Genomic DNA, 48,154 nt, shown 5'->3' on the forward strand with positions numbered 1-48,154 from the left:
TCCGGTTTGGACGGAATCCATAACTCTGGTCCGAAAATGTTTTGTCATATTCCTTCGATAAAATCTGCGAGATAGCTTGTTGAATCAAACGGTCTGTCACGGTTGGGATACCTAGTAAACGCACACCACCATCTGGTTTCGGGATTTCGACTCGACGTACTGGTTGCGGTTCATAGGTTCCATTCAAAATCTACGATTTAATGTTTTTCCAATTTTCGATAATGTGCTGTCGTAAGGTTTGTACGGGCATCATGTCTACTCCATGGCTTCCTTTATTCGCTTCAACTCGCTTTAGCGCTTGTATCATGTTTTGCCGTTCGAGAATTTGATCCAACATCACCATTTCGTACCTTTCCGTGATTAGCTTATCTTCTTATGTCCATCTGAACTCCACCCTCCGCAAATACCCTCGTGGGATTCACCACTACTTTCTAAGCGTGAGGTTTCTCTGTTTTCTGTGCTTATTCATTCTAGATGGAAAGCCAAGGGCTAATCTCTCTCAATTGTTCAGTCCTTCCGAGTAATTCTAGACCTACTCGTACTATGACCTCTGCTGACTTCTGACAGTTCAGCTACTTGTCTCCAAGTAGGTTATGAAGGGTACTTCACGTTTCTGTCAGACCTCCCCGGGTAAGCGTATGCACTTTCACACCATCTATCCGCCTCATTTACTTGATATGACCTTCGACAGAAGGAACTTTGTTTTGTAATGCAAACTCATTCAATCATACCTAGCCTTATATGAGATTCGTGTTCCTCGGACCGGTGTTTTGCCTCCAGCTTCCTTCTGATTCCGCGTCGCCACGGACACCCTTGCTCTTAGCTAACCTCTACTTCTGTCTTCGGGGTTCGGGACTTGCACCCTATAGTTCATACGCATGCCGGGCGCACATTAAAAAGGATTTGAAATGATAGCATTCCAAATCCTTTAAAATTCATACATACAATTTTTTAGTTACATTTTAATGATTGTACCGTCTTCTTTTTCTTTCGTTTGTTTTACTACTTTATAGCTTACATAACCACTAACTTCTTCAAACTCACGAAAGACTGTTTTTTCTTCCGCTTGAGAAGGGACGATCTCTTTAAAGCGACGATATCTAGCAAGCATATCTTCCCGTTTAATTCCTTTTTCATATGCTTGTTCTACCCCTTCAAAAAACTTTATCACATCAATAATTTCAGTTGTTGACCAATCTGGTGATAGTGGATAAGAATATTCCATACAAAACCCTACCTTTAAATTTTTAGTGACCCCATTTTACTCTTATTTGTTCAGCTTGCGCAACCATCCGCTCAATTAACTCCTGTACGGATGGCACATCTTTTATCATTCCCGTTACTTGTCCAGCCCATCCAAAACCATTTTGATTGTCCCCATCATAAATAAATTTTTTATTTGCCTCTCCACTAATATAATCTTTTAATGCCTCGTATGTAGGTGTTTTATTTTCTATTTCTAAAATTTTTTCTGTAAACTCATTTTTTAATACACGAGCAGGAGCGCCAATTGACCGTTTAATAATCGTCGTATCCGTTTCTGAACTTTGTAGGAGTGCTTCAATATACTCCCGTGAAGCATGGACGCATTCCTTCGTTGCAATAAACCTTGTCCCCATTTCAATACCTTCAGCCCCTAACGCATGGGCAGCCATCCATCCACGGCCATCTCCAATACCTCCAGAAGCGATTACAGGAATGGAAACACTATCTACTACTTGAGGAACAAGTACCATCGTTCCAACATCGTCCCGCCCTAAATGACCTCCCCCTTCTTGACCCACGACCATGATCGCGTCAGCTCCAAGTTGTTCAGCCTTTATGGCTTGTCTTTTTGCAGCAACTAATACTAACTTTTTTATTGTTGTCCCTTCTAATAATTGGAAGATTGGTGCCGGATTACCTCCCGTCATTGAAATGACAGGTACATTTTCTTCCACTGCAACCTCCACCATTTCTTCATATCCTTTACCATACATTCCGATAGCAAAATTTACTCCAAAGGGGCGATCAGTTTTTTCCCGAGTTTTATAAATTTCTTCCCTTAGTAATTCCGGCGATTTTAAACTCATTGCTGTAATTTGACCTAATCCCCCAGCATTCGATACTGCAGCAGCTAAATCAGAGTATGCTAAATAAGCTAACCCTCCTTGAATAATTGGATATTTTATCCCTAAAAGTCGTGTTATTCTTGTTTCCCAGTTCATAACGTCATCCCCTTTTTCACATTCTATTAATAATTTCTCTCACATTAGAAAAATTCCTTTAAATTTATGTAGTCATGAAGTTGAATAGGTGCTATAATTCTTCTTGTTTTCAAAATTTATATAAAGTGAGGTGGTACCTGCGTTGTCACAATTAGAGACTCCATTGTTCGACGTATTACTCAAACATCGAAATAGACATCCAATACAATTTCATATTCCTGGACATAAAAAAGGTCAAGGAATGGACCCAGCCTTTCGTGAGTTCGTCGGAGACAACGTTTTATCAATTGATTTAATCAATATTGCTCCACTAGATGATTTACATTCACCAAAAGGCGCTATTAAAGAAGCTCAAAAGTTAGCTGCTGAAGCCTTTGGTGCTGACCATACATTTTTTTCCGTTCAAGGTACTAGTGGCGCTATCATGGCGATGATTTTAACTGTCGTCGGTCCAGGTGATAAAATTTTGGTACCACGGAATGTTCATAAATCAACAATGTCTGCAATTGTTTTAGCTGGAGCCATCCCTATTTTTATCCATCCTGAAGTCGATGAAGAATATGGTATTGCTCATGGTATATCAGCTGAATCGGTTGAAAAAGCGTTAAAAACATATCCAGATGCAAAAGCTATGTTAGTTATTAATCCTACTTACTTTGGTTTTGCAGCTGATTTAAAACGAATTGTTGATATTGTCCATGCCCATAACATCCCTGTTATTGTGGATGAAGCGCATGGTGTGCATATTAAATTCCATGACGAATTACCGATATCTGCTATGCAGGCAGGGGCAGATATGGCTGCAACGAGCGTGCATAAATTAGGTGGTTCGATGACACAAAGTTCTGTATTGAACGTAAAAGAAGGATTAGTATCGGTAAACCGAGTACAATCCGTTCTTTCGATGTTAACAACTACTTCAACTTCATATCCAATACTCGCTTCGTTAGACTGTGCTAGACGTCAATTAGCAGTACATGGATATGATTTAATTGATGAAACAATTCGCCTTGCTAAAGATGCAAGAAAACGAATTAATAAAATTCCCCACTTAAAAGTGGCTGGTAGAGAAAAACTACATTCCTCTGCAACATTTGATATGGATATTACAAAGATTCTAATCAGTGTAAAAGATTTAGGAATTACAGGTCATCAAGCTGAAGAATGGTTACGTCTTAACGCCAATATAGAAGTTGAATTATCTGACCTTTATAATATCCTCTGCTTAGTAACATTAGGGGATACGAAAAAAGAAATTAATTTACTAGTGAATGCTCTACAAAGAATGTCATTAGCTTTTGAGTCAGATGCATCCGTAAAAGAAACGAACGTAAATATCCCTGATATTCCAGCTCTTGCGATGACACCTCGAGATGCCTTCTACTCTAGCACAGAAGTAATGCCGTTAGAAGAATCTGTTGGGTATATTTGTGCAGAATTCATCATGGTATATCCCCCTGGTATTCCTATTTTTATTCCTGGGGAAATAATTACTGAAGATAATATCCGATATATCCAAATGAATATCGAAGCTGGATTACCTGTTCAAGGGCCAGAGGATCTTTCGTTAAAAACGATTCGCGTTATTAAAGAACGAAAACCAATTTTTTAATTACAATTTCAACTAGTAAAAGAGGATGTCTGCTATTTAAGACATCCTCTTTTTTTACATCAAAAGAAGATAAATACAAAAATCGGACATAATATGGCACCAATTACTGCACTTAATCCCATCGATAATGAACCAATTGACAAATCTTCTTCCCCATATTCTTTTAACTTTGTAATTCCAACACCGTGACTGGCACTTCCCATGGAGATTCCTCTACTAATAGGAGAATGAACTTTCCCCACCTTATAAATTACCGAGCCAAATAAAGCTCCAGTAAATCCTGCAATCATGACGAAGACTGCAGTTAATGGTGGAATTCCACCAATCGTTTCACTCACTTGCATCGCAATAGGAGTCGTCAACGATTTTGGCAAGGCTGTTAAAATATATGAATCATCCAATTTAAATAATTTTAAAATGATATATACACTAATTAAACCACTAAACATAGCGATGAAAATACCCGATAGAATCGTATATTTGAATTTCATGATTAACTGTTTTTGATTATATAAAGGATACGCTAACCCAACGACTGCAGGTCCTAATAAATGTTGAATATACTTACCACCTTCCATATAGTCGGAAAAAGGGATATTCAATAATAACAGCGCTGCGATGATAACGATTGTTGTTGTTAAGATTGGCAATAAAAAAGGGTAAGGATATTTTTTATGTAATTGATTGAATAACAAAAATAAAACAACTGTACTAATGATGAAGATGATTGCTTTTAACAACCTCGTTGCCTCCTTCCCTTTTCTCCTTTAATTTTAATTCCTTTTGTTCGATTTTTTCACTTAATTTACTCGTAAATAATATAGTAATTACAGTACTAATAAATATCGTCGCCATTAATATAATTCCTTCTATTGACAACAACTCAGGATAATCAATAATTCCTACAATTGGCGGAATGAAAAATAGCGTCATAAAGGCAATGAGAAAGCCCGCTCCTTCTCGAATGTATTCAACCTTTACCCATTTCATTTGTAAACAAATAGCGAGCAATATTAAACCAACAATACTAGCTGGTAAAGGTAACTTAGTTATTTCTACAAAGAACACTCCTAAATAATAAAAAATATATAAGATAGCGATTTGAGCTATAATACGGATAATTCTCATCTTTTAGCAAAAGGGCTAACCTTTTGCCTCCCCCCTTTCTTAATACAGTTATTGTACGCCTATGAAAAATAGCTGTCTATAATGTTAGAAAATAAAAGAAAGACAAAGCAGAATTTCTACTTTGTCTCGAAAAATGATACCTTAATTCTATTCTTCTTCATTTACAATAACTTTTCTACCTGTAACTTTTAAAATTAAAGGCACAATGATCCACGCTGCAGCAATGATTAAAAATACAAGGGATAAAGGACTTGTGACAAAAATACTCCAATCCCCATTTGAAATTGTTAATGCTCGACGCATATTATTCTCAATCATCGGTCCAAGTACTAATGCTAAAACAATTGGTGCTACAGGATAATCATTTTTTGACAATAAATACCCTAATACACCACAAGCAAGCAATAAATATAAATCAAAGGTTGTATATTGGACTGCATAAACACCAAAGAAGGAGATGGCAATAATAATTGGTAGTAAATACTTTTTAGGCGTTTGAATAATCTTTGCAAACACTTTTACTAAAGGCATGTTTAATATTAATAAAACGAAGTTTCCAATAAACATACTTGCAATTAATCCCCAAGCAATTTCAGGGTGATCATCAAATAGTAAAGGACCTGGTTGCACATTATACATAATAAGAGCTCCCATTAAAATTGCTGTTGTTCCTGATCCTGGAATACCTAATGTTAATAGTGGAATCATTGCACCGCCTGAAGCTGCATTATTCGCTGATTCTGGTGCTGCAACGCCTGCAATATTTCCTTTCCCAAAGGAGTCGGGATTTTTACTTATCTTTTTTTCTGTCATATAAGAAAAGAAGGATGCTAACGTTGCACCAGCTCCTGGTAATACTCCAATGAAAAATCCAAGTAAAGAACCACGGGTAATTGGCTTCGCACTATCTTTCAAATCTTGTTTTGTTGGCAAAATGCGATTGATTTTTGCTATAGGCGCATCACCATTATCCCTTTCTAAAATCGTTTTAAATACTTCTCCTAATGCAAATAGCCCTACAGCAATCGTTAAAAATTCCAATCCTCCATAAAGTACTGGAAGATCATATGTAAAACGGGCAATCCCTGATACTGCATCAATTCCAATCGTACCAAGCATTAAACCAAATACGGTCATCATTAATGCTTTTGTCATCGATTTTCCAGCTAAACCACTCACAGCACATAACCCTAATAACATAAGGGAAAAATATTCTGCCGGTCCAAATTCTAATGCAAGATTCGATAATGGTTTCGCTAATAGCACTAGACCAAGAAGAGCTATAATACCCGCAACAAAGGAACCTATTGCTGCAATAGATAACGCAGCACCTGCTCGACCTTTTTGTGCCATTTGATAACCATCTAAAGCTGTCACAACCGATGAAGACTCACCAGGTGTATTTAATAAAATTGAAGTTGTAGAACCTCCATACATCGCACCATAATAAACTCCAGCTAATAAAATAATAGAGCTTGCGGCTGCAGCATCTGTAGGCATTCCTGATGTTAAAGTAGCAGTAACCGGAATGAGCAATGCGACTCCACTCATTGGACCTATCCCTGGTAGAACCCCAACAGCAGTTCCAATAACTACCCCAATAAAGGCAAATAATAAATTATGCCATTGAAGTGCTACAGCGAATCCATCAAATAAATATTGAATTGTACTCATTTCAACACCTCTTATTTAAAATAACGAAAATTTCGGTAATGCCCCACCGAGCAACTGAACATACATTGTATACACACCTATTGCGAAAATTGCTGAAATGATTATCGTTGATAGGATTTTTCCTTTCTCCATCACTTGGAATGCAACGACTAAAAAGATGAAAGTTGAGAACACATACCCGATGATTTCCAATAAAAAAATATAAAGAATAGCAGAAATAAAGATTATGCCAAATTTTTTAAACTCAAAGGTTGTTTTCCCTTTATTTTCTGATTTACTTTTAAATGTTTCATATAACAAACGTAAACTTAAAAGTCCTAATATAATTCCTAATATTAATGGATATGTCTTTGGTCCAATTGTGGAGCCATAAGCACTTCCGGAAATTTTCAAGCTTTCCGAAATAAATAAAATGCTTATTAATAAAAAAACTATTCCAGCGATTTTATCAAACGTCTTTGTCATCACTGCACCTCATTCATTAAAAAAATGGGCTGTCCTCTAAGAAATTCTTATCGGACAGCTATTACATTATTTATGCATATCTAATGCTTTTAATAAGTCACCAATTACTTTTTCCTGTTCCTCTAAAAATGCTGTAAACTCTTCGGCATTACGATATTCGCTTGCCCAACCGTTACGTTCTAATTCCGTTTTCCATTCTTCTGTTTCTACCATTTCTTCGAATTTTTTCGTCCAATAGTCAAATGCTTCATCCGACATATTTTTTGGTCCAAAAATTCCTCTCCAAATCGTGAACTCTGCATCGATACCTAGTTCTTGGAATGTTGGGACATCTTCTAAGACGCCTGTTAAACGTTCAGTTGAACTAACCGCTAACACTTTTACATCCCCCGATTTCACATATTCACCTATTGCAGATGCATCTGTAGCAATCATATCAGCATTTCCACCTAATAACGCTGCAACCGCTTCTCCACCACCGTCATAAGAAACATACTTTACGTTTTTCGGATCGATACCATACTTAAAGGCTGGTAATATACCAATTAGATGATCCATTGAGCCCGGTGCTGAACCACCAGCTAATGTAATAGAAGAAGGATCTTCTTTAATCGCATCTAATATTTCCGTTAAACTGTTGTATGGTGAATCCGCTTTCACAACAATTGCTCCATAATCTCTCGTTAACTGAGCAAGTGGTTTTGTATCTTTATAACCGTAAGGACTATTTCCTTCTGCTTTTAAATTATTGACAATAATTGGTGGTGATTTTGCCATTAACATATAATCGTTATTAGCTTCTTTTGTAGCAAACTCTGCCATAAATACCGCTCCGCCACCACCGGCTCTATTTTCAACTGTAATTGCCTTTTCTACTAAACCTGTTTCAGACATAACCTTTGAAACAGCACGTGCTGTTAAATCCCAGCCACCACCAGCTCCAGATGGTGCAACCATTACGATATTACTTTCTGGATAACTAGAATTTGAATCTCCCTCACTTGAAGATTTTGAACTATTGCTACCACACGCTGCTAAAATAAAAGAAAGTGTAAGTACAATACTAAGCATTAATTGTTTTTTCATAATATCCCCCTTATGCATCCCCATTTTTTATGAATGTCTAACTGTACTTTAATGAAAGCGCATACTTATTACAATAAAAGTAAAATAAAATGATATTAATTCCATAAAGCCTATTTTGTTCATAATGTTCACGAGAATATGTAGAGATGAATAGAAAAATAAAAAAAGCACCAAAACTGGTGCAATTTAAATGGAATCGTTATTAAATTTAACTTCCCTTTTTATGGAATTTCTTATTATTCTTTTTTTAATATGTACCTTCTTTCCGGTCTACCAACTGTTCCATAAATTAAATCTGTATAGGCTTTATTGTCAGCTACTAAATGTTCTAAATAACGCCTTGCCGTCGAGCGACTAATTCCTAAATCTTTTCCTAACGTTTCAGCAGTTACCCCTTTTTCACATGTACCTAAATATTGATATACTTTCGATTTCGTAATCGCATCGATCCCTTTTGGTGTTAAATCATCCCATCTTTGTGCTTCTTTCGTAGAAGCCCAAATCTCTTTAATTTCATGTTCTTCCAGATGGGCATTTTTTTCAAGTAGCAATCTCTTAGAACGATATGATTCTAAACTTTCCTTAAATTTATCAAATGTAAGCGGTTTTAATAAATAGTCTACTACACCACCATGAAAGGCTTTTTTTAAGATTTCTGTTTCAGATGCTGCAGTTATAAAAATTGTGTCCGTCTCAGGACTATTTATTTTAATATATTCTAAAATGTCTGTCCCTAATTTATCAGGAAAATAGACATCTAATAAAACTAAATGTGGATGAAAGGAATCAATCCATTCAAAGGCCTCTTCCGCATTATAAGCAATTCCTACATTTTGAAACCCGTCAATTTTTTCAAGAAATTTTTGATGAATGCGTGCAATTCTTTTATCATCCTCAATGATTAAAACTTCTATTATGTCATGCATGATTAATCCCCCCTTTTTGAATCACGATGATAAATAGTGCTCCCCCTAAATCACCATTTTCAATATATATTTCACCTCCTAGTTCCGCAACATTTTCTTTTACTTTTATTAGACCAAACCCATGCTGATTTTCCTCATTTTTTGTTGTTATTCTTTTTTCAAATAAATGATCTTTTATGTCATCGTCAATTCCGTTGCCGCTATCTTCAATCTCAATTAAAATTTCCTTTCCATTATCTAGTATTAATATCCTTACTGAACGCTCCTTTTCTTCTAGATGTTCAACAGCTTCAAAGGCATTTGTTACTAGATTTCCTAAAATCGATACAAAAAGATGTTTTTGTATTGATTTAGGCAACTTTTCTAAAAGGCTATCTTCATCGATAATTAATTTTATTTTCAATTCTTTCGCTCGATTATAAAAACCGATTAAAATCCCACTAATTAATGGATCATTAAATCTTTGGGATATAAATTGAATTAAACTCCCTTGTTCCGCCCGTTCACTATGTATTAAATCCAGTGCCTCATGATAATTTTCTAGCTGGATTAAACCAGAAATCGTATATAAGAAATTATTATATTCATGGGTTTGGGCACGTAATGCTTCGGCATATTTTTTTACTTGGGAAAGTTCCAGTGCTAAACGATCAATTTCCGATTGTAAACGGAAGCTTGAAACAGCACCGACTACTTTATCACCATTTAAAATAGGGATTCGATTTACAACGGTTTTCTTTCCAGCTATAATCATCGGTCGATCCAACTGTCTTTCACCGGTAGATAGAACCTCAAATAAATGGGAGTTCGGAATTACTTCACGTATGTCTTTGCCGACTAATGGAACATCTTCGCTAATAGACAATGTTTTGTGAGCTGCCGAATTGACAACCGTAATCGTCCCTTTATGATCCACCATAATAATTCCTTCTCGTACGGATTCAATAAGGGCATTTTGTTGTTTTAACAGCTCGGCGATTTCGATTGGTTCGTAATCTAGTAGTTCCTTTTTTAAACGTTTTGATAGAAGGGACGAGAAAATAATTCCTATCATTATACCAAAAATTAAAATATAAACAATATTATCCAAGTATCTTAAAAACATTGTACTAAGGTCTGTTTTTAAATATCCAACTGATACAACTCCAATAATTTCGCCTTCATATCCAATGACCGGTGTTTTCCCCCTAATGGCTGGCCCAAGGGTTCCAGTTGCCTCTGAAATATAAGTTAGTCCCTTTTCTAGCGCATCTTCGTTATCATCTCCGACCATTTTTTGACCGATACGTTCCTCAACTGGATGGGCATAACGAATCCCTTCTTCATTCCCAATTACGACATATTCGGCATCGGTTTCCCGTCTTATTTCTTCAGCGATTGGTTGAAGTACTTCTGATGGATTATCGGCATAAAAACCTGCAATAATATCCGGACGATTAGCTGTTGTTTTAGCAATTTGTACTGCTTTTAAACCAATTTCATTTTTAATGACACTTGATAATGTAAAGTAAAATGAAATGCCAATGGCAACTATAATTAATAAAATAACGAAAATATTATATGTAAATATTTTCGACTGCAACGTATGAGATTTCATCGGTTCTCCCTAAAAATAAAATATAATGAACTATCATCATTATAATCAACTTAGCGAAAATTTTGTAGGTTTTGATTATTCAGCTAAAAAGCAGTATATGAAAATCGCACCCTATTTTTTATACCAAAGCAAACAAAAAAACGTATTCATCTACAAAATTGCAGAATGAATACGTTTTAAACATACTATTATTTTGAAATGATATGGATTGGATTGCCAAGTAATACTTCAGCAGTTTCCATTGTAATTTCACCTAATGTTGGGTGTGGGTGAATTGTTAAAGATACATCTTCAGCAGTCATTCCACCTTCAATTGCTAAACATAATTCCGAAATCATATCAGAAGCGCCAGCACCAACAATTTGAGCACCTACAAGTAAACCGTCTTCTTTACGAGCTACTAATTTTACAAAACCTTCAGTTTGGTTTAAAGCAAGGGCACGACCATTCGCAGCGAATGGGAATTTAGCCACATTTACTTCTAAACCTTCAGCTTTTGCTTGTTCTTCACTGTAACCAACAGTTGCCATTTCTGGATCTGTGAAACATACAGCTGGAATAGCTAAGTAATCTACGATTGATTTTTCACCAGCGATTGCTTCTGCAGCTACTTTACCTTCGTAAGAAGCTTTATGAGCAAGTTGTGGTCCAGCAACGATATCACCAATTGCATAAATGTTAGGAATGTTTGTACGGCATTGTTTATCAACTTTTAATAAACCACGCTCTGCAAACTCAATACCAATTTGTTCTAAGCCAAGCTCATCCGTGTTTGGACGACGACCTACTGTTACTAATACATAGTCAGCTTCAACAGTTTTCTCTTCTCCACCAACTTCATAAGTAACAACTACGCCATTTTCGTTTTCAACAACACCTTTAGCAGATGCGTTTACTTCGATTGTTACACCTTTTTTCTTTAAGCCCTTTTTAACGATTTGAGTCATTTGTTTTTCGAAGCCAGCTAAAATATCTTTACCACCTTCGATAATTGTTACTTCAGTACCAAAGTTTGCAAATGCAGAACCTAATTCTGTACCGATATAACCGCCACCGATAACGACTAATTTTTGTGGTAATTCTTTTAAGTTAAGAGCGCCAGTTGAATTTAAAACGCGATCAGAAAATTTAAATGTTGGAATTTCAACAGGGCGAGAACCTGTAGCTAAAATTGCGTTTTTAAATGTATATGTTTGAGCAGAATCCCCGTCAATCACACGAACTGTGTTAGCATCAACGAAGTATGCTTCACCTTTAACGATATTTACTTTATTTCCTTTTAATAGGCCTTCTACACCGCCAGTTAATTTGTTAACAACGCTATTTTTGAAAGCTTGAACTTTTTCAAAATCAAGTTTCACTTCAGAAGCAATAACTCCCATATCTTCTGAATGTTTAGCATGTTCAAAACGGTGACCAACAGAAATTAAAGCTTTTGAAGGAATACATCCTACGTTTAAGCAAACGCCACCTAATACATCTTTTTCTACAATTGTTACTTTTTGTCCAGTTTGAGCTGCACGAATTGCGGCTACATAACCACCAGGGCCTGCTCCAACGACTAAAGTATCAATTTCAATTGCGAAATCTCCTACTACCATTTTTTACGCCTCCATTAATAAAAGTTCCGGGTCACTGAGCAAACGTTTTAAATGATTTAAAGCATTTTGCGCTGTGGCGCCGTCGATCATACGATGATCAAAGCTCAATGATAATGCTAACACAGGTGCCCCTACAATTTCACCATTTTTTATTACAGGTTTTTCTGAAATTCTTCCAATTCCTAAAATTGCTACTTCAGGATGGTTAATGACAGGAGTAAACCATTGACCTCCAGCAGAACCAATATTCGTGATCGAACATGTTCCACCTTTCATGTCATTTGGTGAAAGTTTTCCTTCACGAGCTTTTGTTGCAAGTTCATTAATTTCCGAAGAAATTTTGAAAATGGACTTGCGGTCAGCATGTTTTACAACTGGTACAAGTAATCCTTTTTCTGTATCGGCTGCAATACCAATATTATAATAGTGCTTTTGAATAATTTCATTTGTCGCGTCATCGAATGAACGATTTAAGTCTGGGAATTCACGTAAAGTGGAAACTAATGCTTTCACCACGTAAGGTAAGTAAGTTAGTTTAATTCCTTTTTCTAAAGCAATATTTTTAAATTTCTTACGATGGGCAACTAATTCAGTTACATCTACTTCGTCCATTAACGTAACGTGAGGCGCCGTTTGTTTAGAATGAACCATTGCTTTTGCAATCGCTTTTCGAATACCAGAAATTTTTTCACGTGTTTCAGGGAATTCTCCTTCAAAGCTAACGGGTGCTTCGACAGTAGTAGTTGTTGTTTCTAATTTCGTTTCTTCAACCGTTGAATCTGTTTCTGGTTTGCTTTTCGCACCACCATTTAAATAGTTATCGATATCAGATTTTAAAATGCGGCCATTTTTTCCTGTTCCGCTCACTAAATGAATATCTACATCGTTTGTTCGAGCATATTTACGTACGGATGGCATTGCGATTACACGCTCATTGTTTGCAGTTGCAGCAGCTGTAACTGGCGTTGTCGTTTGCTTTGATTCAGTTTCTTTCGAATCACCTTCTACTGGTGCTTTTTCTACAGGACCACCGTTTTCTGCTGTACCTTGAACTTGCGCACTCGTAGTAGCGGTAGATTGTTCTTCCTTGTGATGATCATCGCCTTTAAACTGAAGATTTTCATATCCAGGGGCATCGATACGGATAATAACATCTCCAACGACTGCTACTGAGCCTTCTTCCACGACGATTTCCTCAATTGTTCCTTCTACTGGTGAAGGCATTTCAACGACTGCTTTATCATTTTGAATCTCACATAGTACATCATCTTCTTGAATTTTGTCACCTGGTTTAACGAACCACTTTACAATTTCACCTTCATGAATACCTTCTCCAATGTCAGGCATGCGGAATTCAAACGCCATTTATTTCACCCTTTCTATCTACAAATCATTAGAATGTTAAAACTTTTTTCGCTGTTTCTAAAATATCTTTATAATTCGGTAACCAAATATTTTCAGCTTGTGGGAATGGATATACTGTATCAGGAGCTGCTACACGTAAAACCGGTGCTTCTAAACTTAAAATAGCACGCTCTGTAATTTCAGCTACGACATTCGCCGCAATACCAGCTTGTTTTTGAGCTTCTTGTACAACGATTGCACGGTTTGTTTTTTCAACAGACGCAATAATTGTATCAATATCAAGCGGTTGAATCGTGCGTAAGTCAATCACTTCTACTGAGTATCCTTCTTTTTCAAGCTCTTCAGCTGCTTTTAAACTTTCATGAACCATTAAGCCGTATGCGATAATCGTTAAATCTTTCCCTTCACGTTTCACATCAGCTTTACCAAGTGGTATTGTATAAGACTCTTCTGGTACCTCTTCACGTACTGAACGATATAGTTTTAAATGCTCTAAGAAAATAACTGGATCATTATCACGAATAGATGAAATAAGTAACCCTTTCGCATCGTAAGGAGTTGAAGGGATGACAACTTTTAATCCAGGCTGTTGAGCCATTAAACCTTCTAAACTATCAGAGTGCATTTCAGGTGTATGAACGCCACCACCGAAAGGCGAACGGATTGTCACTGGCATCGCATAAGTATTGCCTGTTCGATAACGGTAACGAGCTAACTGACCGTTAATTGAATCCATTACTTCATATACGAAACCGAAAAATTGAATTTCAGGAACTGGTCGAAAACCTGTTAATGATAACCCGACTGCTAACCCACCAATTCCAGATTCAGCTAGCGGTGTATCAAATACACGATCGGCGCCAAATTCATTTTGAAGGCCTTCCGTTGCACGGAATACCCCACCGTTTACACCTACGTCCTCACCGAACACTAAAACATTCTCATCGTCTTTTAGTTCGCAACGTAGTGCATCCGTAATTGCTTGAATCATTGTCATTTGTGCCATAGGTTATTTCGACTCCTTCGCTTTATAGATTTCATATTGCTCTTGTAAATTATAAGGTTTTTCTTCGAACATATTTTCAATTAAATCTGTTACTTTTTGTTTTGGTGTTTCATCAGCTTTTTTAATCGCTGCTTTTATTTCTTCTTTAGCACGTTCAATTACTTCTGTTTCTTTTTCTTCAGACCATAATCCTTTGCCTTCTAGGTAAATTCTGAAGCGAACGATTGGATCTTTAGCTGCCCATTCATTATCAATATCCGTTGTACGGTATCGAGTTGGGTCATCACCAGACATTGTATGTGGTCCGTAACGGTAACACATTGTTTCAATTAAGGAAGGTCCATCACCATTGACTGCACGTTCACGAGCATAACGAGTCGCTACATAAACTGCTAATGGATCCATACCGTCAACTAAAATACTTGGAATTCCGGCTGCAATCCCTTTTTGAGCAATTGTTTTTGCGGCAGTTTGAACGTCACGTGGTGTTGAAATCGCATATTGGTTATTTTGTACGACGAAAATAGCTGGTGATTTAAAGGCTCCTGCAAAGTTAATTCCTTCATAGAAGTCACCTTGAGAAGAACCACCGTCACCTGTATAAGTAATCGCAACATTTTTTGTTCCACGTTTTTTAATACCTAACGCTACTCCAGCTGTTTGAACGTATTGTGCCCCGATAATAATTTGTGGAGGTACAACGTTAACCCCTTCTGGAATTTGGTTCCCTACAAAATGCCCACGGCTAAATAAAAACGCTTTCCATAACGGAAGGCCGTGCCATACGATTTGAGGAACATCACGATAACCAGGTAAAATCCAGTCTTCTTTTTCCAATGCAAAATGAGAAGCTAATTGAGATGCTTCTTGACCTGCAGTCGGTGCATAGAAACCTAATCTACCTTGACGATTTAAAGAAATCGAACGTTGATCTAAAATTCGTGTGTAAACCATACGAGTCATTAGTTCAACTAATTCTTCATCCGTTAAATCAGGAACAGCATCTTCATTAACGATTTTTCCCTCTTCATTTAAAATTTGGAACATCTCAAACTTACTTTCGATCTCTTGTAAAATAGCAGTTGGATCAAATTGTTTTGAAATTTTTTCTCCCATAAAGCACCTCTCCTTAGTTCTGTATTAAAATTTCTCTCAAAAAAAATAGTACAATATATTGTTAGATTGAGTATATAAAAATAATTTCATTCGGTCAATCATTGATTATTGTTTAATTTACACTTTTTTTCTCAAATTCTTATTTTCTCTCCAAAATCAATCTGTTATACCGAAAAAGAGAACTGTATTATAACAGAACATTTCAACTTAACATTTCATTTGTTTTCATTACATAATTTTTCTAAAATTATCATTCCTTCATTTTTATATTTACATATACTGTTATAGTTAAACTTTTCTAAAGCAAAAAAGTAAAACATATGATATTTTTAAAATATAATCGTCAGTTTTGTATACTTTAATTACATAGTAGCTGTTGAAAGGAAGAATAAATATGATTTTAATGAAAGATATTATTCGTGAAGGTCATCCATCATTACGAACAAGAGCAGAGGAAGTGACATTTCCTTTAACTGAAGATGATCGTAAACTTGCCTCTGACCTATTGGAATATTTAATCAATAGTCAAAATCCAGAGATTGCTGAAAAATATGGTCTTCGTCCTGGTATTGGTTTAGCTGCCAATCAAGTCAATCAACTAAAAAGAATGTTCGCCTTACATGTAGAAGATGATAAAGGGGAACTTTATAGTTTTGTTGCAATCAACCCAAAAATCGTCAGTCATTCTGTAGAAAAAACTTATATACCTTCAGGTGAAGGTTGTTTATCCGTCGATCGTGAAATACCTGGCTATGTTCCTCGTTATGCACGAATCACTGCTAAATTTTATACAGTTGATGGTGAAGAAAAGAAAATTCGTTTAAATGGTTTACCAGCCGTTGCATTCCAACATGAATTAGATCATTTAAATGGTGTGATGTTCTACGATCACATTAATGAAGAAAATCCTTTCGCTCAAGTACCGGATTCATTCCCACTTAACGGTGAATAATAGATAAAGGAGGTGTCTTATAAGACACCTCCTTCATTATTAACAAAATATTTTAATTATAGTCTAGGTAGGTATCAATGTCCTACATAAACTAATAATAAATAACAATGTTTCATTTGAATCTATATAATTCGAAGCTCTTTCATCGCTTTAGACAAACCATCATTATCAACATGATCCGCAATGTAAGTAGCTACCCTTTTTGTTTGCTCGTGGCCATTTCCCATCGCAACAGATGTCCCAACAGCTTGTAGCATTTCAATATCATTCAAACCATCTCCGAATGCGATGGAATTTTCAATCGGAATATTCATTTTCTCCAATAATTTTTTTATCCCTCTCGCCTTCGATCCGTCTTTCGGAATAATATCACAGGAATATCGATGCCATCTAATAAATTTCACTTCCGGAAAAGTCTCATGGTAAACTTTTTCGTCTTTTTCTTCAATAAAAATAAGCGTTTGGTATACCTCAGCATTTTCATAAAAGGAAGGGTTTGAGACAGGATAAGGGTATTGAAGTGTATTTATACTTTCTTCTATAAATGGGTTTCCTTCAACAGAAGCAATCATTTCTTTATCATCTAAGAAAACAACCGGATGATTTCTTTTGTGACCGAATTCAATAATTTTAGATAAATACTCTTTCGGAACGCTATCTGTATAGATGACCTTCCCTTTATAGACGACATATTGGCCATTAAACGTAACGTATGTATCAATATTTAACTCCTCTAAAATACTTTGAATCATAAAGGGCGCTCTACCTGTCGCAATAGCAATTTCATACCCATTTTGTCGGGCTCGCTCTATAGCTTCTTTGGCAGAATTCGGTATTTCCTTCCTCGTATTATAAAGTGTTCCATCAACATCAAAAAATAGTATGTTTGTCATGTCAAAACCCTCTCAATGCATATTTATATGTAAATGAAAAATACTTTACATATAGAAAAATAACAGTATAATGAACTTAAGGAGTGATGTGCCATGTTAAAACGACTCAAAAAGAAAATTTTGAAACGATTAAATGGCATCCTCGGAAAAAAATCAATTGCTTAAGCCCTTCAAAATCGAAGGGCTTTTCTTTATTTTAAAGGAGACGCATGATAATATAAAGGAAATGCATCATTTAAAAGATTAGAGACATTTATCTTTCTTCAAAACAAGACTCTTCAACCAATTGATGGTAATATGGAGACAGGTGTTTTCAATGTTTAAATAGTCTATTTACTGAAGAAAGATAAAGCTTCTAGAAAATGTCGTAGATTTTAGTATATGATTGAGCCAATATTCTGCTATATTTTCTAAGGCACAATGGAATTTTTAAAATCTAGTCGATGCAAGAAAATGTACGTTAATTAAAGGAGAGAAAATATGATTTACAAAGTTTATTATCAAGAAAATGCTTTAGAGGTACCAGTTCGCGAAAATACAAAGAGTCTTTATTTAGAAGCATCTTCTGAAAGAGAAGTCCGCGAGTATTTAAAAGACCGTAACTACAACATTGAATATATTCAATTGCTAGAGGGCAACTATTTAGAGTATGAAAAAAATAGCCCGAACTTCCGCTTGGAGAACGCTTAATATTTATGAAATTTGTAAAAAATGATCAAGCGGCTGTTTTCGCTCTCGGCGGACTGGGCGAAATCGGTAAAAACACATATGCAGTACAATTCCAGGATGAAATTATTGTCATCGATGCTGGAATCAAATTTCCTGAAGACGATTTATTAGGAATCGACTATGTTATACCGGATTACACTTATTTAGTACGTAACGCTGATAAAATTAAAGGTCTATTTATTACCCATGGACACGAAGACCATATTGGCGGTATTCCTTATTTATTACGCCAAGTGAATATTCCTGTATACGGTGGGAAGCTTGCTTTAGGTTTATTGCGCAATAAACTGGATGAACACGGTTTACTTCGAACAACAAAATTAATCGAGATTAAAGAAGACGACGTCATTAAGTTTAGAAAAACATCTGTCAGCTTCTTCCGTACAACACATAGTATTCCAGATGCCTTTGGGATTGTCGTTAAAACACCTCCTGGAAACATCGTCCATACAGGAGACTTTAAGTTTGACTTTACTCCAGTAGGAGAACCTGCAAACTTAACGAAAATGGCGGAAATCGGCCGAGATGGTGTACTTTGTTTATTATCTGATAGTACGAATGCAGAAGTTCCAAACTTTACGATGTCTGAACGTAAAGTTGGCGAAAGTATTCATGATATTTTACGAAAAGTTGAAGGACGTATTATTTTTGCAACCTTTGCATCAAACATCCATCGTCTTCAACAAGTGACAGATGCGGCTGCCCAATATGGCCGTAAAATTGCTGTTTTCGGACGCTCGATGGATAATGCCATTTCCATCGGTCGCGAACTAGGTTATATAACTGCACCAAAGGAAACTTTTGTCGATGCACAAACGATCAACCGTTTACCAGCAAATGAAGTGATGATTTTATGTACAGGCTCTCAAGGGGAACCGATGGCAGCATTATCACGAATTGCAAATGGTACCCATCGACAAATCCAAATCCAACCTGGTGATACAGTAGTATTCTCTTCTTCACCAATACCAGGAAATACTATGAGTGTTAATAAAATTATTAATCTATTGTTCCGTGCAGGTGCTGAAGTAATCCATGGTTCATTAAACAATATCCATACTTCCGGCCACGGATCACAAGAAGAACAAAAATTAATGCTTCGACTAATTAAACCGAAGTTTTTCATGCCAATTCACGGTGAATATCGCATGTTAAAAATGCACACGAACCTTGCGGAAGATTGTGACGTACCTATTGAAAATACATTTGTTATGGAAAATGGGGACGTTTTAGCATTAAGTTCCAATGAAGCCCACGTAGCTGGTCGAATTCCTTCTGGTGATGTATACATCGATGGTAGTGGTATTGGAGATATCGGCAATATTGTATTAAGAGATCGCCGTATTCTTTCAGAAGAAGGATTAGTCATCGTCGTTGTTAGTGTAGATATGAAGAAACAAAAAATTGTCGCTGGACCTGATATTATCTCCCGTGGTTTTGTTTACATGCGGGAATCTGGAACGCTTATTAGTGAAGCACAAAAAATGTTAAATAGTCATTTAAATGAAATGATTCAAGGAAAATCTACTCAGTGGACTGAATTGAAAAATGAAATTACCGACGTTTTAGGACCATATTTATTCGAAAAAACAAAACGTCGACCAATGATTTTACCTATTATTATGGAAGTATAAAAATAAGGGTTGTCCTATTTTAGACAACCCTTTCCTTTATTTTAATGAGGAAATTTTTTTAGCTCATCGCCTTTTTTACAAAGCGATTAATATCTACATCGGCTCCTATCACTAACAAAATATCGCCTAATAATATTTTATCGTCAGCTGCTGGAGAAATCACAATCGTTTCCCCTCTTTTAATTCCAACAATATTAATTCCATATTTCGCACGGATATCTAGATCAATTAAAGAAAATCCAGCAATTCGATCGTTGGCTCGAATTTCCATTATTGAATGCTCATCGGACAACTCTAAATAATCTAATACATTATTGGACATAATATTATTCGCAATACGAATCCCCATATCCCGTTCAGGATGAACGACATGATCTGCTCCAATTTTCTTTAATACTTTTGCATGGTAATCATTGTGGGCTTTTACCGTTATTTGTTCAACACCGAGCTCTTTTAAAATTAACGTCGTTAGTATACTCGCTTGAATGTTTTCTCCAATGGCTACTATAACATGCTCAAAGTTTCGAATACCCAAGGATTTAATAACTTCCTCATCCGTCGTATCTGCAATGACGCTCTGGGTAGCAATTTTCGCGTATTCATCTACTCTTTCAGCAGAATTATCAATTGCTAAAACATCCGCCCCTAATCGAACTAACTCCCGTACAATACTACCCCCAAAACGACCTAATCCTATTACTACAAATTCTTTTTTCATTATGCCCCTCCGTACAAAAAACATCAATGATACTATTTTAACCTAGTATTATCGTTTTGTACAAACTACGATTGTAAAAAATCTAAACATATTTACAGTACTTTATCCTGCTTTAAAACTTCTTTTTGGTTAGTATTCGTTGTAAAACGATATAAGGAAAATAAACCAAAGGGCTACTTCAATTTCTAATAAGAAGAAATTAAAGTAGCCCCTAAGAGAACTAGACAGTTTTTCGTATTATTTTTTATAATCGTTTCCTAAATTAGTGTTCGTTTCTCAAAAATTTAACGAGGTTTCTGAACTTTACCTGCTTGTTTATCGTAAACATACCAATAAAGCAATCCAACAAAAATCGCTCCACCTACTACATTTCCAAGGAACGTTGGAATGATGTTTCCAATAAACTCAACCCAAGTCATCTGTCCTGCAAAAATTGCTGCAGGTATTACAAACATATTCGCAACAACGTGTTGGAAGCCAATTGCGACAAACGCCATAATTGGGAACCAAATGCCTGCAATTTTTCCAATAAAATCATCTGCTCCATAAGCTAACCAAATCGCTAAACATACAAGCCAGTTACAACCAATCGCCGAAACAAAAGTTTCTAAAAACGTATGATCTACTTTTGACTCTGCAATTGCCACCGTTTTATCCAAATATGGACCCATCTCAGTTAAACCAACTACATGTCCAAAGAAATAAGCTACAAAAAGTGCTCCCACTAGATTTGCTAACGTAACCCAAACCCAATTATGAACAAGACTACCTAAAGTAATTTTCTTTGCATAATATGCCATGGAGACCGACATCAGATTTCCCGTAATCAGTTCTGCCCCAGCTAGAACAATTAATATTAGACCAACAGGGAAAACTGCTCCCCCAATTAAATTAGATAGACTTCCCCATTCTTTAGGCAAATCACCAATGACACGAATATCTAGTAAATAGCCTAGTGAAATAAATGCTCCTCCTAAAAATCCAAGCAACAACAGATGTGAAAAAGGAAGCTTTGTCTTCGTCACTCCTGTTTCTATCGTAATTTCTGCAATTTTTTGCGGTTTATGAAATGCCATAAATATTCCTCCTATTTCTAATTAAAAAAGGCAGCACCTTAAAAACCTTTTTTTACAAAAAGGTTTTTGAGATGCTGCCTAACGCCTCTGCACTCGATACAAAGAAATCAAACCATCATAATTATACATATATAGAATTCATATAAAAGCAAATAAGCAGGTCTTACTTATTTACCATTCTATGTTTTCACTATATTTGTTTTGGAAACGTTTTTCATTTTAACGTATAATGGCATTTACTGCAACACTTTTTTATTTTCTTATAATAAATTGATTGTCACTATAAAGTAAGAGCCTATATTATTCCTTTCTATTTTCTGTAATATCCCTATCAAAAACGAAAACTGATATGGCAATATCTTCTTCTACCTTGATATCGTTGAAAAGATGAACCAACTTCGCTCCAATGAGTTCTTCCATTCCTTCGGGTGGACTTTTCGCATAAATTTCTTGAATCATTTTCGTCCTCGCTGCATGTACCATATCCTTTCCATCTTCCGAACCCGTGATAAACTTTTCCGTCGGTGTTAAATTTCCATATAACGTAGCGATGGCCATATTTTCAATAAAAACTGTATGAATTCGTTCAGGTCCCTTCCCAAATGACTCTTTCCGTAGTTTTCGTATCATGTCATTGAATTCATGAACTAATTTTGACAAGTTTTCCTCCCCCTCTATACGTAGAATTGGCTCTAAAAAAGGGAATCTCCAAAAGATCATCATGAACGCTAAAAGAAAGTCAATCCAAGAATTAAACAATATAATTACAGTGTGACTGTTACAGTTCTAAGTTATACATTATGTATTTATTCAAAAACACCCTATTCAAATATTTTTTAACTCAATCAACAGTTCTACATCCAATATCTAAATTTCCCCATTCTAAGTTTTTGATTATAAAAATATGCATTCCAAATACTTTTATCCCTTTCACTAATTACTCCCCGACCAATTAATAATCGGATTAATAAAGTTAAATAAACTAAAAACATTATGAATTTTATTTATAAAGGGTAGTGATTTTTTAATAAACTGGAGCATCTTTGAATACTTTAAGATGAAGTGAAAAAAGGAGTGGGTATAACTTGTCCGATTATGTAAAGAGTGCCGTTTTTGAACATCGATTTTGGTTACAAGTTTTAGGGGATCACGCTCGATTTATCCATGATTCACTTTATCCATCAGAAAAAGATGATATTGCGAAAGCAACTTATTTTATTCAACAATTCGATCAGCTTTTAGCCCAAGTAAAAATGTTGAATGAATCCAATATGCAACCGTTTACTATTAAAGTAGAAGAGGCTGCTAACCAACTAAGGGACTTTAAGCTATCGATTATTAAACGCCATATTACAGAAAATATGAAAATCCATCTTACGCCTACTTTTATTAATCATATGGTTAATGAATTAGAGGAATATTTACTAATATTAAGCTATTTAAAACAAGGGAAAGCCCCACCAATCTTCCACGAATTACATCATCATTTATTATGGTTAGTTGATGCTTCAGGACACGCAGGGGCTATTAACGATCGTCTGGACGGTGTAGAAAAAAGATTAAAAGACAAAAGCCACACCTTTACAAAACATTTTGAACAATTTTATTTAAAAGCGATTGAGTTAACAGGCTACTTACGAACAAATATAAGTAAATTTCCCGCCCTATCAAAATTTAACCATGATGTTGAAGTAGAAATAGGATTATTCAAAACCTTTTTAAACGAATTGGAAGAAATGGAGTTAAATGCTGAAGTACTAGGTATTTTTTCAGTATCGATGGCAGATCATATGGCAAGAGAAGAACAATATTATTTAATGAAACTAGCACAATCAAAAGCAATTTAAATGAAAAAGTGTAGCAACTAAATGCTACACTTTTCTCTTTAATCTACTTAATTTTCTGCTAGTATTTTATTTATTCTCTTTTCGAGCATTTTCATGCCGCTACCACCCGACTGAAAATGTCTAAGTAAACCAAACTTATCAAAAACATAATAGGCTGGAACATATTCGTTTTCGAAGGCATCACTTAACTTCAGGGCATTATCAATAAAAATAGGATGGGATATTTTATATTTTTTTGCCACCTTCTTAATTTTATCGACGTCGGTATCTTCATAGGATCGAGGCATATGCACTGCAATCATATTCAACTCATTTTTGTACCGCTCTTTTAATTGGATAACTTCAGGCATTATCTCTTTACATAAATGACAACTAACCGACCAAAAATGAATTAAAGTTGGTTTCTTTCCTACTAACTCTTGATTTGATACTGCACCGTTTAACCATTTCGTTTCTCCCATCAATTCAGGCATTGGTGAACGTAATTTCATAAACATCCTCCTTGAAAGAAATTGAGAAGAACTCCCCCCTTTCGAAATATCTACAAAGTTTCATCTCCAGGCCGCCAGTTTGCAGGACATAATCCACCTGTTTGAAGGGCTTGAAGTACCCTTAATACTTCGTCGACATCTCTACCAATATTATCATGATGAATTGATTGATATTGAAGCTGCCCTTCCGGACTTATAATAAATAACCCCCTCAATGCAACTCCTTCCTCCTCGACTAATACTCCATATTTTTTGGCAACTTGATGATTATGATCTGCTGCAAGGGGATATTTTAACTGGCCAAGTCCGTTTTTCGTTCGATCCGTATTAATCCAAGCTAAATGGGTATAAACCGTATCGGTTGAAACACCGATAACTTCAGTATCCAAATCTTCAAATAGCTCATATTGATCTGAAATAGCCGTAATTTCTGTTGGGCAGACAAAGGTAAAGTCCATAGGATAAAAAAATAAAACAGTCCATTTCTCCTGTTGTATATTTTCTTTTAACGACACTTTCCCAAAGGTTTTATCTGGCATTACCGCATCCATTTCAAACAGAGGAGCTTGTTTTCCTACTTGTAGTTCCGTCATTTCCTTCCCTCCACGTTTAAACCAATTTCAATAAGAAATTCTTCCATTCAACTAACAACATATTCATTTAGTTGGAGAAATTTCCACTTACGAGAAATATTCTATTGATTTTTTACTCGAATTTTGTATAATTGTATCGTTAATAATAAACAAAAAGTTTTGTTATAGTAAACTTTTATATTTGAAGTTTATGTATACTAAACAATCCAAGGAGTTATAACATGCAAATTGGTGCGAAAATTAAAGCATTGCGACTAAAAAAAGGTCTTACACAAGAAGAGTTAGGTGAACGTACAGATTTAACAAAGGGATATATTTCACAGCTAGAACGGGATTTAAATTCCCCATCAATTGAGACATTATTTTCAATATTAGAAGTTTTAGGAACGACTCCAAAGGAATTCTTTGACGATTCGTTACAGGAGCAAAAGGTTGTTTATAACAAAGACGATCAAACTTCCTATATTGATGAAGAGAAAAACTATAAAATCCAATGGCTCATACCAACTTCGAATGAAAAAGAAATGGAACCTGTTATTTTAACTCTTCAAAAAGATGGTGAATACAAACAATTTGAACCTTCCTTAGCCGAAACCTTTATCTATGTACTAAAAGGTCGTATACGACTCGTAATAGGTGAAGAAGAATATATCGCTAGTGAAGGTAACGCTATTTATTATGAAGCATCATCTAATCATCAAATTTTCAACGCCAACAATGGCAAAACAGAATTGTTATTAGTAGCGACAGAATCTTATTTATAGGAGGTAAGAACATGAGTGATACAATTATCCGATTTGAAAATGTCTCAAAATCGTATGATGATGGCACCGTTGTATTAAAAAACATCGATTTTGAACTGGAAAGAGGCAAGTTTTATACACTGTTAGGTCCATCAGGTTGTGGTAAAACAACAATTTTGCGTATCATAGCCGGATTTACAGATCCTTCTGAAGGAAATATTTATTTTAACGATCAAAAAATTAATCATGTACCAGCGAACGAGCGGCAAGTGAATACGGTTTTTCAAGATTATGCCCTTTTTCCCCATTTAAATGTTTTTGAAAATGTTGCTTTCGGTTTACGTATTAAAAAATTAAAAGAAAAAGAAATTCAAGAACGAGTTCTGGAAGCTTTAAAGTTTGTTAATTTAAGTGGTTATGGGAATCGGGAAATTTCTGAAATGTCCGGTGGTCAACGGCAAAGGGTTGCGATTGCTAGAGCGATTGTTAACGACCCACAAGTCATTCTACTAGATGAACCATTATCTGCCCTAGATTTAAAATTGCGTTCAGAAATGCAATATGAATTGCGGGAATTACAGCAACGTTTAGGAAAAACCTTTGTCTTTGTAACCCATGATCAAGAAGAGGCATTGGCAATGTCCGATGAAATTTTTGTCCTTCATGATGGCGAGATTCAGCAATCTGGAACACCTGTTGACATATATGACGAACCAATTAATCGTTTTGTCGCAGACTTCATCGGTGAATCAAACATCGTTGACGGTGTAATGATTGAAGACTTTAAAGTCCAATTTACTGGCAAGACTTTCGATTGTGTTGACAAAGGAATGAAACCGAACGAAAAAGTAGATATTGTTATCCGCCCGGAAGATTTAGAAATGACGACAGTAGATAAAGGTAAGTTAGTTGTAACAGTCGATACCCAACTGTTCCGAGGTGTTCATTATGAGTTATCAACCTATGATCAAGATGGGAATGAATGGTTAGTACACTCTCTTAAAAAGGCCGAAGTAGGTGAACAAATAGGTCTGGACTTTTCTCCAGAGGCGATTCATGTTATGCGATTAAATGAAACAGAAGAAGAGTTTGATAAACGACTAGAGTCCTATGGAGAAGAAGAAAATGTTTGATAAAGCTTCGAAAGGGTCACTATTCCCTTATGCTTTTTGGATAGCTTTATTCGTCATCGCTCCTATCGCCTTAATCGTTTATTATTCCATGCTCGACTTAAATGGTCACTTTACTTTCGATAATTATAAAGCCTTTTTTACACCAGTTTATTTAAAAATGACGCTTACTAGCTTTTGGTATGCCTTTTTAATTACGTTCTTCACATTAATGATTGCATATCCGACTGCTTATTTGTTAACTAAAACAAAACATAAACATTTATGGTTAATGTTAATCATTATTCCTTCTTGGATTAACTTATTATTAAAAACTTATGCTTTTATTGGGATATTCGGACTTTACGGACCTATCAATGCTTTTATAAAAGTATTCGGTCTTGAACAACAACAAATTTTATTTACAGATTTTAGTTTTATCTTTGTGTCGGTTTATATTTTTATTCCATTTATGATTATTCCAATTTTTAACTCATTGAATAAATTAAACCCGACATTAGTTTATGCAGCTCGAGATTTAGGGGCTTCAAGTTTTACCACATTCCGTCGCGTCATTTTCCCATTAACAATTGATGGAGTGAAATCAGGTATACAAGTCACATTCATTCCAGCATTATCTTTATTTATGATTACTCGATTAATCGCTGGGAATCAAGTGATTACTTTAGGTACAGCAATTGAACAACAGTTCCTTGTATCTCAAAACTGGGGTATGGGCTCTACAATTGCCGTCTTCCTCATTATATTAATGGTCATTATTATGCTGTTTACAGGTCAAAAGAAGGGAGGCCGCGCATAGTGAAAAAACTATCTTCCGTTTCAAAAATTTACTTAATTGTAGTCTTTATCATTTTATACGCACCTATCTTTTACTTGATCTTTTATTCCTTTAATAGTGGTGGGACTATGAATCATTTTGAATCTTTCACCCTTGAGCATTATAAAGCTATTTTTGATGATTCAAGATTAATTGTCATTTTGATGAATACAGTCATTGTGGCTCTTTTATCAGGATTAATTGCTACGATAATCGGAACATTAGGAGCAATTGGAATTGTCTCCATTAAAGATCATAAAATGCGGAATACACTTCTCTCATTAAATAACGTCTTAATTGTAAGTCCGGACGTTGTCATTGGTGCAAGCTTTTTAATACTCTTTACAATCATCGGCATCAAATTAGGTTTTGCTTCTGTTTTAATATCCCATGTTGCCTTTAGTATACCTATTGTCGTTTTAATGGTTTTACCAAAGCTTTTAGAAATGAATACTTCTTTAATTGATGCGGCAAGGGATTTAGGTGCTACAAAACGGGATGTTTTAACTAGAATCATCCTTCCATATATTCAACCAGGAATATTTGCTGGATTCTTCTTAGCTTTAACCTATTCATTAGATGATTTTGCTGTTACATTTTTCGTTACTGGTAATGGATTTTCCACTTTATCCGTTGAAATTTATTCGATGGCAAGGGCAGGTATTTCCCTTACAATTAACGCAATATCCGGTCTTGTATTCTTCATAACAGTGTTAGTTGTGATTGGCTATTACTTTGTAACGAATCGAACTAAAAACAATACAACAGAGGGGGTACATCGATGAAATCATTAATACAAGCAACCGTTGCAATCATAGTCGTATGTGCCCTCCTTTTCTTTGCGATTCATAAAATAGAATCCACAAGTTCTTCTAAAACGACAGATACGATAACGGTCTACAATTGGGGAGAATATATTGATCCTGATTTAATTGATCAATTTACAGAAGAAACAGGTATCAATGTCATTTATGAGACATTTGATTCGAATGAAGCGATGATGACAAAGGTGCAACAAGGTGGCTCCGCTTATGATGTAGCAGTACCGTCGGAATATATGGTGGAAAAAATGATTGAAGAAGATTTACTTTTACCTATCGACCATTCTAAAATACCTAATCTGAAAAACATTGACCCATATTTTTTAGATTTAGCATTCGATCCGAAAAATCAATATTCCATCCCATACTTTTGGGGAACAGTCGGAATCGTATATAACCCCAATTTAGTAGCTGACCATTTAACGTTCACAACTTGGGAAGATTTATGGGACCCATCCTTAAAAGATAAAGTATTTTTAGTTGATGGTGCCCGGGAAGTAATTGGAATGGGTCTGAACTCTATCGGTGAGTCATTAAATGTGAAAGATGATGCCTTACTTCGTAAAGCGACAGACAAATTAATTACTTTATCACCAAATGTGAAGGCGATTATTGGGGATGAGATTACTCCTTTAATGATTAATAACGAAGCAGCAGTTGCTTTAACTTGGTCTGGCCAAGCTGCGGATATGATGTGGGAAAATGAAGAGCTTGATTTTGCCGTTCCTGAAGAAGGCTCTAATTTATGGTTCGATAATTTCGTTATACCTAAAACGGCGGCAAATATTGACGGTGCCCATGCATTTATCAACTTTATGTTAGATGCTGAAGTTTCTGCTCAAAATAATGATTATGTCGGTTATTCTACTCCTAATCAAGCCGCAATGGAATTAATGGATCCTGAAGTTATAGAGGATGAACGTTTCTATCCTAATGAAACATTAAGGAATAAATTAGAAGTTTACAAAAACTTAGGCTTGGAATGGTTAGGAAAATATAATGAGTATTTCCTAGAGTTTAAAATGAGTATACGGTAATAGATTCCTCACCACTTAATCAACGAACAATCCATGTTGAAAATTGTCGATAAATCTAATTTGTTTCAGCCTTTAGTCCACTACTTATTTGTAGTTAATAGATATACAATATGATAAGCTATGAAACATGAATTATATAAAGGGGATACAAGTAAGAAAGGGTGGACAGAAATGACACAGAAAAAGAAAAAAATTGTCTTACTCATTTTGATGACTAATATGTTTATTACGATGGGAGGTATTGGGATATTAATTCCTGTATTGCCTTCCTACCTCGAAATTTTCGGCGTCGGCGGGCAAGTACTAGGATTTTTAATCGCTTCCTTTGCCTTCGCCCAATTTTTATTGTCTCCAGTAGCAGGTGATTTATCAGATCGCTACGGTAGAAAAATTTTCATTATCGGGGGACTGTTTGTTTACGGTGTTTCCCAAATATTATTTGGATTAGCTACTCATGTGTGGATACTATTTATCGCACGCTTTTTAAGTGGTGTTGGCGCTGCATTTATTATGCCACCAATTATGGCCTATGTCGCCGATATTACTACTGTTGAAGAAAGAGGAAAAGGGATGGGAATGATTGGTGCTGCCATTTCCCTTGGATTTATGATTGGACCAGGCTTAGGTGGATTTTTAGCAAATGTCGATTTACACTTTCCCTTCTTCTTAGCAGGTATTATTGCATTAATTGCTTCCATCTTCTCAATTATCGTATTACCGAATGTCCCACCACAAATGAAGGAAACAGAAGAAGTGAAACGGGAAAATATTATTAACCAATTAGTACGTTCGGTGAAAACACCTTATTTCATTTTACTAATTGTCGTATTTACCTTTAGCTTTGGTATTTCAAATTTCCAATCAACTTTATCGATGTTTTTAACACATAAATTTGATTATTCACCTACTGATATTGCCATAGTTATTACTGTTGGTGGATTTGCAGGTGTCATTCTTCAAATGTTTATCATTGATAATTTATTTAAACGTTTTGGCGAAATGAAAGTGATTTATGCAAACTTAATTGCTGCTGCTATTTCAATGGTCTTAATGATTTACATTAGTGGCTTCTTTGTCATTTTATTCGTTACGACGCTATTCCAAATTGCAACAGTATTTATACGACCAGCTGTTAATACGTTAATTTCTAAGTTTGCAGGTGCCGATCAAGGGTTTGCTGCTGGTATGAATAATGCTTATATGAGTTTAGGAAATATGGTTGGACCTGCCTTAGCAGGTGTATTACTTGAATGGAATATGGCTTCTCCATTTATATTAGGAACAGTAATATTACTAGGTTGTTTCGTATTAGCATATAGTTGGACGCTGAAAAAAGCGCCCCATTTATTGGGTAGCCCTACTCAATAATTTATAACGGGACAATCTCATAAAAAAAGAGTCATCCCTTTTCACGATGTAAATACATAGAAAAGAATGACTCTTTTTATTTTTATAACGATCTAATAAATTGTTCCACAAATTGGGCATTGAAGGATAATAATTGTTCATCTGGACTAATTTTTGCGTGATGCAATCCATATTCACAATTTGCACCTGCCCAAAACATAGCACCAGGAATGTCCTTTAAGAAATAACCGAAATCTTCACCAGTCATAGCCGCTGGGCAATGATAAGAAGTTGCCCCCTCAAATTGATCAGCAAAATCTAATAATCGTTTTGCGCTTTCAGGATGATTATTCACTTCATAATACATTGAACCATAGTCGATTGAAACTTCACAATCAAAGGAAGCTTCAATCCCTGCACAAATTGCCTCAATACGTCGCTTCACTTCTGCCATTGCCTGAGCGTTCAACGTTCGAATAGTGCCTTCTAACCTCGCATTTTCAGCGATAATATTTTGCACTGTTCCAGAAGTCATTTTACCAATCGTTACAACGGCACTATCCATCGGGTCCACATTACGACTAACAATCGTTTGCAATTGTACAATTAAATTGGCAGCAGCAACTGTCATATCTTTTGTTTTATGGGGATAAGCAGCATGTCCACCTTTCCCTTTTAAATCGATAAACAGTTCAGATGTATTTGCAAATAACAATCCTGGACGTGTTGCAACAGTTCCCACTGGATATTCAGGAGCAATATGTAATGCATAAATTTCATCGGGTAAAAGGTCTGGTCGTTCCGTCTTTAACCATTCGAGCATCGGTTTTGCACCACCAGGTCCTTCTTCAGCCGGTTGGAAATAAACGACTACATTTTGTTCCGGTTGATTGCTAGCAAGCGCTTGAACTAATCCAAGAGTAATTGTCATATGACAATCATGGCCGCACGCATGCATATTGCCTTCATGGATAGAGGAATAGGGTAAGCCCGTTTCTTCCACTATCGGAAGACCATCGATATCAGATCGCCAACCAATCGTTTTCGTTGGATTACTCCCTTCAATTTGCACTACAATTCCTGTCTTCCAAGTAGTAACTGATAAATAATTTTGGGGAAATTCGGATATCTTTTCGAGCAAATATTTTTGCGTTTTAAATTCTTTAAATCCGAGTTCTGGAATTTGATGCAATTCTCTACGGATTTGGACAAGTGTATCCATTATGACACCTTCTTAAATATTTCTTAGTGCATCAATAATTTCCGTTTTTGATTTTGTTTTTTCATCAAGTTGTTTTAATACACGTGCAGGTACTCCACCTACAACTGTATATGGCTCAACATCACTAATAACAATCGCACCTGCTGCTACAACAGCGCCTTTACCTACTCGTACACCTTCTAATACGACGGCGTTTGCACCGATTACAACATCGTCTTCAATAATAACTGGTGTCGCTGATGGTGGTTCGATAACACCTGCTAAAACTGTTCCTGCACCAATGTGGCAGTTTTTCCCTACAGTTGCACGTCCACCTAAAACCGCACCCATATCGATCATTGTTTTTTCACCGATTTCAGCTCCAATATTTATAATGGCACCCATCATAATAACGGCATTGTCACCAATAGTTACTTGATCACGGATAATTGCACCTGGCTCAATACGAGCATTTTGATATTTTAAATCTAGTAAAGGTACACCAGAATTGCGACGATCGTTTTCAACGACATAATCTGCAATTTTATCACTATGTTCTTTTAGTGCACTTTCAATCTCGCTCCATTCACCGAAAACTACAGCATTATTTTGTTCACCAAAAACTTTTGAATTTTCACCATATGATAAATTGGCAACACCTTCACCTTTAACATATACTTTTACCGGTGTTACTTTTTTAGAATCTGAAATAAATTGAATAATTTCTTGCGCGTTTAATTTTTTTGACATTCCTTTAAACTCCTATCTATGTAATTTCCAATAACATAAATTGATTGTACTAAATTTTCAATCAAATAGCACGTATAAAAATTCATTGTCCTTCATAAAGGAACGGGTATATACATTATTTCGTATAATCGTAAAGGCAGCTTGCATGTTCCTTTACAACATCTACAAATGCTTCTACCTGTCTTAATTTAAAGGAAGAGTCATAGCCTATTAACCACGTATCACGAGTTAATCCTGTATCTTTTTCATTATTCGTCAATGGAATTTTATTCACCTTTTCTTCACCATTTAACGTAATGGAAGGTAAAATCGCATATCCAATACCATTCATGGCCATTTGTTTACACGTTTCAATTTGATCCACAATAATTTGACGTTTCGGATTGGATGAAAAATGTCTTTGCCACCAAAGTTGGATTTCTTGGTAGTAATTGGAGTCACTTTTGAATTGGATAAATGGACGGTCCGTTGTTAAAATGTCTTCAATTTTTTCAATTTCCTTATCAACTAAGTACATCATATCTCGAAACAGATGGACCCTTTTCCCTTTCCATTCTGCTTGGCCACGCACAATACCGACATGGGCTTCCCCTTCATAAAGCGCCTTTACAATTTCTGAGCTCCAACCTGTAATAAGGGAAATTTTCGCATCAGGATATTGGGTTACAAAATCCTTTAATACTTTTGGAAGCCAATTTTGACCGACAATGGAAGCACAAGCAATTTTCAATGTACCATGGACTTTCGAATTAAGTCCTTGAATCGTATCGAATACTTCTTCCCTCCGATTAATCGATTCAATGGCATATTGGATAACTAATTCTCCCGCTGGTGTCGGAGTTAACCCTTTTTGTGATCGAATGAACAACTGGGCTCCCCAATCTTTCTCGATAGACTGCAAGCGTTGAGAAAGGGCCGGTTGAGTAAGAAAAAGTCTTTCTGCTGCTTTTCTCATATTTTTTTCTTCAGCTAATATTTTAATGATTTCTGCTTCAGTTGTTGTCAATGGAAACTCCCCCAATATTTGCGAATATAAAAAATGACAAAATCCATTTGAATGGATTTTGTCGATATCACTTGATTTCCTTTTACTTTATCAATCTACTTGATAAATATATTTTTTTAATTGCTTTAAAATGACACGACGAGTTAATATGCCTGCAAAGGTACCTTCCTCATCAACGACACATAAAAATGCATGATTAATGACTAAATCTAGCGCTTTTTGAAATGTATCTGTAATTTTTAAAAAAGTAACGTTTCTATCCATTACATCATCAACTTTAATATTTGTAAGCTTTTCATATTCGATTCGTTCTAATCCTAATATAGATTCTGTTATCATTTTCATGCTTAATAAACCTTGTAAACGATATTTAATATCTAATACAGGTACAGATGAATAACCTGTTTTCGTTAAGACGAGTAAAGCATGTTCAGCACTATTCCCAATTTGTACGTGTGCAACTTTCTCTGATGAAATAATAAAGTCGCTAATTGGTGTATCTAATAATGCTCTTGTGTTTGTTGAAATCATACCTTCTACTCCTTTTTCTGTAAGTCAACTTTCAGAACAGGGATACCACATTACTTATATAATATCACAATTTGTTCACAATTGACCATGATATGCAGCAAGTAATTTGGAGTAGAAGGATGTTATTCCTAAAACTTCACATACTAATAACCGTATATAGACCAGTAATAAAAGATCATAATTCCAGCAAACAAACCGAAAATAAGGTACATAATAATAATCGGGTTCATTGCTACTGGATGCTCTTTTACCATTTTATTAATTGGTGTATCTGTAGCTGATGCACGTTGTCTTGCCTTTTTCATTACGCCTGCCGTTAAGAAGTAGGATACAGCGATAATGAGTATAACTGTAATTATCATCGGAATAGTCCACATGCCCATACATTACACCTCCTAATGTTTAGTATTGAAAGTGTACTTAGTATGAGTCGACGGGGTGTTGTTTTATTCTTTTTGAAAAAGGAAGTTCTTTATTTCATTTTTTAACGTGCAGTCTTATTTACAACTTAAAAAGGATATTGATTTAACCATTGTCCACCGTCTAGAGTGACACATTCACCATTCATATAAGAAGCTTTATTCGACATAATAAATGTAGCCAGTTCAGCTATTTCTTCTGGCGTACCGAGTCTTTTTAATGGAACAGATTGAACCGTTCGTTTCGCTTGTTCTTCTGATTCCCAAAGCTTCCCTGCTCCTCCAGTTCTCTCAATAGGTCCTGGTGCTATCGCATTAACACGAATTCCATATTTATGTCCCCATTCTACAGCAAGGGACCTTGTTAACGATAATACCCCAGCTTTGGCAGCAGCAGAATGAATAACTCCTGCTCCTGCTCCCCAGGCATACGTAGCAACCATATTTAAAATTTTTCCTTTAACCCCTTGTTCAATCCAATATTTTCCTACTTCTGATGAACAGTAAAACGTACCGTTTAGTACAATATCAATCACTGCTTTCCAACCATTCGGCGATAAACTTTCAGCAGCGACAATAAAATTTCCTGCTGCATTATTTACTAAACCGTCAATTTTTCCAAAGCGATTATTCGTAAATTGAACCATCCCTTTTACATGTTCTACTTCTCGAACATCCATTTGGAACGTTTCAACGGTTGAACCATAGGCTAAAATTTCTTTTTTTGCATTTTCCAAACGTTCTAAATCCCGTCCAGTAATGACAACATTAGCCCCTTCTTTTACAAATTGTTTTGCCATAGCTAGTCCCATCCCACTGGAACCACCTGTAATAATATAAGTCTCATTTTTTAACATACATACATCCCCCATTCCCAAAATGAATAACCATTCACTTCCAATTTTACTATAAAGATAGTGGGATGTCATTCAATTATCAGAATATATAGAAAAACATTTTATTGAAAATAAAAAATCCAACAATTTGTTGGATTTCTAATATAGATTAATCTTCTACTACAACAGTACTCATTGCCTCTAATAAAAACTGTTCTTGGGAGTTAAGCTTTGTAGTCGTTTCACTAACTTCTTTATATCGATATTCACCATTGGAGTCTTGAATACGAGCCTTTTCCGTATCAGCCATTTGGGTTATAAAAATATCCATTACCCGTTGTTTAATCTCTTCGGAATAAATCGGAAATAAAATTTCTACACGTTTCACCATATTGCGTGTCATCATATCAGCCGATGATAAGAATACTTTATTCTCACCATTATGATAGAACCAAAAAATTCTAGAATGTTCTAAAAATCGTCCGACAATACTAGTTACACTTATATTTTCGCTAATACCTGGTATCCCTGGGCGTAAACAACATATTCCTCGAATAATAAGTTCAATTTTAACCCCTTGAATTGACGCTTCATACATTTTCATGATTAACTCTTTATCTGTTAATGAATTCATTTTTGCACGTATAAATCCATTTCCATGTTCTTGATGCATACGTATTTCTTCATCGATTAATCGAATAAACTCATCCCGTATATCAAAGGGTGCGACAACTAAATGATGATATTTTGGTTTTTCTGTATATCCACTTAAATAATTAAAAAAGTTTGTTGCATCTATACCGAATTCTTTGTCCGTCGTGATAATGCCCATATCTGTATATACTTTCGCTGTTGCATCATTATAATTGCCTGTTCCTAAGTGGACGAAGCGTTCTATTTTCCCATTTCTTCTTCTAACGACAAGGGTAATTTTAGAATGGGTTTTTAAATTATTCACTCCATAAATAACAAGACATCCTGCTTGCTCAAGTTCCTTAGCCCAATGAACATTGTTTTCCTCATCAAAACGAGCTTTTAACTCTACTAAAACAGTTACTTGCTTTCCGTTTTCCGCTGCTTGTTTTAAAGCCGTTATAATAGGGGAATTACCGCTTACACGATATAATGTTTGCTTTATTGCTAATACTGTCGGATCGACTGCCGCATCCGTTATAAACTCGACTATCGGTTCAAAGGATTCATACGGATGATGGAAGAAAATATCTTGAGTTAGAGCTTTTTCAAATATATTTTCATCGGAATTTAAATCTTTTGGTCTTTGCGGAATAAAGCTTTCATATTCTAAATGTTCTCGATAATTGGATATTTTTTTAACAAAACTAAATAAGCAAGTTAAATCTAAAGGTCCGTCAATTTTAAATACGTCGGACTCTTCAATTTCAAACTCTTCTAATAAGTAGTCGAGCACTTCATCGCTCATCTCGCCGTCCCTTACTTCTAGTCGACTACCAACGCCCCATTTTCTTTTTTTCAACTCTTTTTCAATTTCGACGAGTAAGTCTTGTGCACCCTCTTCATGAATTGTTAAATCAGCATTTCTCGTTAGACGGAAAGCTTGCGTTGATTTTACATTATACCCATAAAACAATTGATTAATATGACTTGTTATGACGTCTTCCAATAAAACAAATACTTTCTCATTATTGTCGGTAGGTACTTCGATAAAGCGGTCTAAAACCGAGGGAACTTGAACAATTGCTACCTTTTCATTTTCTTCCCCTAAACCATTTTCTTCTAACAGAACAAGTAAATTTAATGTTTTTCCAAGTAAAGTAGGGAACGGTCTATAAGCGTCTACTGCAACGGGTGTTAATACTGGGAATATCGTTTCTTCAAATAACTCATGTACATACTCTTTCTGTTTTTCATTTAATAATTTGAAATCAGAAATATGTACTCCTTCTTGTGGTAATAAATCGTAAATTAAATGACGGAGTACTTCCATTTGCCGCTTTACAAGGGCTTGTGTCCTTTTAGCAATTTTAGTTAATTGTTCCTTCGGGGTAAGACCTGATTTATTTTCTGGTTTATGGAAACCAGCCCTAACTTGATCTTGTAAACCAGCTACACGAACCATAAAAAATTCATCTAAATTTGAGCTAAAAATAGCTAAAAATTTTAACCGTTCAAGCAATGGATTTTGTAAATCTTCAGCTTCTTCTAATACACGTTCATTAAACGCTAACCAGCTTAACTCACGGTTATTATAATAATGTGGTTTTGCAATTTCTTCTAACATCCGCTCATCAGAAATAGCCTTTTCCATTTCTTTTCCATGGGGAATTTCCAATTGGAAATCTTTCGTCATCACATTTCACCCTTTTTATAAAAATGAATTTTTACCGGTTTTTTGAACACACGTTCAATATGTTTTTTTTGTTTGTCAGATTGATATATTTCCGTCATCGGATAACGATTAGCTAATATCATTACATGAATCGTATCATCCATTTTTTTCAATTCAATTGATTGAACAATATTCCGTTTCGTTATATTTAATGAATAAATAAATTTTAAAATTGCTCCATAGTCTTTTAATATTTTCAATTCTTCTCTCGATAACCAAGAGGAAAATGGCGATGCAAATCTTCTAAAATAATCTTTGTTTTTATATGAAGCCATTAATGCAAGTTTTACTCGGTCTATATGATTTAAGCCTGCTATCGATTGATTAGCTAGTAAATAAAAGGTGTGCTGATTGGATGAATCTTGCTCAATATAATCGCCAATCGCATAAACTTGTGCAGCCTTTTTCAATAATTGTAAATGTTCATCATGATAAGTTAATAAACTTAATCGGCAACATTCTTTATAAAAAAGCTCCGTCATTCTTTGAAGAAATTGATACTCTTGTTCAGAACGTCCATACCTATGAATAAGCCTTTTCGCATTTTGTTCATACACTTGATGTTTATCATAGGCTGTCGGATCATTTTGAAGTACACGATTAATCATAATGCCTTCTCTTAAACCTTTTTTACTTATTTGAAAGGCAGGTGCATTCACTACGAACAATAAAACTTGGAAAACTTCTAATGCTATGCCAATAATGTCGGCCCGATCTGAGGATAGCCCGTCCAGTTGTTTCAATTGTTCAAAACTCATGTTTTCTATATAGCTACTAAGACTCGCTAATTCATCAAATTTCAATTCATATTGATGAACCCCTGATATCGGATAATTAATAAATTGCTGATGAATTTGAGCAACATTTCGGGCACTACCTCCAATTCCAATGACAGGTAATCCAATTTGTTGAATCCAGTTTAATTGTTCAAACTGCTCCTTGACAAATTGTCGCAATAATTTTCTTTCGTCTCCATTTATAATGTCTCCGGAAACAAACTTTTGTTTTAATGATACGGTTCCAAAGGGAAAACTAAAGGCTTTTTGTAATTTCTTATTTTTAAATAATGTAATTTCAGTGGAACCACCGCCAATATCGATTGTGACTGCTGAGGGGGTATCCATTGAATGGGCGACTGCTAAAAAGCCAAAATATGCCTCCTCCTCCTCTGTAATCAATTCGATTAAAAGGCCAGTCTCTTTTTCTATATGATGAATAATCATTCGATTGTTTTTTGCTTGGCGAATTGCTGCAGTGGCTGTTACTTTAATATCGACCACATTGAAATCATCAATGATTTTTTTAAACGATGTTAATGTATCAACTAATAATTGGATTCCTTGCTCAGACATATCACCGTTCGGTTGAATATATGTACGCAATCTAGCAACTGTTTTAAAATTTCCTAACTCCCGTAATCCTTCTAAATTATTGTATTCATAGACAACTAGACGTATCGTGTTGGATCCAATATCTATAATGGCAGTTTTTAATCTTTCCATAGGTATCACATCTCTTTCAACTTTAATCAAACTTACCTCTCTTTTCAGAATGGTTGAATTAGTCAGACTTTAAACGCTGTTAAACATCTTTAACCTATTTTTTTAAAGAATAAAATAATCCCCTATAAAAATGTTAGGTTAATAGATAATTTCATGATTTTTCACTAGTTTACCATATGTTAAATAGAGGCGATATAAAGTTAACGGTCGGAAACTATTTCAAGTATCCGACCGTAGAAAGGAAATATAAAATTTAATGATTAAGGATACCTATTCGAACTTTTATTATAAAATCAATTTATCCATTGTTAAGATAAGCTCTGCAATTTCCGGTTTACTAATTTGCTCGTCAGCTCCAACCGATTCACCTTTATGACGAAGATCATCTGTAATTAAACTTGAAAAGATAATAACAGGCAATTTGCCAAGCTCTGTATGGGATTTGATTTTCTTTGTAAAGTGGTGACCGTCCATTTGAGGCATTTCAATATCTGTAATAACTAATTGAACATGTTCTTCAATCGCACTATTTGTTTGCGTTAATGTCTCTAAATAATCATATGCATCTTGCCCATTTTCGAAAAACTCTAAATTCACATAGCCTGCTTCATGCATTGTATCATGTAGTAGTTTTCTTAATAACGGTGAATCTTCTGCAATAACAATTTTCTTCTCTGAACGATCACGTTCTCCAAGTTTTCTTACAGAATTCACATTAATGCCCGATTCTGGGTTAATATCGACCATAATCTTCTCAAAATCTAATAATAGAATCATCGAATCATTTTGTTTAATAACCCCAATGACTTGCGACGAACCGCCTTGATACATATCTGAAGGTTTTTCAATAGCATTCCAAGAAATACGGTGGATTTGCGTAACGTTATCGACATGGAAAACAACCTTTTGCTTATTAAATTCTGCAACAATATATTTTTGTTGAGCGCTGTAGGAACCATTGGAAATTCCTAAAACTTTTAACATATCTACAACAGGCAACACTTCGCCCCGTAGTTGTATAACTCCTTCTACATGTGGATGGGCATGTGGAATAAAAGTAACTGGTATAGGCTGAATAATTTCTTTTACTTTTATCACGTTTATACAAAATTTATTGTTTGCCACTTCAAATTCAACTATTTCTAGTTCATTAGTACCGCTTTCTAATAAAATTCCTTTTTGTTCCAAAATGTTTTGCCCCTTTCCCTACTACGATATAACTATTTCATCGCAATGGTAAAAAACATAGATTTATAAATAGATTGTATCATAGGGAAGCCTTTTCTCCTACTCTTGATTTTCATTTTTAGGACTTACATACAAATGAATATAGAGACCAATAATTGTTAAGATTAGTAAAGAACCTAGGGCAACTCTACTAGCTAAAGTTCCATAATCCTTTAGAAGTAATGTCACTGTTCCATAAAGAGCTGGCCCAATGATTGAGGAAACCTTTCCTGAAAAGGCAAATAACCCGAAAAATTGCCCCCGTTTCTCTTCGGGTGACAACTCGATAATAAGCGTCCTTGAAGTAACCCACATAGAACCAAGGGAAACCCCAAACATACTTCCAGCAACCCAAAACATCCACTGTGCCGTTGCAAAGACTGCTAAAAGTAGTGCCAAGGACATAATAACGGCAACAATTGTAATCGCACGTTTTGCCCCAATTGATTTTGTTATATAACCAAAAACAAAGGAACCGATAATCGTTGAAACGGTACTTACTAAATAAAGAATAATAAATTGCCCGGAAGTAAACCCGACGATTGCCGTTGCATATATTGCCATCATCGCAATTGTTGTCGCAATAGCATCATTTAAGAAAAAGTATGTAATCATAAAGGTGAAAATTGCTTTATACTTTTTCATTTCTTTAAAGGTTTGATAAATTTCTTTATAACCTTCAATAAACTTAATTTTTTTTCTTTTCTCCTTTGGTATTGGTTGATCTTTTATAAAGATAAATAAAGGTAAAGAAAAAAGAAGATACATAATAGCCGTGGGGATAAAGGAACGGTGGAAGTCGCCATCGTTTACTATCAAATAAACTAACAACCCAAAAATCGTACCTAAATAGCCGACTGCTACACCAAAACCAGAAATAAGGGGCATCTCTTCTTTCGTTCCGAGATCTCCCATCATCGAATCATAAAATACTAAACTCGAATTAAAGAAAAACTTTGCTATAACGAAACTGACTACGACAAAAAATAAACTAAGTGGAATACCAGTAGAACTTACTCCAAAATCAATACTCGCCAATATTCCCATCATAAAAGTAAAGAAGATGGAAATGGAAGCAAACCATGCAATAAATCTTTTCTTATAACCCGTTTGATCAATCCACACACCAAAAAGGGGTGAAAACACTACTAAGAAAAAGCTAGCTACTGCATTGGCATAAGATATAAACGTGCTTGCCACCTGTTGTCTTACTTCGTCTGTCCCCAATACTTCATCCATGTAAAAAGGGAAAAAAATTGTATTAATATTCGATGAAAAGATTGTGTTAGCGAAATCATAAAAAGCCCAAGACAAAATAGGTAAAGATAAATATAAGGCAATCGGACTTCTTGGTTTAGCGTTGTTCTTACTATACGTTTTCCCCAAAGCACTCGCTCCTAAATGTAATTTGATATCCCCAAACTAACATTACGTTGTTAATCTTCCACATAATATTTGATTAATGCTTGAGTTCCCTTCTCACCATATCCTTTTTCTAGTAAAGTGTTATACAGCTGTTTTGAAAGTTTAACACCTGGCAAATCTAAATCCATACGCTCTGCTTCTTCAATAGCAATTTTCATATCTTTAATAAAGTGCTTTACATAAAATCCTGGTTCTAAATCGCCTTTAATCATCCGTGGTCCTAAGTTACTTAAAGACCAGGACCCCGCAGCACCGGTAGAAATCGATTGAAGAACCTTATCGATATCTAAACCAGCTTTTAAAGCATAGGCAATCGATTCGCAAACACCAATCATATTTGTAGCAATTAATAATTGGTTGCACATTTTCGTATGCTGCCCTGCCCCAGGTCCCCCTTGGTATACTATATTCGAACCAAATATTTGTAGAATCGGTAATAACTCATCAAAAATTTCTTTATCGCCGCCTACCATAATGGAAAGGGTTCCATTTTGTGCTCCAACGTCGCCGCCAGATACAGGGGCATCTATACTGAAAATCCCCTTTTCTTTCGCCTTCGCATATAAATTTTTGGCTAATGTTGGCTCAGATGTCGTCATATCTACAACAACAGCTCCTTTTTTAGCTGTTTGAAATATACCATCTTGACCGCTATATACTTCTTCCACATCAGAAGGGAAACCAACCATTGTAATAATAATATCTTTTCCATCTGCCGCTTCTTTTGGTGTCGGTGCCCATTTTGCACCTAGTTCCACTAATTCGGCTGTTTTAGATTTCGTACGAGAGTATACCGTCACGTCAAAGTCCGCCTTTAATAAATGCTTTACAATACTCGCTCCCATTACGCCTGTTCCGATAAATGCAATTTTTTTACTATGTAACGTCATATCCATTACTCCTTTTTCAACTGAATTAAAGCAACAATATTTTCCACTTTAATGTAGTTTAGCAAATAATCAAACTTTTGTAGAGGTATCGGGAAAAGAATTAAGGGAATATTTACAAAGGGAAGGAAAATAAAAAAGAGAGCAGAAGACTTATCTTCTGCTCTTAAAGGGGGAAATGAGAATGTTGCTGTGTTCATTTATAATATCTCCACCTATTTCATTCTTTAAACAAATTTCTCCAAAAAAATTTTTGTTTTTTTATTATACGTAATAATAGTCATCATTACTTTTAAAATCTTCATCTTCATATTGATTCATTAATCGATCTAATTCTTTACTTAATTGAATCGTTTTTGGGTTCTGCAGACCATACTCAATCCCAGATTTAATCATCATTTGTCTCTTTTTTTCCAGTTCTTTTAAAAGGTCTTTTCCCAAGAAGACTCCTCCTAAAAAATAAAGATGATTATATTATAAAGTTTTACAATCAAATAAGGGAGGAAATCGGTTGACAAAGTTCGACACTTCCTTAACTTCTAGGCACTTCTAAAAAAGTGAAAATGACATTCCCACCTTGTAATGCTTCCCCTCGAAAATGTTTAAACATTTCATCTTTCACTAATACTTCACGGAACTGTAAAAATTCCTCTTTGGAAATCTCAATACTATTTACTTCCCCAGTTTTTAATTGCTCAATCATTTGTTTATATTTTTCCATAAATACCCATACCACCTTTATAAAATTAAAATAAAATTGATTAATTATTCAAAAATGTATTTACTTTTTTTAGATTTTCATGCAAACTTTCTTAATATTAGTAATAAGGAGATGACTCTTATGAAAATAGCAGAAGTTGGAAATATCGTCGAGTTCAAAGAAGGATTACAAGGGGTAGTTGAGAAAGTAAACGAAAACTCAGTCATAGTCGACTTAACGATTATGGATAATTTCCATGACCTCGATATGGAAGAAAAGACAGTTGTTAATCACAAGCGATACAAAATATTAAACCATCCAGGTGGTAATTGATGCTAGATCAACATGTCCAATAATTTAATTTCCCTTTTCATTTATTAAAAGATGATAGGGAAATTTTTTTTTGTTAAAATAGGGAAAAGGAGGTCATTACCCAATGAACATATCAAAACAATTTGCTGGACTCCTTCTTTCCTTACTTTTCATTTATGTAATGCTATTTTTCACTTTTAAAGAATCGAATATTTTTTGGTATCTTTATACCTTTACTCTTCTAGTTGGAATGGCCATCGCTATTATTTATGGGAAATTTAAAGACGAGCTCCCAACGTGGAAATATTTATTATTTGGTATTGGATATAGTACTATTTTATACGGTATTATTCGCCTTGGCTATATTACGCTAACGACTTGGAATGGAAATATCGAACAAAATGTTCATACCTTTTTAGAAACTTATGGTCCAAATAATATCTGGCATTATTTATTACTAATTTTTGTTATTGTCGTAGGCGAAGAATTATTTTGGCGTGGGTATGTTCAACAACAAATAAAAAAATGGATCTCACCAAAAATAGCAGTAATTATTACGAGTTTTTTATTTGCGTTATCCTTTAGTTTTAGCGGATTTTCCCCTGGTATTTTAGTAGCTTTATTAAGTGGACTAGTATGGGGAACTCTTTATGAATGGAAAAAAAGTATGCCTCTTATTATTGTTTCCCATGAAGTATTTATTTTATTATTATTTATGATTTTACCTTTCTTCTAAAACCCCGATAGGAAATTTTATTATTTTAAAATAACGAAATGAATTATATATAACAAGTCAAAAGGAGTTGTCTCATACTTAAGATGAGACAACTCCTTTTAATATGACAAATCTTTAATTGATAGTCCTAATTTTTTCAACAGTTCAATTGCCGTATCCTTTTCCTCAGGTGTAAGCACACTTAACAACTCATGTAAATTTTGCTCATGTTCAGGGAAAAGTTGTTGCATAAATTCCGAACCCGCTTCAGTTATATCTGCAAAAGTGACACGACGATCGGAAGGACAAGAAACCCTTTGCAAGTAGCCTCTTTTCTCTAATTTATCAATTACATACGTAATGGAACCACTTGCTAACAAAATTTTATTACCAATTTGTTGAAGGGGTTGACGTCCTTTATGATAAAGTAGCTCTAGAACGGCAAATTCAGTCGGATTTAACCCGTGCTGTTGGAAAAATTGATTCGTCACTTCATTTATGGCTTTATTTGCTCGTGATAAAACTATATACAATTTAAGCGATTGCTTAATTTCATTAGTAGACATGACAAAACATCCTTTTTATCTAGATATAAATGAATTATAGCGATAAAAAGAAAGTTTTGCAAAGCAAGTAACGGGTATTGTTTCTTAAACAACCGGTAATCGATCTAATGATTCTTTCTTTATCCAAACATCGATTAGTTTTTCTTTTTCTGTACAAATGACCTTCTTATCGCAAATTGGTAAAGAAATTTTAAAGGTTGTCCCTACGCCAACGGAACTCTCAATATTAATGGAGCCATGATGCTCTTCAATGACCTTCTTAACTAAAGGTAGACCGAGACCAGTACCTGTTGGCTTTGTTGTATAAAATGGTGTAAACAATTGATCAATTTCTCTATCGGTTAAACCTGGACCTTCATCAATAACTAATACATCAATTTCATCATTATTCGTTTCAAGTTTAATAGTAATAGTACCGCCTTCTACCATTACTTCGATAGCATTTTTTACTAAGTTAATAAGCATCTGTTTTAGGCGTGTATGATTACCTTTGATATTCAAATGGTAATAATTATAGCTATCTATTTTTAGCATTATATTGTTTTGCAGTGCAAATGGAATCATTAATTCCACGACATCTTGGACAATTTGAAATACCGAAATTTCTTCGTAATGGACTTGTTTCGGTTTGGATAAATATAATATTTCATTTAAAATTTCATCCATTCTTTGTAATTCGGAATCCATTACATTTAAATAATTTAAATTATCACCGGAAGAGTTTATTTTAATTAATTCGAGAAATCCTTTTAATGAAGTTAGGGGATTACGAATTTCATGGGCAATACTAGCAGCCATTTGTCCAATACTGTCTAGAGTTTCCTGCTGTTCCACTTGTTGCTTCAGTAACATGATTTCTGTTTCATCTGTCATTGTCGTAACGATCATATTCATTTTGTAATTAAATTTACTATCAAGTTTTAAAAAAATTTCTTCTCCATGTTTATTCATTCCTGAAACATGGACGGATGCTCGTCCAGTATTAAGAAGATTAGCGAAGTATTGTAATTTACTATATTCATAGTCTTCTAATTTCTCAAAAATCATTTCATGCTGCTTATTAATAAGATGATTTTTTCCGCATTGGAAGTATTCAAGTGCCATATCATTTGCATCTAATATATATCCATTTTTATCAGATAAAATAATACCATGGGAAATATCATTAAACATTGAATAAATATCAAGGTTACTTTTTTGATTCAAAAGACTTCTTTTTTCTGTCATTAAAGCAATTCTGGCAAAGACAAGATTTTTTTCTTTATGAAAATATCCAATCAAGCGAATTTCTTTATAACGATTTTCGCCTATTTTTACATTTAAATTACAAAAGCCACCTAATTCGTTTTGAATTTTCGACACAAAATCATTCCAACGAGCCTTTGATAACTCGTCCAATTGTAATTCCTGTCTGCTTGCCGGATCTATATTTAACAGTTGCGCTGCAAAGTCATTAATTGATTCAATTTGACAAGAAGTATTTAAAATAAGCACAGGATCATTAACGGTTTTAAACAATTTCCTAAAGATAGGTCTAACAGTTTTCACCATTTTGCATACACCAATCCCTTCCATTTGGAAAAATACTCTCTAGCACGCAATTCATTCATATCTATTCTATTAATTGGAAGTTCTATTTATGACTTCCTTTTTTTAATTTTACAAAATATTCTTAATATATATTTATAACAAATTATTCCATACTTCATTTGGTAATAAAATGGGCAATAACTATCATTTTTATTTAATTGATATTTATAAAATATTAATTTTCAATTTTTATAAATAATTATTTGTTATTAATGTGTAAAAAGTTCTAAGCAAAAATTCCCTATCTTATCAAAATAAAATTAAGAATCCCCCGTTCTTTTTACCCAATTTAATACTGAGTTAAACATCCAAAAGTAAATTTTTTATTTAATAAATATGGAAGAATAATAAATTCACTATTTGTATAGTATTTCCCACAAAAATATTCCTTATTCTTCCTTATGAAAATCCCCTTCAATGTATACCAAAAAACAATAAAAAAAGTCTCATAAATCGTATATGAGACTCCCTTTCCAAAAACTTCATTTAGTTTTTCATCATTATGTTCCATAATTCTCCATTATTTTGATCATTTCTTTCGTATCGTTTATGAAATCCGTAAAGACACCATCCACATTATATAATAAAATATCCATCATTAAATCTTGCTCGTTATCATGGAAAAACCATATATATACTTTTAATCCTTCCGAATGCATTCGTTCAACAAATTCTTTATTAATTTGATTTGCGTTAGGTGCGATAGCCATGGCGTATTGCTTAATACGACTAACGTCCAAATATGTTACATTATCATTTAATACCGTATACACAAGGGGAATATTTCGATTTAACTCTCTTATTTTTAAAAGGCTTTTTTCAGAAAAGGAACCAATCATCACTTGTTGTTGTAACCCATATTGATTTATTAAATGGATGAGTGGTTCTTCCATCTTCGGCTTGTAATTGACTAGTCTCGTCTCAATATAATAGTTCGTACTATTTCCGAAGTTAGAGAAGATTTCTTCCAAAGTTAAAATTTTTTCCTCATTTTTTAAGCTTAATTTTTTTATCTCCTCTAATGTCTTTTCCGATACGTCTCCCGTCCCATTCGTCGTTCTATCAACAGAGTGATCATGTAATGCTATTAAATGGCCATCTTTTGTCATCCTTAAATCGATTTCAATATAATCAGCTTGCCTTTCTATAGCCACTTTATAAGCTGTTTCAGAATGTTCAGGAGCAACATCATTAGCCCCACGATGAGCAATTATCAAAATTTCATCTTGTGAGTTTGCCAACACAACTATTAAAGAACTGAATGTGATCATAATAGTTAGGAAAACGATTAATTTCTTCATATGCTTATTTTATCTTAGTTCAATTTATTTCATGCTTACAGTTTGAAATAAGCTATAGAATTTCAAAACAAATTTTAATGGCATATAAATAAATATCCGCCTGTAAAACAGGCGGTTTTAGTAACGCCCTATAAGGGCTCCTTACTAACTGCCCCTAAAGGGGCTTTTTTAATTGACCGTCAACCGTATTTGTTCTTTAATCTCGTT

48 protein-coding genes and 1 pseudogene are annotated in these 48,154 nt (G+C 34.8%); 13 read left to right on the forward strand and 36 right to left on the reverse strand.

Going from position 1 to position 48,154, the window contains the following annotated elements; all coding sequences use genetic code 11:
• From EC501_RS11110 to EC501_RS11120, 3 genes and pseudogenes are all read right to left on the reverse strand, one after another.
• Nucleotides 1–340 (reverse strand): annotated as a pseudogene (locus tag EC501_RS11110) (group II intron reverse transcriptase/maturase); the annotation flags it as partial.
• Between the two features lie 615 nt (nucleotides 341–955).
• Complete coding sequence (locus EC501_RS11115; RefSeq protein WP_122972368.1) at nucleotides 956–1,225, reverse strand: UPF0223 family protein; 270 nt, start codon at nucleotides 1,223–1,225, stop codon at nucleotides 956–958.
• Between the two features lie 22 nt (nucleotides 1,226–1,247).
• Nucleotides 1,248–2,207 carry an NAD(P)H-dependent flavin oxidoreductase gene (locus EC501_RS11120; RefSeq protein WP_122972369.1) on the reverse strand — a complete coding sequence of 320 codons (960 nt, stop codon included), beginning with the start codon at nucleotides 2,205–2,207 and terminating at the stop codon, nucleotides 1,248–1,250.
• Nucleotides 2,208–2,349: 142 nt separating this feature from the next.
• Between EC501_RS11120 and EC501_RS11125 the strand changes: the two genes are divergently transcribed.
• On the forward strand, nucleotides 2,350–3,819 hold the full coding sequence (locus tag EC501_RS11125) for an aminotransferase class I/II-fold pyridoxal phosphate-dependent enzyme (RefSeq protein ID WP_122972370.1): 1,470 nt from the start codon (nucleotides 2,350–2,352) through the stop codon (nucleotides 3,817–3,819).
• Nucleotides 3,820–3,878: 59 nt separating this feature from the next.
• Here the strand turns inward: EC501_RS11125 and EC501_RS11130 are convergent, their stop codons facing one another.
• The 11 genes from EC501_RS11130 to pdhA all read right to left on the reverse strand — a co-directional run bounded on the left by EC501_RS11130 (nucleotide 3,879) and on the right by pdhA (nucleotide 15,783).
• Complete coding sequence (locus EC501_RS11130) at nucleotides 3,879–4,559, reverse strand: LrgB family protein (protein WP_122972371.1); 681 nt, start codon at nucleotides 4,557–4,559, stop codon at nucleotides 3,879–3,881.
• Nucleotides 4,531–4,947: a CidA/LrgA family protein gene (locus EC501_RS11135; protein WP_122972372.1), complete on the reverse strand. Its 417-nt coding sequence runs from the start codon at nucleotides 4,945–4,947 to the stop codon at nucleotides 4,531–4,533. Before EC501_RS11135 ends, EC501_RS11130 begins: the two co-directional genes overlap by 29 nt.
• 147 nt (nucleotides 4,948–5,094) lie before the next feature.
• Entirely contained in the window at nucleotides 5,095–6,621 is a 1,527-nt protein-coding gene (locus tag EC501_RS11140) for a tripartite tricarboxylate transporter permease (RefSeq protein ID WP_122972373.1), read from the reverse strand.
• 15 nt (nucleotides 6,622–6,636) lie between these two features.
• Complete coding sequence (locus EC501_RS11145; RefSeq protein WP_122972374.1) at nucleotides 6,637–7,086, reverse strand: tripartite tricarboxylate transporter TctB family protein; 450 nt, start codon at nucleotides 7,084–7,086, stop codon at nucleotides 6,637–6,639.
• A 66-nt stretch (nucleotides 7,087–7,152) separates the two neighbouring features.
• The gene (locus tag EC501_RS11150; protein WP_122972375.1) at nucleotides 7,153–8,172 is read right to left on the reverse strand and encodes a tripartite tricarboxylate transporter substrate binding protein; all 1,020 of its coding nucleotides are present in this window, start codon (nucleotides 8,170–8,172) and stop codon (nucleotides 7,153–7,155) included.
• A 236-nt stretch (nucleotides 8,173–8,408) separates the two neighbouring features.
• Nucleotides 8,409–9,098: a response regulator gene (locus EC501_RS11155; protein ID WP_122972376.1), complete on the reverse strand. Its 690-nt coding sequence runs from the start codon at nucleotides 9,096–9,098 to the stop codon at nucleotides 8,409–8,411.
• Nucleotides 9,091–10,695, reverse strand: coding sequence for an ATP-binding protein (locus EC501_RS11160; RefSeq protein ID WP_122972377.1), 1,605 nt, complete (start codon nucleotides 10,693–10,695; stop codon nucleotides 9,091–9,093). Before EC501_RS11160 ends, EC501_RS11155 begins: the two co-directional genes overlap by 8 nt.
• 188 nt (nucleotides 10,696–10,883) lie before the next feature.
• Nucleotides 10,884–12,296, reverse strand: a complete 1,413-nt coding sequence (gene lpdA, locus EC501_RS11165) for a dihydrolipoyl dehydrogenase (protein ID WP_122972378.1) — start codon at nucleotides 12,294–12,296, stop codon at nucleotides 10,884–10,886.
• 3 nt (nucleotides 12,297–12,299) lie between these two features.
• Complete coding sequence (locus EC501_RS11170) at nucleotides 12,300–13,661, reverse strand: dihydrolipoamide acetyltransferase family protein (RefSeq protein WP_122972379.1); 1,362 nt, start codon at nucleotides 13,659–13,661, stop codon at nucleotides 12,300–12,302.
• 28 nt (nucleotides 13,662–13,689) lie between these two features.
• The gene (locus EC501_RS11175; protein WP_122972380.1) at nucleotides 13,690–14,667 is read right to left on the reverse strand and encodes an alpha-ketoacid dehydrogenase subunit beta; all 978 of its coding nucleotides are present in this window, start codon (nucleotides 14,665–14,667) and stop codon (nucleotides 13,690–13,692) included.
• Between the two features lie 3 nt (nucleotides 14,668–14,670).
• Entirely contained in the window at nucleotides 14,671–15,783 is a 1,113-nt protein-coding gene (gene pdhA, locus EC501_RS11180; protein ID WP_122972381.1) for a pyruvate dehydrogenase (acetyl-transferring) E1 component subunit alpha, read from the reverse strand.
• Between the two features lie 394 nt (nucleotides 15,784–16,177).
• Between pdhA and def the strand changes: the two genes are divergently transcribed.
• Nucleotides 16,178–16,735, forward strand: coding sequence for a peptide deformylase (def, locus tag EC501_RS11185; RefSeq protein ID WP_122972382.1), 558 nt, complete (start codon nucleotides 16,178–16,180; stop codon nucleotides 16,733–16,735).
• Between the two features lie 122 nt (nucleotides 16,736–16,857).
• Here def and EC501_RS11190 read toward each other — a convergent pair whose 3' ends face one another.
• Nucleotides 16,858–17,628, reverse strand: coding sequence for a Cof-type HAD-IIB family hydrolase (locus tag EC501_RS11190; RefSeq protein ID WP_122972383.1), 771 nt, complete (start codon nucleotides 17,626–17,628; stop codon nucleotides 16,858–16,860).
• 480 nt (nucleotides 17,629–18,108) lie between these two features.
• On the opposite strand from EC501_RS11190, the gene EC501_RS11195 reads away from it, so the two are divergent.
• A complete protein-coding gene (locus tag EC501_RS11195; RefSeq protein ID WP_122972384.1) occupies nucleotides 18,109–18,318 on the forward strand; it encodes a DNA-dependent RNA polymerase subunit epsilon in 210 nt (69 codons plus the stop codon).
• Between the two features lie 5 nt (nucleotides 18,319–18,323).
• Entirely contained in the window at nucleotides 18,324–19,991 is a 1,668-nt protein-coding gene (gene rnjA / locus EC501_RS11200; RefSeq protein WP_122972385.1) for a ribonuclease J1, read from the forward strand.
• Nucleotides 19,992–20,049: 58 nt separating this feature from the next.
• Here rnjA and EC501_RS11205 read toward each other — a convergent pair whose 3' ends face one another.
• The 3 genes from EC501_RS11205 to EC501_RS11215 all read right to left on the reverse strand — a co-directional run bounded on the left by EC501_RS11205 (nucleotide 20,050) and on the right by EC501_RS11215 (nucleotide 22,445).
• Nucleotides 20,050–20,709, reverse strand: coding sequence for a potassium channel family protein (locus tag EC501_RS11205; protein ID WP_122972386.1), 660 nt, complete (start codon nucleotides 20,707–20,709; stop codon nucleotides 20,050–20,052).
• Between the two features lie 284 nt (nucleotides 20,710–20,993).
• A complete protein-coding gene (locus tag EC501_RS11210) occupies nucleotides 20,994–21,785 on the reverse strand; it encodes a formate/nitrite transporter family protein (RefSeq protein ID WP_122972387.1) in 792 nt (263 codons plus the stop codon).
• A 300-nt stretch (nucleotides 21,786–22,085) separates the two neighbouring features.
• Complete coding sequence (locus EC501_RS11215; RefSeq protein ID WP_122972388.1) at nucleotides 22,086–22,445, reverse strand: Na-translocating system protein MpsC family protein; 360 nt, start codon at nucleotides 22,443–22,445, stop codon at nucleotides 22,086–22,088.
• A gap of 425 nt (nucleotides 22,446–22,870) precedes the next feature.
• Between EC501_RS11215 and EC501_RS11220 the strand changes: the two genes are divergently transcribed.
• On the forward strand, nucleotides 22,871–23,632 hold the full coding sequence (locus EC501_RS11220; RefSeq protein ID WP_122972389.1) for a DUF2935 domain-containing protein: 762 nt from the start codon (nucleotides 22,871–22,873) through the stop codon (nucleotides 23,630–23,632).
• 47 nt (nucleotides 23,633–23,679) lie between these two features.
• Here EC501_RS11220 and EC501_RS11225 read toward each other — a convergent pair whose 3' ends face one another.
• Complete coding sequence (locus EC501_RS11225) at nucleotides 23,680–24,123, reverse strand: TlpA family protein disulfide reductase (RefSeq protein WP_122972390.1); 444 nt, start codon at nucleotides 24,121–24,123, stop codon at nucleotides 23,680–23,682.
• A 50-nt stretch (nucleotides 24,124–24,173) separates the two neighbouring features.
• Entirely contained in the window at nucleotides 24,174–24,716 is a 543-nt protein-coding gene (locus tag EC501_RS11230) for a peroxiredoxin (protein WP_122972391.1), read from the reverse strand.
• A gap of 221 nt (nucleotides 24,717–24,937) precedes the next feature.
• Here EC501_RS11230 and EC501_RS11235 point away from each other — a divergent pair, with 221 nt between their 5' ends.
• The 6 genes from EC501_RS11235 (at nucleotide 24,938) to EC501_RS11260 (ending at nucleotide 30,632) form a co-directional block, all read left to right on the forward strand.
• Nucleotides 24,938–25,480: a helix-turn-helix domain-containing protein gene (locus tag EC501_RS11235; protein ID WP_122972392.1), complete on the forward strand. Its 543-nt coding sequence runs from the start codon at nucleotides 24,938–24,940 to the stop codon at nucleotides 25,478–25,480.
• An 11-nt stretch (nucleotides 25,481–25,491) separates the two neighbouring features.
• A complete protein-coding gene (locus tag EC501_RS11240; protein WP_122972393.1) occupies nucleotides 25,492–26,592 on the forward strand; it encodes an ABC transporter ATP-binding protein in 1,101 nt (366 codons plus the stop codon).
• Nucleotides 26,585–27,388 (forward strand): ABC transporter permease, encoded by an 804-nt coding sequence (locus tag EC501_RS11245; protein WP_122972394.1) that lies wholly within the window; start codon nucleotides 26,585–26,587, stop codon nucleotides 27,386–27,388. Before EC501_RS11240 ends, EC501_RS11245 begins: the two co-directional genes overlap by 8 nt.
• A complete protein-coding gene (locus EC501_RS11250; protein ID WP_122972395.1) occupies nucleotides 27,388–28,191 on the forward strand; it encodes an ABC transporter permease in 804 nt (267 codons plus the stop codon). The genes EC501_RS11245 and EC501_RS11250 overlap by 1 nt, the downstream gene beginning before the upstream one ends.
• Nucleotides 28,188–29,264, forward strand: a complete 1,077-nt coding sequence (locus tag EC501_RS11255; protein WP_122972396.1) for an ABC transporter substrate-binding protein — start codon at nucleotides 28,188–28,190, stop codon at nucleotides 29,262–29,264. Before EC501_RS11250 ends, EC501_RS11255 begins: the two co-directional genes overlap by 4 nt.
• Before the next feature lie 171 nt (nucleotides 29,265–29,435).
• A complete protein-coding gene (locus tag EC501_RS11260) occupies nucleotides 29,436–30,632 on the forward strand; it encodes an MFS transporter (protein ID WP_122972397.1) in 1,197 nt (398 codons plus the stop codon).
• An 82-nt stretch (nucleotides 30,633–30,714) separates the two neighbouring features.
• On the opposite strand, the gene EC501_RS11265 is transcribed toward EC501_RS11260, so the two are convergent.
• The 13 genes from EC501_RS11265 to EC501_RS11330 all read right to left on the reverse strand — a co-directional run bounded on the left by EC501_RS11265 (nucleotide 30,715) and on the right by EC501_RS11330 (nucleotide 43,484).
• Nucleotides 30,715–31,833 (reverse strand): N-acetyldiaminopimelate deacetylase, encoded by a 1,119-nt coding sequence (locus tag EC501_RS11265; RefSeq protein ID WP_122972398.1) that lies wholly within the window; start codon nucleotides 31,831–31,833, stop codon nucleotides 30,715–30,717.
• 12 nt (nucleotides 31,834–31,845) lie between these two features.
• Entirely contained in the window at nucleotides 31,846–32,562 is a 717-nt protein-coding gene (gene dapD / locus EC501_RS11270) for a 2,3,4,5-tetrahydropyridine-2,6-dicarboxylate N-acetyltransferase (RefSeq protein ID WP_122972399.1), read from the reverse strand.
• 115 nt (nucleotides 32,563–32,677) lie between these two features.
• Nucleotides 32,678–33,568 carry a LysR family transcriptional regulator gene (locus tag EC501_RS11275; RefSeq protein ID WP_122972400.1) on the reverse strand — a complete coding sequence of 297 codons (891 nt, stop codon included), beginning with the start codon at nucleotides 33,566–33,568 and terminating at the stop codon, nucleotides 32,678–32,680.
• 90 nt (nucleotides 33,569–33,658) lie between these two features.
• Nucleotides 33,659–34,099 carry a cyclic-di-AMP-binding protein CbpB gene (cbpB, locus tag EC501_RS11280; RefSeq protein WP_122972401.1) on the reverse strand — a complete coding sequence of 147 codons (441 nt, stop codon included), beginning with the start codon at nucleotides 34,097–34,099 and terminating at the stop codon, nucleotides 33,659–33,661.
• 143 nt (nucleotides 34,100–34,242) lie between these two features.
• Nucleotides 34,243–34,482: a short-chain dehydrogenase gene (locus EC501_RS11285; RefSeq protein ID WP_122972402.1), complete on the reverse strand. Its 240-nt coding sequence runs from the start codon at nucleotides 34,480–34,482 to the stop codon at nucleotides 34,243–34,245.
• A gap of 125 nt (nucleotides 34,483–34,607) precedes the next feature.
• A complete protein-coding gene (gene fadH, locus EC501_RS11290; protein ID WP_122972403.1) occupies nucleotides 34,608–35,375 on the reverse strand; it encodes a 2,4-dienoyl-CoA reductase in 768 nt (255 codons plus the stop codon).
• 148 nt (nucleotides 35,376–35,523) lie between these two features.
• The gene (locus EC501_RS11295; RefSeq protein ID WP_174232686.1) at nucleotides 35,524–37,641 is read right to left on the reverse strand and encodes an RNA degradosome polyphosphate kinase; all 2,118 of its coding nucleotides are present in this window, start codon (nucleotides 37,639–37,641) and stop codon (nucleotides 35,524–35,526) included.
• Nucleotides 37,642–37,682: 41 nt separating this feature from the next.
• Nucleotides 37,683–39,224 (reverse strand): Ppx/GppA family phosphatase, encoded by a 1,542-nt coding sequence (locus EC501_RS11300; RefSeq protein WP_122972417.1) that lies wholly within the window; start codon nucleotides 39,222–39,224, stop codon nucleotides 37,683–37,685.
• 285 nt (nucleotides 39,225–39,509) lie between these two features.
• Complete coding sequence (locus EC501_RS11305) at nucleotides 39,510–40,412, reverse strand: chemotaxis protein (RefSeq protein WP_174232685.1); 903 nt, start codon at nucleotides 40,410–40,412, stop codon at nucleotides 39,510–39,512.
• Nucleotides 40,413–40,511: 99 nt separating this feature from the next.
• Nucleotides 40,512–41,837 carry an MFS transporter gene (locus EC501_RS11310; RefSeq protein WP_122972406.1) on the reverse strand — a complete coding sequence of 442 codons (1,326 nt, stop codon included), beginning with the start codon at nucleotides 41,835–41,837 and terminating at the stop codon, nucleotides 40,512–40,514.
• Between the two features lie 50 nt (nucleotides 41,838–41,887).
• Nucleotides 41,888–42,772 (reverse strand): NAD(P)-dependent oxidoreductase, encoded by an 885-nt coding sequence (locus EC501_RS11315; protein WP_277749720.1) that lies wholly within the window; start codon nucleotides 42,770–42,772, stop codon nucleotides 41,888–41,890.
• 255 nt (nucleotides 42,773–43,027) lie between these two features.
• On the reverse strand, nucleotides 43,028–43,204 hold the full coding sequence (locus EC501_RS11325) for an aspartyl-phosphate phosphatase Spo0E family protein (RefSeq protein WP_122972409.1): 177 nt from the start codon (nucleotides 43,202–43,204) through the stop codon (nucleotides 43,028–43,030).
• Between the two features lie 91 nt (nucleotides 43,205–43,295).
• Nucleotides 43,296–43,484: a hypothetical protein gene (locus tag EC501_RS11330; RefSeq protein WP_122972410.1), complete on the reverse strand. Its 189-nt coding sequence runs from the start codon at nucleotides 43,482–43,484 to the stop codon at nucleotides 43,296–43,298.
• Nucleotides 43,485–43,604: 120 nt separating this feature from the next.
• Between EC501_RS11330 and EC501_RS11335 the strand changes: the two genes are divergently transcribed.
• Nucleotides 43,605–43,796, forward strand: a complete 192-nt coding sequence (locus tag EC501_RS11335) for a YkvS family protein (RefSeq protein ID WP_122972411.1) — start codon at nucleotides 43,605–43,607, stop codon at nucleotides 43,794–43,796.
• Between the two features lie 103 nt (nucleotides 43,797–43,899).
• The gene (locus tag EC501_RS11340; protein WP_122972412.1) at nucleotides 43,900–44,511 is read left to right on the forward strand and encodes a CPBP family intramembrane glutamic endopeptidase; all 612 of its coding nucleotides are present in this window, start codon (nucleotides 43,900–43,902) and stop codon (nucleotides 44,509–44,511) included.
• Nucleotides 44,512–44,609: 98 nt separating this feature from the next.
• Here the strand turns inward: EC501_RS11340 and EC501_RS11345 are convergent, their stop codons facing one another.
• The 3 genes from EC501_RS11345 to EC501_RS11360 all read right to left on the reverse strand — a co-directional run bounded on the left by EC501_RS11345 (nucleotide 44,610) and on the right by EC501_RS11360 (nucleotide 47,947).
• Nucleotides 44,610–45,056: a MarR family winged helix-turn-helix transcriptional regulator gene (locus tag EC501_RS11345; protein WP_122972413.1), complete on the reverse strand. Its 447-nt coding sequence runs from the start codon at nucleotides 45,054–45,056 to the stop codon at nucleotides 44,610–44,612.
• An 84-nt stretch (nucleotides 45,057–45,140) separates the two neighbouring features.
• Nucleotides 45,141–46,607, reverse strand: a complete 1,467-nt coding sequence (locus EC501_RS11350) for an ATP-binding protein (protein ID WP_158599705.1) — start codon at nucleotides 46,605–46,607, stop codon at nucleotides 45,141–45,143.
• A 539-nt stretch (nucleotides 46,608–47,146) separates the two neighbouring features.
• On the reverse strand, nucleotides 47,147–47,947 hold the full coding sequence (locus tag EC501_RS11360) for a glycerophosphodiester phosphodiesterase family protein (RefSeq protein WP_122972416.1): 801 nt from the start codon (nucleotides 47,945–47,947) through the stop codon (nucleotides 47,147–47,149).
• Nucleotides 47,948–48,154: the final 207 nt, after the last annotated feature.

This window comes from Lysinibacillus halotolerans, assembly GCF_003711845.1.
Lineage (GTDB): Bacteria > Bacillota > Bacilli > Bacillales_A > Planococcaceae > Ureibacillus > Ureibacillus halotolerans.

Bases quoted from the DNA above. Each gene is read 5' to 3' on its own strand.
- EC501_RS11115 (WP_122972368.1), bottom strand. From the start codon at position 1,225: ATGGAATATTCTTATCCACTATCACCAGATTGGTCAACAACTGAAATT.
- EC501_RS11120 (WP_122972369.1), bottom strand. From the start codon at position 2,207: ATGAACTGGGAAACAAGAATAACACGACTTTTAGGGATAAAATATCCA.
- EC501_RS11135 (WP_122972372.1), bottom strand. From the start codon at position 4,947: ATGAGAATTATCCGTATTATAGCTCAAATCGCTATCTTATATATTTTT.
- EC501_RS11140 (WP_122972373.1), bottom strand. From the start codon at position 6,621: ATGAGTACAATTCAATATTTATTTGATGGATTCGCTGTAGCACTTCAA.
- EC501_RS11145 (WP_122972374.1), bottom strand. From the start codon at position 7,086: ATGACAAAGACGTTTGATAAAATCGCTGGAATAGTTTTTTTATTAATA.
- EC501_RS11150 (WP_122972375.1), bottom strand. From the start codon at position 8,172: ATGAAAAAACAATTAATGCTTAGTATTGTACTTACACTTTCTTTTATT.
- EC501_RS11155 (WP_122972376.1), bottom strand. From the start codon at position 9,098: ATGCATGACATAATAGAAGTTTTAATCATTGAGGATGATAAAAGAATT.
- EC501_RS11160 (WP_122972377.1), bottom strand. From the start codon at position 10,695: ATGAAATCTCATACGTTGCAGTCGAAAATATTTACATATAATATTTTC.
- lpdA (WP_122972378.1), bottom strand. From the start codon at position 12,296: ATGGTAGTAGGAGATTTCGCAATTGAAATTGATACTTTAGTCGTTGGA.
- EC501_RS11170 (WP_122972379.1), bottom strand. From the start codon at position 13,661: ATGGCGTTTGAATTCCGCATGCCTGACATTGGAGAAGGTATTCATGAA.
- EC501_RS11175 (WP_122972380.1), bottom strand. From the start codon at position 14,667: ATGGCACAAATGACAATGATTCAAGCAATTACGGATGCACTACGTTGC.
- pdhA (WP_122972381.1), bottom strand. From the start codon at position 15,783: ATGGGAGAAAAAATTTCAAAACAATTTGATCCAACTGCTATTTTACAA.
- def (WP_122972382.1), top strand. From the start codon at position 16,178: ATGATTTTAATGAAAGATATTATTCGTGAAGGTCATCCATCATTACGA.
- EC501_RS11190 (WP_122972383.1), bottom strand. From the start codon at position 17,628: ATGACAAACATACTATTTTTTGATGTTGATGGAACACTTTATAATACG.
- EC501_RS11195 (WP_122972384.1), top strand. From the start codon at position 18,109: ATGATTTACAAAGTTTATTATCAAGAAAATGCTTTAGAGGTACCAGTT.
- rnjA (WP_122972385.1), top strand. From the start codon at position 18,324: ATGAAATTTGTAAAAAATGATCAAGCGGCTGTTTTCGCTCTCGGCGGA.
- EC501_RS11205 (WP_122972386.1), bottom strand. From the start codon at position 20,709: ATGAAAAAAGAATTTGTAGTAATAGGATTAGGTCGTTTTGGGGGTAGT.
- EC501_RS11210 (WP_122972387.1), bottom strand. From the start codon at position 21,785: ATGGCATTTCATAAACCGCAAAAAATTGCAGAAATTACGATAGAAACA.
- EC501_RS11225 (WP_122972390.1), bottom strand. From the start codon at position 24,123: ATGAAATTACGTTCACCAATGCCTGAATTGATGGGAGAAACGAAATGG.
- EC501_RS11230 (WP_122972391.1), bottom strand. From the start codon at position 24,716: ATGACGGAACTACAAGTAGGAAAACAAGCTCCTCTGTTTGAAATGGAT.
- EC501_RS11235 (WP_122972392.1), top strand. From the start codon at position 24,938: ATGCAAATTGGTGCGAAAATTAAAGCATTGCGACTAAAAAAAGGTCTT.
- EC501_RS11240 (WP_122972393.1), top strand. From the start codon at position 25,492: ATGAGTGATACAATTATCCGATTTGAAAATGTCTCAAAATCGTATGAT.
- EC501_RS11245 (WP_122972394.1), top strand. From the start codon at position 26,585: ATGTTTGATAAAGCTTCGAAAGGGTCACTATTCCCTTATGCTTTTTGG.
- EC501_RS11255 (WP_122972396.1), top strand. From the start codon at position 28,188: ATGAAATCATTAATACAAGCAACCGTTGCAATCATAGTCGTATGTGCC.
- EC501_RS11260 (WP_122972397.1), top strand. From the start codon at position 29,436: ATGACACAGAAAAAGAAAAAAATTGTCTTACTCATTTTGATGACTAAT.
- EC501_RS11265 (WP_122972398.1), bottom strand. From the start codon at position 31,833: ATGGATACACTTGTCCAAATCCGTAGAGAATTGCATCAAATTCCAGAA.
- dapD (WP_122972399.1), bottom strand. From the start codon at position 32,562: ATGTCAAAAAAATTAAACGCGCAAGAAATTATTCAATTTATTTCAGAT.
- cbpB (WP_122972401.1), bottom strand. From the start codon at position 34,099: ATGATTTCAACAAACACAAGAGCATTATTAGATACACCAATTAGCGAC.
- EC501_RS11285 (WP_122972402.1), bottom strand. From the start codon at position 34,482: ATGGGCATGTGGACTATTCCGATGATAATTACAGTTATACTCATTATC.
- fadH (WP_122972403.1), bottom strand. From the start codon at position 35,375: ATGTTAAAAAATGAGACTTATATTATTACAGGTGGTTCCAGTGGGATG.
- EC501_RS11295 (WP_174232686.1), bottom strand. From the start codon at position 37,641: ATGGAAAAGGCTATTTCTGATGAGCGGATGTTAGAAGAAATTGCAAAA.
- EC501_RS11300 (WP_122972417.1), bottom strand. From the start codon at position 39,224: ATGGAAAGATTAAAAACTGCCATTATAGATATTGGATCCAACACGATA.
- EC501_RS11315 (WP_277749720.1), bottom strand. From the start codon at position 42,772: ATGGATATGACGTTACATAGTAAAAAAATTGCATTTATCGGAACAGGC.
- EC501_RS11330 (WP_122972410.1), bottom strand. From the start codon at position 43,484: ATGGAAAAATATAAACAAATGATTGAGCAATTAAAAACTGGGGAAGTA.
- EC501_RS11335 (WP_122972411.1), top strand. From the start codon at position 43,605: ATGAAAATAGCAGAAGTTGGAAATATCGTCGAGTTCAAAGAAGGATTA.
- EC501_RS11340 (WP_122972412.1), top strand. From the start codon at position 43,900: ATGAACATATCAAAACAATTTGCTGGACTCCTTCTTTCCTTACTTTTC.
- EC501_RS11345 (WP_122972413.1), bottom strand. From the start codon at position 45,056: ATGTCTACTAATGAAATTAAGCAATCGCTTAAATTGTATATAGTTTTA.
- EC501_RS11350 (WP_158599705.1), bottom strand. From the start codon at position 46,607: ATGGTGAAAACTGTTAGACCTATCTTTAGGAAATTGTTTAAAACCGTT.
- EC501_RS11360 (WP_122972416.1), bottom strand. From the start codon at position 47,947: ATGAAGAAATTAATCGTTTTCCTAACTATTATGATCACATTCAGTTCT.